This window comes from Candidatus Hecatella orcuttiae, assembly GCF_002009985.1.
GTDB classification, from domain to species: Archaea; Thermoproteota; Bathyarchaeia; order Hecatellales; family Hecatellaceae; genus Hecatella; species Hecatella orcuttiae.
The window spans coordinates 280355-334923 of sequence record NZ_MTLX02000002.1; the positions used below are offsets into that span (position 1 = coordinate 280355).

General features: G+C 53.1%; 64 protein-coding genes and 2 tRNA genes (2 of these 66 running past the window's edge). 36 read left to right on the top strand and 30 right to left on the bottom strand.

Annotation, left to right across the window (positions count from 1 at the left end):
* Together BWM17_RS01630 and BWM17_RS01635 are read left to right on the top strand one after the other, a co-directional pair.
* Positions 1-268, top strand: the final stretch of a protein-coding gene (locus BWM17_RS01630) for a glycosyltransferase family 2 protein (RefSeq protein WP_309492142.1). Its footprint begins 575 nt before the window's first position; 268 of the gene's 843 nt are visible here — the last part of the coding sequence; its start codon lies off the left edge, out of view; the stop codon is at positions 266-268.
* 15 nt (positions 269-283) lie between these two features.
* Positions 284-1417 (top strand): hypothetical protein, encoded by a 1134-nt coding sequence (locus BWM17_RS01635; RefSeq protein WP_309492143.1) that lies wholly within the window; start codon positions 284-286, stop codon positions 1415-1417.
* Between the two features lie 129 nt (positions 1418-1546).
* Here BWM17_RS01635 and BWM17_RS01640 read toward each other — a convergent pair.
* From BWM17_RS01640 to BWM17_RS01645, 3 genes are all read right to left on the bottom strand, one after another.
* A tRNA-Ala gene (locus BWM17_RS01640) sits at positions 1547-1663 on the bottom strand.
* Between the two features lie 91 nt (positions 1664-1754).
* A complete protein-coding gene (locus tag BWM17_RS09650) occupies positions 1755-1892 on the bottom strand; it encodes a hypothetical protein (RefSeq protein WP_342766481.1) in 138 nt (45 codons plus the stop codon).
* A 36-nt stretch (positions 1893-1928) separates the two neighbouring features.
* Complete coding sequence (locus tag BWM17_RS01645) at positions 1929-2159, bottom strand: LSm family protein (RefSeq protein ID WP_309492144.1); 231 nt, start codon at positions 2157-2159, stop codon at positions 1929-1931.
* 102 nt (positions 2160-2261) lie between these two features.
* Between BWM17_RS01645 and BWM17_RS01650 the strand changes: the two genes are divergently transcribed.
* Positions 2262-2774 carry a DUF1947 domain-containing protein gene (locus BWM17_RS01650; protein WP_309492145.1) on the top strand — a complete coding sequence of 171 codons (513 nt, stop codon included), beginning with the start codon at positions 2262-2264 and terminating at the stop codon, positions 2772-2774.
* Positions 2775-2826: 52 nt separating this feature from the next.
* Positions 2827-3132: a cell division protein SepF gene (gene sepF, locus BWM17_RS01655; RefSeq protein WP_309492146.1), complete on the top strand. Its 306-nt coding sequence runs from the start codon at positions 2827-2829 to the stop codon at positions 3130-3132.
* Here sepF and BWM17_RS01660 read toward each other — a convergent pair.
* Together BWM17_RS01660 and psmB are read right to left on the bottom strand one after the other, a co-directional pair.
* Positions 3129-5042, bottom strand: a complete 1914-nt coding sequence (locus tag BWM17_RS01660; RefSeq protein ID WP_309492147.1) for a beta-CASP ribonuclease aCPSF1 — start codon at positions 5040-5042, stop codon at positions 3129-3131. The genes sepF and BWM17_RS01660 overlap by 4 nt on opposite strands.
* 33 nt (positions 5043-5075) lie before the next feature.
* A complete protein-coding gene (psmB, locus tag BWM17_RS01665; protein ID WP_309492148.1) occupies positions 5076-5711 on the bottom strand; it encodes an archaeal proteasome endopeptidase complex subunit beta in 636 nt (211 codons plus the stop codon).
* 172 nt (positions 5712-5883) lie between these two features.
* Here psmB and BWM17_RS01670 point away from each other — a divergent pair, with 172 nt between their 5' ends.
* Entirely contained in the window at positions 5884-6360 is a 477-nt protein-coding gene (locus tag BWM17_RS01670; protein WP_309492149.1) for a UPF0179 family protein, read from the top strand.
* Here the strand turns inward: BWM17_RS01670 and BWM17_RS01675 are convergent.
* Positions 6299-7048, bottom strand: a complete 750-nt coding sequence (locus BWM17_RS01675) for a peptidylprolyl isomerase (RefSeq protein ID WP_309492150.1) — start codon at positions 7046-7048, stop codon at positions 6299-6301. The genes BWM17_RS01670 and BWM17_RS01675 overlap by 62 nt on opposite strands.
* Before the next feature lie 135 nt (positions 7049-7183).
* Here BWM17_RS01675 and BWM17_RS01680 point away from each other — a divergent pair, with 135 nt between their 5' ends.
* From BWM17_RS01680 to BWM17_RS01705, 6 genes are read left to right on the top strand one after another with little or no spacing between them, the layout of a single operon-like run.
* Positions 7184-8089, top strand: a complete 906-nt coding sequence (locus BWM17_RS01680) for a hypothetical protein (protein ID WP_309492151.1) — start codon at positions 7184-7186, stop codon at positions 8087-8089.
* A complete protein-coding gene (locus BWM17_RS01685) occupies positions 8082-8888 on the top strand; it encodes a phosphopantothenate/pantothenate synthetase (RefSeq protein WP_309492153.1) in 807 nt (268 codons plus the stop codon). The genes BWM17_RS01680 and BWM17_RS01685 overlap by 8 nt, the downstream gene beginning before the upstream one ends.
* Complete coding sequence (gene hxlA, locus BWM17_RS01690; protein WP_309492154.1) at positions 8885-10192, top strand: 3-hexulose-6-phosphate synthase; 1308 nt, start codon at positions 8885-8887, stop codon at positions 10190-10192. Before BWM17_RS01685 ends, hxlA begins: the two co-directional genes overlap by 4 nt.
* On the top strand, positions 10193-11149 hold the full coding sequence (locus BWM17_RS01695) for a 2-dehydropantoate 2-reductase (RefSeq protein ID WP_309492156.1): 957 nt from the start codon (positions 10193-10195) through the stop codon (positions 11147-11149).
* A complete protein-coding gene (gene coaBC, locus BWM17_RS01700; protein ID WP_309492157.1) occupies positions 11143-12408 on the top strand; it encodes a bifunctional phosphopantothenoylcysteine decarboxylase/phosphopantothenate--cysteine ligase CoaBC in 1266 nt (421 codons plus the stop codon). Before BWM17_RS01695 ends, coaBC begins: the two co-directional genes overlap by 7 nt.
* A 13-nt stretch (positions 12409-12421) precedes the next feature.
* On the top strand, positions 12422-13288 hold the full coding sequence (locus BWM17_RS01705) for an SAM-dependent chlorinase/fluorinase (protein ID WP_309492378.1): 867 nt from the start codon (positions 12422-12424) through the stop codon (positions 13286-13288).
* Here the strand turns inward: BWM17_RS01705 and BWM17_RS01710 are convergent.
* Positions 13265-13792 carry a nicotinamide-nucleotide adenylyltransferase gene (locus BWM17_RS01710; RefSeq protein WP_309492159.1) on the bottom strand — a complete coding sequence of 176 codons (528 nt, stop codon included), beginning with the start codon at positions 13790-13792 and terminating at the stop codon, positions 13265-13267. The two genes, BWM17_RS01705 and BWM17_RS01710, sit on opposite strands and share 24 nt — an antisense overlap.
* 177 nt (positions 13793-13969) lie before the next feature.
* Positions 13970-15187, bottom strand: coding sequence for a glycosyltransferase (locus BWM17_RS01715; protein WP_309492160.1), 1218 nt, complete (start codon positions 15185-15187; stop codon positions 13970-13972).
* A gap of 105 nt (positions 15188-15292) precedes the next feature.
* Here BWM17_RS01715 and BWM17_RS01720 point away from each other — a divergent pair, with 105 nt between their 5' ends.
* From BWM17_RS01720 to BWM17_RS01730, 3 genes are all read left to right on the top strand, one after another.
* The gene (locus tag BWM17_RS01720; protein WP_309492161.1) at positions 15293-16168 is read left to right on the top strand and encodes a CBS domain-containing protein; all 876 of its coding nucleotides are present in this window, start codon (positions 15293-15295) and stop codon (positions 16166-16168) included.
* A 95-nt stretch (positions 16169-16263) separates the two neighbouring features.
* Positions 16264-16542 (top strand): hypothetical protein, encoded by a 279-nt coding sequence (locus tag BWM17_RS01725; protein ID WP_309492162.1) that lies wholly within the window; start codon positions 16264-16266, stop codon positions 16540-16542.
* 60 nt (positions 16543-16602) lie between these two features.
* Positions 16603-17226 (top strand): HD domain-containing protein, encoded by a 624-nt coding sequence (locus BWM17_RS01730; protein ID WP_309492163.1) that lies wholly within the window; start codon positions 16603-16605, stop codon positions 17224-17226.
* 24 nt (positions 17227-17250) lie between these two features.
* On the opposite strand, the gene BWM17_RS01735 is transcribed toward BWM17_RS01730, so the two are convergent.
* The 3 genes from BWM17_RS01735 to BWM17_RS01745 all read right to left on the bottom strand — a co-directional run bounded on the left by BWM17_RS01735 (position 17251) and on the right by BWM17_RS01745 (position 18499).
* A complete protein-coding gene (locus BWM17_RS01735; RefSeq protein ID WP_309492379.1) occupies positions 17251-17733 on the bottom strand; it encodes an adenosine-specific kinase in 483 nt (160 codons plus the stop codon).
* A gap of 124 nt (positions 17734-17857) precedes the next feature.
* The gene (locus tag BWM17_RS01740) at positions 17858-18226 is read right to left on the bottom strand and encodes a DsrE family protein (RefSeq protein ID WP_309492164.1); all 369 of its coding nucleotides are present in this window, start codon (positions 18224-18226) and stop codon (positions 17858-17860) included.
* 18 nt (positions 18227-18244) lie between these two features.
* Positions 18245-18499 carry a sulfurtransferase TusA family protein gene (locus BWM17_RS01745; protein WP_309492165.1) on the bottom strand — a complete coding sequence of 85 codons (255 nt, stop codon included), beginning with the start codon at positions 18497-18499 and terminating at the stop codon, positions 18245-18247.
* A gap of 229 nt (positions 18500-18728) precedes the next feature.
* Here BWM17_RS01745 and feoB point away from each other — a divergent pair, with 229 nt between their 5' ends.
* From feoB to BWM17_RS01765, 4 genes are read left to right on the top strand one after another with little or no spacing between them, the layout of a single operon-like run.
* Positions 18729-20735: a ferrous iron transport protein B gene (gene feoB / locus BWM17_RS01750; protein ID WP_309492166.1), complete on the top strand. Its 2007-nt coding sequence runs from the start codon at positions 18729-18731 to the stop codon at positions 20733-20735.
* The gene (locus BWM17_RS01755; protein WP_309492167.1) at positions 20732-20914 is read left to right on the top strand and encodes a hypothetical protein; all 183 of its coding nucleotides are present in this window, start codon (positions 20732-20734) and stop codon (positions 20912-20914) included. Before feoB ends, BWM17_RS01755 begins: the two co-directional genes overlap by 4 nt.
* A complete protein-coding gene (locus tag BWM17_RS01760; RefSeq protein ID WP_309492168.1) occupies positions 20905-21627 on the top strand; it encodes a metal-dependent transcriptional regulator in 723 nt (240 codons plus the stop codon). The genes BWM17_RS01755 and BWM17_RS01760 overlap by 10 nt, the downstream gene beginning before the upstream one ends.
* Before the next feature lie 44 nt (positions 21628-21671).
* A complete protein-coding gene (locus tag BWM17_RS01765; RefSeq protein WP_309492169.1) occupies positions 21672-23876 on the top strand; it encodes a hypothetical protein in 2205 nt (734 codons plus the stop codon).
* Between the two features lie 27 nt (positions 23877-23903).
* Here the strand turns inward: BWM17_RS01765 and BWM17_RS01770 are convergent, their stop codons facing one another.
* Positions 23904-24971 (bottom strand): CPBP family intramembrane glutamic endopeptidase, encoded by a 1068-nt coding sequence (locus BWM17_RS01770; protein WP_309492170.1) that lies wholly within the window; start codon positions 24969-24971, stop codon positions 23904-23906.
* A gap of 135 nt (positions 24972-25106) precedes the next feature.
* On the opposite strand from BWM17_RS01770, the gene BWM17_RS01775 reads away from it, so the two are divergent.
* Positions 25107-25325 (top strand): 4Fe-4S dicluster domain-containing protein, encoded by a 219-nt coding sequence (locus tag BWM17_RS01775; RefSeq protein WP_309492171.1) that lies wholly within the window; start codon positions 25107-25109, stop codon positions 25323-25325.
* Positions 25326-25470: 145 nt separating this feature from the next.
* Here the strand turns inward: BWM17_RS01775 and BWM17_RS01780 are convergent, their stop codons facing one another.
* Both BWM17_RS01780 and BWM17_RS01785 read right to left on the bottom strand, forming a co-directional pair.
* Entirely contained in the window at positions 25471-26931 is a 1461-nt protein-coding gene (locus BWM17_RS01780; RefSeq protein ID WP_309492172.1) for a sodium:solute symporter family protein, read from the bottom strand.
* 1 nt (position 26932) lies between these two features.
* The gene (locus BWM17_RS01785; RefSeq protein ID WP_309492173.1) at positions 26933-27124 is read right to left on the bottom strand and encodes a hypothetical protein; all 192 of its coding nucleotides are present in this window, start codon (positions 27122-27124) and stop codon (positions 26933-26935) included.
* A gap of 85 nt (positions 27125-27209) precedes the next feature.
* Here BWM17_RS01785 and BWM17_RS01790 point away from each other — a divergent pair, with 85 nt between their 5' ends.
* Both BWM17_RS01790 and trxB read left to right on the top strand, forming a co-directional pair.
* Entirely contained in the window at positions 27210-28049 is an 840-nt protein-coding gene (locus tag BWM17_RS01790) for a TIM barrel protein (protein WP_309492174.1), read from the top strand.
* A gap of 80 nt (positions 28050-28129) precedes the next feature.
* Positions 28130-29047, top strand: a complete 918-nt coding sequence (trxB, locus tag BWM17_RS01795; RefSeq protein WP_342766487.1) for a thioredoxin-disulfide reductase — start codon at positions 28130-28132, stop codon at positions 29045-29047.
* A 19-nt stretch (positions 29048-29066) separates the two neighbouring features.
* Here trxB and BWM17_RS01800 read toward each other — a convergent pair whose 3' ends face one another.
* Together BWM17_RS01800 and BWM17_RS01805 are read right to left on the bottom strand one after the other, a co-directional pair.
* A complete protein-coding gene (locus BWM17_RS01800; RefSeq protein ID WP_309492176.1) occupies positions 29067-30089 on the bottom strand; it encodes an AIR synthase family protein in 1023 nt (340 codons plus the stop codon).
* A gap of 8 nt (positions 30090-30097) precedes the next feature.
* Positions 30098-31363 carry an OB-fold nucleic acid binding domain-containing protein gene (locus BWM17_RS01805; protein ID WP_309492177.1) on the bottom strand — a complete coding sequence of 422 codons (1266 nt, stop codon included), beginning with the start codon at positions 31361-31363 and terminating at the stop codon, positions 30098-30100.
* Between the two features lie 170 nt (positions 31364-31533).
* Here BWM17_RS01805 and BWM17_RS01810 point away from each other — a divergent pair, with 170 nt between their 5' ends.
* The 5 genes from BWM17_RS01810 (at position 31534) to BWM17_RS01830 (ending at position 35632) form a co-directional block, all read left to right on the top strand.
* Positions 31534-32802, top strand: coding sequence for a TIGR00300 family protein (locus tag BWM17_RS01810; RefSeq protein WP_309492178.1), 1269 nt, complete (start codon positions 31534-31536; stop codon positions 32800-32802).
* Between the two features lie 49 nt (positions 32803-32851).
* Positions 32852-33289, top strand: a complete 438-nt coding sequence (locus tag BWM17_RS01815) for a ribonuclease III family protein (protein WP_309492179.1) — start codon at positions 32852-32854, stop codon at positions 33287-33289.
* Between the two features lie 74 nt (positions 33290-33363).
* A complete protein-coding gene (locus tag BWM17_RS01820; RefSeq protein WP_309492380.1) occupies positions 33364-33915 on the top strand; it encodes a DUF99 family protein in 552 nt (183 codons plus the stop codon).
* A 297-nt stretch (positions 33916-34212) separates the two neighbouring features.
* Positions 34213-35079: a hypothetical protein gene (locus BWM17_RS01825; protein ID WP_309492180.1), complete on the top strand. Its 867-nt coding sequence runs from the start codon at positions 34213-34215 to the stop codon at positions 35077-35079.
* A 205-nt stretch (positions 35080-35284) separates the two neighbouring features.
* A complete protein-coding gene (locus BWM17_RS01830; protein WP_309492181.1) occupies positions 35285-35632 on the top strand; it encodes a transcription factor S in 348 nt (115 codons plus the stop codon).
* A 22-nt stretch (positions 35633-35654) separates the two neighbouring features.
* On the opposite strand, the gene BWM17_RS01835 is transcribed toward BWM17_RS01830, so the two are convergent.
* From BWM17_RS01835 to BWM17_RS01865, 7 genes are all read right to left on the bottom strand, one after another.
* Positions 35655-36854, bottom strand: a complete 1200-nt coding sequence (locus BWM17_RS01835) for a nicotinate phosphoribosyltransferase (RefSeq protein WP_309492182.1) — start codon at positions 36852-36854, stop codon at positions 35655-35657.
* 64 nt (positions 36855-36918) lie between these two features.
* Positions 36919-37377, bottom strand: coding sequence for a hypothetical protein (locus BWM17_RS01840; protein WP_309492183.1), 459 nt, complete (start codon positions 37375-37377; stop codon positions 36919-36921).
* A 189-nt stretch (positions 37378-37566) separates the two neighbouring features.
* Entirely contained in the window at positions 37567-37869 is a 303-nt protein-coding gene (locus tag BWM17_RS01845; RefSeq protein ID WP_309492184.1) for a chorismate mutase, read from the bottom strand.
* Positions 37870-37924: 55 nt separating this feature from the next.
* Entirely contained in the window at positions 37925-38677 is a 753-nt protein-coding gene (locus BWM17_RS01850) for a TatD family hydrolase (protein WP_309492381.1), read from the bottom strand.
* Between the two features lie 69 nt (positions 38678-38746).
* Complete coding sequence (locus BWM17_RS01855) at positions 38747-40015, bottom strand: molybdopterin molybdotransferase MoeA (protein WP_309492185.1); 1269 nt, start codon at positions 40013-40015, stop codon at positions 38747-38749.
* Between the two features lie 87 nt (positions 40016-40102).
* Positions 40103-40294: a hypothetical protein gene (locus BWM17_RS01860; protein ID WP_309492186.1), complete on the bottom strand. Its 192-nt coding sequence runs from the start codon at positions 40292-40294 to the stop codon at positions 40103-40105.
* Positions 40291-41040, bottom strand: a complete 750-nt coding sequence (locus BWM17_RS01865; protein WP_309492187.1) for a ParA family protein — start codon at positions 41038-41040, stop codon at positions 40291-40293. The genes BWM17_RS01860 and BWM17_RS01865 overlap by 4 nt, the downstream gene beginning before the upstream one ends.
* Before the next feature lie 455 nt (positions 41041-41495).
* Here BWM17_RS01865 and BWM17_RS01870 point away from each other — a divergent pair, with 455 nt between their 5' ends.
* Positions 41496-41624 carry a hypothetical protein gene (locus BWM17_RS01870; RefSeq protein ID WP_309492188.1) on the top strand — a complete coding sequence of 43 codons (129 nt, stop codon included), beginning with the start codon at positions 41496-41498 and terminating at the stop codon, positions 41622-41624.
* 68 nt (positions 41625-41692) lie between these two features.
* On the opposite strand, the gene BWM17_RS01875 is transcribed toward BWM17_RS01870, so the two are convergent.
* Positions 41693-41846: transfer RNA gene (locus tag BWM17_RS01875), tRNA-Phe, on the bottom strand.
* 192 nt (positions 41847-42038) lie between these two features.
* On the opposite strand from BWM17_RS01875, the gene BWM17_RS01880 reads away from it, so the two are divergent.
* Positions 42039-43928 (top strand): phosphoenolpyruvate carboxykinase (GTP), encoded by a 1890-nt coding sequence (locus tag BWM17_RS01880; protein WP_309492189.1) that lies wholly within the window; start codon positions 42039-42041, stop codon positions 43926-43928.
* 21 nt (positions 43929-43949) lie between these two features.
* Here BWM17_RS01880 and ppcA read toward each other — a convergent pair whose 3' ends face one another.
* Complete coding sequence (ppcA, locus tag BWM17_RS01885) at positions 43950-45440, bottom strand: phosphoenolpyruvate carboxylase (RefSeq protein WP_309492190.1); 1491 nt, start codon at positions 45438-45440, stop codon at positions 43950-43952.
* A gap of 246 nt (positions 45441-45686) precedes the next feature.
* Here ppcA and BWM17_RS01890 point away from each other — a divergent pair, with 246 nt between their 5' ends.
* The 7 genes from BWM17_RS01890 (at position 45687) to BWM17_RS01920 (ending at position 49417) form a co-directional block, all read left to right on the top strand.
* The gene (locus BWM17_RS01890; RefSeq protein ID WP_309492191.1) at positions 45687-46343 is read left to right on the top strand and encodes a cobalamin B12-binding domain-containing protein; all 657 of its coding nucleotides are present in this window, start codon (positions 45687-45689) and stop codon (positions 46341-46343) included.
* 357 nt (positions 46344-46700) lie between these two features.
* On the top strand, positions 46701-46994 hold the full coding sequence (locus BWM17_RS01895; protein WP_309492192.1) for an OB-fold nucleic acid binding domain-containing protein: 294 nt from the start codon (positions 46701-46703) through the stop codon (positions 46992-46994).
* A 46-nt stretch (positions 46995-47040) separates the two neighbouring features.
* The gene (locus BWM17_RS01900) at positions 47041-47271 is read left to right on the top strand and encodes a TRAM domain-containing protein (protein WP_309492194.1); all 231 of its coding nucleotides are present in this window, start codon (positions 47041-47043) and stop codon (positions 47269-47271) included.
* Between the two features lie 97 nt (positions 47272-47368).
* The gene (locus tag BWM17_RS01905) at positions 47369-48037 is read left to right on the top strand and encodes an endonuclease V (RefSeq protein WP_309492195.1); all 669 of its coding nucleotides are present in this window, start codon (positions 47369-47371) and stop codon (positions 48035-48037) included.
* A 62-nt stretch (positions 48038-48099) separates the two neighbouring features.
* Positions 48100-48801 (top strand): DUF120 domain-containing protein, encoded by a 702-nt coding sequence (locus BWM17_RS01910; RefSeq protein ID WP_309492196.1) that lies wholly within the window; start codon positions 48100-48102, stop codon positions 48799-48801.
* Between the two features lie 90 nt (positions 48802-48891).
* Positions 48892-49074 carry a hypothetical protein gene (locus tag BWM17_RS01915; protein WP_309492382.1) on the top strand — a complete coding sequence of 61 codons (183 nt, stop codon included), beginning with the start codon at positions 48892-48894 and terminating at the stop codon, positions 49072-49074.
* A 49-nt stretch (positions 49075-49123) separates the two neighbouring features.
* On the top strand, positions 49124-49417 hold the full coding sequence (locus tag BWM17_RS01920) for a MoaD/ThiS family protein (RefSeq protein ID WP_309492197.1): 294 nt from the start codon (positions 49124-49126) through the stop codon (positions 49415-49417).
* Positions 49418-49772: 355 nt separating this feature from the next.
* Here BWM17_RS01920 and BWM17_RS01925 read toward each other — a convergent pair whose 3' ends face one another.
* A complete protein-coding gene (locus BWM17_RS01925; RefSeq protein WP_309492198.1) occupies positions 49773-50591 on the bottom strand; it encodes a hypothetical protein in 819 nt (272 codons plus the stop codon).
* Between the two features lie 166 nt (positions 50592-50757).
* On the opposite strand from BWM17_RS01925, the gene BWM17_RS01930 reads away from it, so the two are divergent.
* A complete protein-coding gene (locus BWM17_RS01930) occupies positions 50758-51183 on the top strand; it encodes a pyridoxamine 5'-phosphate oxidase family protein (RefSeq protein ID WP_309492199.1) in 426 nt (141 codons plus the stop codon).
* Between the two features lie 27 nt (positions 51184-51210).
* Here BWM17_RS01930 and BWM17_RS01935 read toward each other — a convergent pair whose 3' ends face one another.
* The 4 genes in view from BWM17_RS01935 to BWM17_RS01950 are tightly spaced (at most 43 nt apart) and all read right to left on the bottom strand, a layout consistent with a single transcriptional unit that may run on beyond the window.
* Positions 51211-51489, bottom strand: a complete 279-nt coding sequence (locus BWM17_RS01935) for a hypothetical protein (protein WP_309492200.1) — start codon at positions 51487-51489, stop codon at positions 51211-51213.
* A 2-nt stretch (positions 51490-51491) separates the two neighbouring features.
* Positions 51492-52490, bottom strand: a complete 999-nt coding sequence (locus BWM17_RS01940) for a hypothetical protein (RefSeq protein WP_309492202.1) — start codon at positions 52488-52490, stop codon at positions 51492-51494.
* A gap of 43 nt (positions 52491-52533) precedes the next feature.
* Positions 52534-53643, bottom strand: coding sequence for an NDP-sugar synthase (locus BWM17_RS01945; RefSeq protein ID WP_309492203.1), 1110 nt, complete (start codon positions 53641-53643; stop codon positions 52534-52536).
* A gap of 33 nt (positions 53644-53676) precedes the next feature.
* A protein-coding gene (locus BWM17_RS01950) for a phosphotransferase (RefSeq protein ID WP_309492204.1) crosses the window boundary here: on the bottom strand, positions 53677-54569 show its 3' portion. 214 nt of this gene lie beyond the right edge of the window; only the last 893 of its 1107 coding nucleotides appear in the window; its start codon lies off the right edge, out of view; the stop codon is at positions 53677-53679.

Below are 54569 nucleotides of genomic sequence, written 5' to 3' on the forward strand. Positions count from 1 at the left end.
TGCTTGCATTCACTACACGCGCAGAAAAAGCCTCGACGCCTACTACCTCGGCTTTATCGATACATCTTTAAATAATGATGGAATGAAGGGGAGCCTACCTCACCTCCTGAAAAACGCAGCTGTGTGTTTGCCGGGTATGTTGGTTAACCCTAGGGTTACGGCAAAATGCCTTAAACTCCTCCTCTGGAATTTGGTGGGCTCACTTAAAGCCATATCCACCAAGCCTGTTTTGGATAAGGGGTTGTCCTCGGATATCGCAGGGTATTGAAGGGGTGAAAAGTCCATGAAAATAGGTATGATGACGTTGTGGAACTGTTCAGGAGGCCCATCTATCCACGCTGAGCTTATCGGCAGAGAATGGGTGAGAATGGGGCATGAGCTAATTGTGTTCTCTAATTTCAAATCCGACTTTCCCCGCTACTGGCAGGTGGACGGGCAGCTCTTCCCTCACGAAATGCTTGTGCGAGAAGATGAACCCTACGTTGTGAGAAATTTTACTATCCCCAGCTGGACGTCCTACTCGCTTTTGGACACGGGTCCTATTTTAAACGCTGACTTCGACGTGTTTGTGGCCCAGAACTTGGAACTTCTTCCAATGCGGGAGTTGCTTAAAGTTTTCCCCAAGATTAAGGCGAAAGCTAAAACTGTTCTCATTCTCCATGAAGGCCGACTGCCTCAGGATCCGGATTTTTACAGGTTTTCGTGGGACAGTGTGGTATGCTTCGATGAACGTTATTTAAGCCTGTTTAGGAACGTATTCCCCCACCTTAAGATAATCCGTTTTCCATGCCACCCGTGGAAGAGGGGAGACAAAGAGGCTGCCCGAAAGAAGCTAGGCCTCCCCTTGGACAGAAAGATAGTCTTGATCTTCGGTTTCAGGGTTGAAGACTACAGCCCCATCATCCCGCCTCTGGCAGAGGTGAACAGCAAGTTTCCCCTGACGGTTTTGGTTCTGAGCAGCAACCACGTTGGAATAAACAAACTTCTAAGCCTGCCCAAAGGAAAACTGGACATGAGAGTTCGAAAAGGTTTACTGAAGGTGGAAGATCTCTACGAGTACCTCCACGCAGCCGACGCTCTCTGCATCTACAGGAAATCCGAACCCGACGCCGTGGTGCTGTCCAGCACCGCTTACTTGGCTCTAGGTTCAGGATGCCCTCTGGTGGTAAGTGACTGCAACTATTTTGAGGACCTAGACCAAGAGGTTATGAAGTACTCGAAGCCGGAAGAACTCAAGGACCGGCTTCTCGAAGTTTTTGAGGGCCAACCTAGTTTTAAGCGAAGCCAGCATGCGGCGAAAGAATTCGTCCGCTTGCACTCTTCTGAAAAAATTGCCCAAGAGTACATTCAACTCTTCGAATCCCTAAGCCTCGAAGCCCGCTTGGTGGCGAAGACCCCGATGCCTACGACGGCATGAACCAAAAAGAACAGACACCCCCCTTTTACCTGACTTTTTAATTTTTTAACACCCTACTGTAGTGTCAGGGCAGAGCTTTCGCCCCTGCTAGGTGTCTTCAGAATTCATCTAACATGGGAAGAAATGGGATGGTGGACCGGCCGGGACTTGAACCCGGGACCTTACGGGGCATCCAGCCGCCTTTCCGCATATTGGGGAAACCGTCCATGCCAAGCGGACGATCATTCCACGCTGATCTACCGGCCCATGAGGGGCGGATTAGCCAAGTTTCTGATAGGATGCGGAGCTTATTATTGTTTCTGCACGTTTATTGCTTCGGAACCCTCGAAAGCCGCCGTTAACAAGGCGTGAAAGTTTTCTTGAATTTTTTTGTTTCACCGTATCCGCAAGCAGCGCAGCGTTTTTTGATTATATGGTAGGCTCGGCGGCCGCAGCGTCTGCACCGCGTATGGACTGGTTTGTTGAATTTGCCCATGGAGATTGCCAGAGTGCTTGCCCCCTTCTGAAGATCTTAGGTTTTAGGCGGAGAGATCATGATGACGTTGTCGCCTCGGAGGATGATGGTTCCCAGCCCGCTGGCTTTGTCAGCCTCCGAAACATCTTCCGCTTCTCCCAACAGTAAATTCATATGCTGGTCGAAGCCTTGAAGCCTACCTCGAATGCTTTTCCCGCCTCTCAATTTTACCAAGACAACTTTTCCGACGCTTTCCTCGAGAAGTTTTACCGCCATATCATCAGGCATCAGGGTTCAACGCTCCTCAGTTTCTAGAATGGAGAGACATGGAATTATAAAAGTATCGCTGAAAAAATATTATGAGCATGGAAAGCCGCTGAGGTAAAAGCTGTGAAAAGACATTTCATAAAAGATAAAGAGTTCAAGGAACTGCTCCACCGGTTGCAGTCAAACTTGAAGTTGGAGATAAATTTGGAGGTTTTTCAAAAAGTTAAAGCTGAGAAGGTTGAATCCGACGGCTTAACTGTTTACCTTCTGGATAAGCAGCCTTTCATGGCTGAAACTAAACAGGGCTTACTTCTTCCCACTCTTCTCTTTCATGAGGTTTTAAAAGCTCTGCCCATGCTGGTCATCGACCAAGGTGCTGTCCCTCACATATGCGCCGGAGCCGACGTGATGAGGCCGGGGATGGTAAGCGTGGAGGGAGACTTCTCCGAGGGCGCCTTGCTTTCGGTGGTGGAGGAGAAACATCGGAAAACTGTCGCTTTGGCGCTGAGTTTGGCTTCCTCAACCGAAATAAGGGAGACTGCCCGTGGGAAGGTGGCTGAGAACCTTCACTATATAGGGGACAAGATTTGGAGGCTTTGCCAAAGTCTTAGGGCTGGGAAAGAAAGTCTTAAGTAACAAAGAGCACCTATTTTATTAAATATACCCGCCGGTTAAGGTAAATTTAAAAATGTCAACTTCAAGCCAAACCGCGGAAGTTGAAGCTAAAACCCCTCCTACCTACGTGAAAGCCTTACCGTTGAGAGAATATTCAGACATAGAAAAAATCAAAAGCGACCTAGACTCGGGGAACATCCTCATCGTCAAGTTGACGCCTCTCGCCTCCAAAAACATCGAAGAAGTTAAGAGGGTGATAGACGAGCTTAAAGTCTACGCTGAAACCATCGGAGGAGACATCGCTAGGCTGGGTGAAGAGCGGATAGTCATCACCCCTCCACCCGTCAAAATCTGGCGCAAGGGGAAAAAGACGGATTAGCAAAGCCTGAGGGTTTCCAGGTTTTCCGGGGCTAAGCTTTCTATTTTAAACATTCGCTCGATGGAGTTGGAGAGGCTTAGGCATTTGGATTTCTCGCCGTGGCAGATTATAATTCTCTGAGGCTTAGGACTGACTCTTTTGATAAAATTCAGAAGCTGGTTTCTGTCGCTGTGCCCTGAAAAGCCTTCGATGGATTCCACCCTCAACCTCACATTGACCATTTCCACCTTGCCCTCAGCGTTCATCATGGCTACGTCCTTTAAGCCGTTCTGGATACGTCGGCCTAAGGTGCCGTCGATCTGGTAGCAGACGAATATGAGGGTGTTCTTTTCGTCGGAGGCGAGCTGTTTGAAATACTCTAGGATAGGGCCGCCTTCCAGCATGCCTGAGGTGGCCAGAATCACGCAGGGCGGGCCTTCCATGGCTTCGCTTCTGGAGCTGGCGTGTTTTATGGTTACAAAGTAATCTGACTGGAAGGGGTTAACGTCCTCGTAGAGGATTTTACTCTGCAGTTCTTTGGAAAGATATTCAGGATAGGCGGTGTGGATGGCTGTAACCTCGTTTATCATGCCGTCGACAAAGATGGGAACCTCAGGGATCATTCCCGCACGCAAGTACTCGTTTAAAACCAGCATGATTTCCTGAGCCCTTCCCACGGCCAACACAGGTATCAGCACTTTCCCTCCTCTTCGCAGGGTTTCATCCACCACGTTGGCAAGCTTGCTTTCCACCTCGCCCCGATAGGGCATCACGTCTCCGGGGGCCCCGTAGGTGGACTCCATGATGAGGGTTTCAATCCTGGGGAAAGTCGTCGCGCTGGCTTCGAGGAGCATGGTGCGTAGAAACTTGAAGTCGCCTGTGTACACGATGTTATGGAGGCCTTCTCCTACGTGAATGTGGATGACCGAGGACCCCAGTATGTGGCCGGCGTTGTGGAGGGTTAATTTCACATCAGGAGCCACATCGGTGACTACGCCGTATTTGAGGGGAATAGCGTGGAGAACTGTCTCCCGCACATCTTTTTGACTGTAGGGCAAGAGGGCGCCTTCCCTCGACAGGACATCCAGATAATCCAGCTGAAGCAGGGACATTAAGCTGAGGGTGGGTTCGGAGCAGTAAACCGGGCCGTCGTATCCGTACTTGTAGAGGAGGGGAAGCAACCCGCAGTGGTCGAGGTGAGCGTGAGAGATGACCACAGCGTCTAAATTTTCTAGGTCGAATTCGTTGATGTCAAGCCGGGGGAAGGCATCTTCAGGGTTGGTGGAGGCGGGATTTATTCCGCAGTCTATGAGGATGCTGCTCTCCCGGGTTCTCAGTATGTAAGCGGATCTGCCCACCTGCCTGCAGCCGCCCAAGGGAGTTAGGAGGACTTCTTGGGTTTTGGAGAAAGTCGGCCTGAAGATTCTTTCCCCCACAGACCTCAGGATTCTTTCCCTATCTTTCACCTCTTTGTGCATGTAGTGGCGGATGTGGGCTATGATCTTCGAGGGAATAGGCGGAGTCCTCAGAACCCTCGGCCTCCATTTGGTAGCTTTGATTATTTCGTGGAGCATGTAGCCGTTTTTGGATATCACAAGGCCTGGTTTCTTGGCTTCGATGATAACTTCGCCCAGCGAATGGTCGAAGGTTATGCTGGTGATTTCCGCCTCCGGAGGCACGGCGGAGAGGATGAAGCGTTCAGCCTCCTTCTCAGGCATTCGGATGGAGGGGTCTGAGCGGAGGGTAATCCTCTTTCTGATGAGGTTTACGATGTCCGTTACAATGTAGCTCTGATCTAGAAGGATTTCAGGTTTTTTGGTGTAGATAGCCAGCCGAGGCCCTTCAAACTCTATTCTGGAAACTTCCGCCTCTTTGGGCACATGCTGTAAGATGACTTGGCGTATCTTAGATTGGATTTCTTCTCTGTTCAAAACGCTTCACGGCTTGAGAAAGCTTTGCTCAAACTAAGTGGCAACATATTTGGCCTTTTCTTCTTCGGTGAGCTCCCTATAGCCTGCCTTGTCGATGATGGCCACGTCGAAACTGTCTCCGCTGGCGGCATCCCTCTTCATGGCCGCCTTCACAGCCCTCACCACCAGAGGGACGGCTTCCTCCGTGGTTAGGTTCTCCTTGAAGCCGTCTTCTAATATTCCTAAAGCCACAGGGGAACCTGAACCTGTGGAAAAAAACTTCTCCTCCTCCGTCACACTTCCAAAGGGGTCGAGGGAGAAAATGTGAGCTCCCTCTGTATCCACACCTGCGACGATGGCTTGGAGGAGTAAGGGGATGTACCTGTTGTAGAACAGGAGGTTGGCAGCCAGCCTTGTGGCTGAGGCAACAGGCATAGGCCGTTTATGGGTTAGTTTGAAGAGGGCTGCGTTGGCTTTGAGGATGTCGACCACGTTTTGAGCGTCGGCGACAGCTCCTGCAATGGTCATGGCTAGGTGGTCGTCTATTTTATGGATTTTCTTCCCTTTCTTGTGGGCGATGAAGTATCCTGTGGTAACCCTAGTGTCGGTGGCTAAGGCAACTCCGTCCTTGCACACTACTCCGACGGTGGTAGTACCCTTGTGAATGCCGGCCCCATACAATCCCTGCATAGATGAAGCAGCCCCTAAAAGGTGGCAAAAAGGCTTCTGAAAATCGGTTAACGATACTCTCGCCTAACTTAAAAATGTTTCTGAATAACGGTTAAAGAACACGCAAGATAGTTTGTAAAAAACAACACCGAAAAATATGATGTCCTCTTTGATCACCTTATCACCTTCCAGGATGAAGGAGACGAATTCAACGGTGAAGAAAATTTTCACGTTTCTTTCCCTCAACAACGCCAAAGAGGGGTACACCTTCCTCTACGAAGGAAAACCTAAAGTCTGTGAAGACTGCGAGTACGTCAAAGTCTGCCATGAAAACTTAACCCCCCATACCGCCTACACCGTCGCAAGTGTGAAGGAAAAACAGGTAAGCTGCCAGGTTTTCGAAGGAGACGCTCGCCTGGTGGAGGTTCAGCCGGCAGAGGTGGAGGGCGCTGTGGAAGTTCATCTTGCCATTCCCGGCGCGCTCATAAGGTTTAATCCTCAACCTTGCAGCCGGCTTCACTGCGAAAAATTCAACCTCTGCGTCCCCAACGCCTTGGTGGAGGGAGCCGCCTGCAGGGTGATGGAGCTCCGTGAGAGATTCGTCTGCCCTAGGACGGGGGTGCAGCTTCAGGTTTCTCTTCTTTCCCAGCGGGTTGAGGAGGAGCCTTAGCCTCTTTCCGCCGGTGTCTTTCGATGAACGTCACCGTCTCCACCGAGGGCAGAAACTTCATGAAGTCGGCGGCGAGTCCTCTCTTTGCCAGCTGGAGGCCTTCCAGGGCGAAGCTTTCCTCGGGAAGAGTGACGGTGACAGCTTTCTCGGAAATCTCCAGTTCAAACAGGTCTACGTTCACGGGGGGAATTCTCCGGTGGAGAAGGGCCTTCGCCTTTTCCAGAGGAGACTGGAGAACCTGTTTGACCTCCACTTCGTAGATGAGGGTTCGGCCGGCCAGGGGGGGATTGAAATCCACCTGCACTCTCCCCGCGCCTACGCTTCGAATGGTCGCTAGTTTTCCGTCTACTTCGACTTCCATCCCGGGGGAGGGGGAAATATTTTGGTCTTTAAACTTCTTGAGGGGTATCAGCTTGATTTTCCCCGGGTCCCTGAGCCCGAAGGCTCTTTCCGGGGGGATTTCCACTACGGTCTTTTGCCCCACTTCCAAGCCGGGAAGTTTTTCGTCCAGCCCCCTCAGAACCCAGCCTTCCCCGACGACCACCAGCATGGGCTCGTAGAGGGTGTTTTCCCTGTAGATTTTCGCCTCTTTGGCCACTTCTTGGAGGCTGGTGTCGAAGACCGTGTCGGTTTCTTTCACTTTAGCCGTGTAGTCGAGAAGGATGAAATCTCCTTTTTCGATAGGCATGGCAGCTCCCTTTTGAAACTTACCAATATGGGGGGTGGAGGTCTTTAACTTTTTTCCTTCATAGTCAATAAAGGTCTTTATAGTCTTCATAGATAACTTTAATTTCACACATCCTCATCCTAAATCCGAACAGCCATGAAAACCGCTACAGCCTTCGCCCCAGCCCACATCACAGGACTCTTCACAGTGGAAGGACATCGCTGCCCGGAGATGAGAGGGTCCAGAGGCGTAGGCGTCAGCCTAGGAAAAGGCGTTCACACCACGGTGTACGCGGAGAAAAGCCCCCGGTGGAAGACACAGTTTAGGCTCAACGGCAGACCGGCTGAAGCTGAGGTTTCTAAGGCAACGGTGGAAGAGTTCAAACCGTTTGCCCCGCCCCACGAGGTCACCGTAGACCACCGGGTGGAGGTTCCCATAGGAGCGGGCTATGGGTCCAGCGGTGCAGGCGCCCTGAGCTTAGCCTTAGCTTTGAACGAAGCCTTGAATGCAGGGCTTTCCTCCGCCGAGGCCGCGCAGCTCGCCCACGTGGCGGAAGTGAAGTGCGGAACCGGGTTGGGAACGGTGCTCGCGGAAACTTGCGGCGGCTTGGGGTTGAGGGTGAGGGCGGGAGCCCCGGGAATAGGGCTATGCAGGAGGCTGCCTGCCTCCCGCGGAAAAGTTGTTTCCATCTACTGGAAGCCTCTTTCCACCCGGAGTTTTCTGAAAGACCCTCTGGTTCTAAAAAAGATTAGTAGGGAAGGAAACAGGCTTCTTCACCGCTTTATGGAAAAACCTACCGTGGAGGGTTTTCTAAGCTGCTCCAGAGAATTTGCGGACAGGATTTCCCTTTTCACCGGAACCCCCATGCAGGAGTTCATGAAAAAACTGGAGGGGGAAGGTTTTCCCCTTTTCACCGTGAACATGTTCGGCTGGGCTCTTTTCACACTGGTGACTCCTGAGCAGCTTCCTGAGCTTCTGAGCTGCCTTCACAGCCCGAAATTCTTAGGTGGGCGTGTGCTCGTAGCCGACATCGACGGAGAGGGGGCTCGGCTGCTTGGTTGAAGGTTTCATTCCCCCCAGCCACCCCCGAGCTGAATCTTTGAGAGTTAGAGAAAAACTCGTCTCCGCTTACAGGCAGGGAATCGTCGTGGAGGAAGGCCTCATCGCCCACGGCCGGGGGGAATGCTTCGACTACATTTTGGGCGAAAAAACTCAGCCTTTCGCCTTGGAGGCTGAGAAGACAGCGGCGGCAGCGTTGCTTCTGGCTCAGCATCCGGTCATCTCTGTCAACGGAAACGCCGCCGCCCTCTGCGCCGGGGGGCTGGTGGAGTTGGCGAAGCTGGTGGGAGCGAAGATCGAGGTGAACCTTTTCCACTGGTCTGAGAAGAGGGAGAGACTCATCGTGCAGCTCCTCAAGGCTGAGGGAGCGGAGGAAGTTTTGGGCTTAGGCTCAGAGGGGGAAGCAGTCATCCCAGAGCTTCAAAGCTGGAGGGGGAAAGTTAACCCCCGAGGCATCTTCAAGGCGGACACCGTGTTTTTGGCTGTCGAAGACGGAGACAGGACCGCGGCTTTGAGGAACATGGGTAAGAGGGTTATTGCCGTGGATTTGAATCCCTTCTCGAGAACAGCCCTTGCAGCTTCCATCACCATCGTCGACAACCTCCTCCGCGCCGTGCCTAACTTGAGGGCGGCGGCTGAAGCCTTGAAGCACGAGGGGCGAGAGAAGCTTGAAAAAATCGTGGAGAACTACAGCAACCCTGAAAACCTGCGGGAGGCTGTTGATTTCATCAACACCAGGCTTCGCTCCCTCGAATTTGGAAAGTTTGAACATCAACCCCAAACCGGAGAAGGGACGCCTTGAAGACTGGAGAAGCCCCTAAGCTTCAACTGGCCTTGGACTTCACCGACCTCCACCGCGCTCTCCCAGTGGCTGAGGAGGCGGTTGAGGCAGGGGTGGACTGGATAGAGGTGGGCACCCCTCTTATCAAGGGTGAAGGCCTCGATGCTGTGAGAGAGATCAGGCGGAGGTTTCCCGGCCGCGTTGTTTTGGCTGACATGAAGACGGTGGACACAGGGGCCGTGGAGGTGGAGATGGCGGCGAAGGCGGGGGCCGACGTGGTGATTCTTCTCGGCCTCGCCGACGACAGCACGGTGAGGGAGGCAGTAGAGGCTGGGAGAAGGTATGGAGCTCGAATCATGGTCGACCTTCTGGGGGTTGACGCCATGGCGTCCCGGGCGGTGGAGTTGGAGAAACTGGGAGTCGCCTACGTCTGCGTCCACGTGGGCATCGACCAGCAGATGCGGGGGTTAAAGCCCCTAGAAGCCCTCAGGGAAGTGGTGAAAGCGGTGAGGGTTCCTGTGGCCGTGGCCGGCGGGATCAACAGCGAAACCGCGGGTTTAGCCGTAAAAGCCGGGGCCAGCATCGTCGTGATAGGCGGAGCCATCACTAAGGCTGAAGATGTCAAGGCTGCGGTAAAGACCATCAAGAAAGCCATGGGTTTGAGGAAATCCATAGCCACGAGGCTTTACAAGAAATACGAGAGGGAGGAAGAACTTCAGAAAGTTTTCGCTGAGATTTCAACCCCAAACCTCTCCGACGCCCTGCAGAGGATGGAGGAAATGAGGGGAATCAAGCCTGTCACCTCCGGAGTTAAGGCGGTGGGGAAGGCTTTGACGGTGAGAACTTACCCGGGAGACTGGGCGAAGCCGGTGGAGGCTGTAGACCTCGCCTCCCCAGGGGAAGTGTTGGTCATCGACGCGGGGGGCGGAGAGAAAGCCGTGTGGGGAGAGCTGGCCACTTGGAGCAGCATTCAGAGAAAGCTCGGCGGGGTGGTCATCGACGGCGGGATAAGAGACGTGGAAGTCGTTCGGAAGCTCAGGTTTCCCGCCTTCGCCAGGCATGTGACCCCCACCGCCGGGGAGCCCAAAGGATTCGGGGAAATCAACGTGGAAATCCGCTGCGGTGGAGTGAAGGTGCGGCCTGGGGATTGGATTGTGGCCGATGACAATGGGGTTCTGGTCGTCCCGAGGGAGATGGCTGTGGAGGCCGCCAACAGGGGGAAAGATATTTTCGAAAAAGAGCAGAGGGTGAGGGCTGAAATCAGAAGAGGAAGCACTCTCTCCAAGGTTTTGAAGCTGAGAAAGTGGGAGAAAATTCTAGGCTAGGTGGGAGAGGGGATTAAAACGAGGGTCGCCATCATGGGAGCTGGAGCCATAGGCAGCCTCTTCGGCAGCTTGCTGGCGGAGGCGGGAAACGAGGTTTACCTCATCGGCAGAGCCAGCCTCATGGAAGCTGTCAGACAGAGGGGGCTGTGGCTGAGGGGAATAACGGCGAAACATGTTCTAAGCCTTCACGCAGAAGATTCCCCCCAAAACCTGAGAAGCCAAGCTTTCGACGTGGTTTTTCTGACGGTGAAAGCCTACGACACCCAGGAGGCATGCTCCCAGCTTAAACCCATCCTAGATGGAGGAACGCCTGTGCTATGCCTCCAAAATGGAATAGGAGTGGAGGAGAAGGCTGCGAAGGCTTTGGGGAGAAGAAGCCTGTTGAGGGGTGTGACCTTCTGCGGAGCCTTCTTGGAGGCCCCCGGCTCCGTCCGGTTTACAGGCCGGGGGGAAACAGTCTTAGGGCTGCCTTTCAAGGAAACCGACGGTCGTCTCCTAGAGAAAGCTTGGCTGGCGGCAGAAGCCCTCAACGCAGCTGGGCTGCCTGCGAGGGTGGAGAAAAAAATCGAGGGCGCTGTGTGGATGAAGACCCTGATAAACGCTGGAATAAACCCCTACGGAGCTCTGACGGGTTTAAGAAACGGGGAGCTTCTGGAGGTGGGAGAAATGGGAGAGCTCATGGCTGAAACCGTGGAGGAAGGAACTCGCGTCGCCTGCCGGCTGGGGGTGGCCCTCCCCGGCGACCCGGTGGAGGAGATGTTTAGGACTGTGAAGGCCACGGCTGGGAACTTCAACTCCATGCTTCAGGACGTTAGGAGGGGGAAGCCCACGGAGATCGACTACCTCAACGGGGCGGTGGCCAAGCTGGGTTTCAAGGCTTCGGTTCCCGCTCCCTTAAACAGGCTGCTGACTGTGCTGGTGAAAAGCTTGGAAAGAAGGGGGAAGCCTACTTGTTAACCGGCCATCCGTCCAAAGCCATCATAGGAACCGCCGGCAGGCAGCTGGAGGGAAAGCGGATAGTCTTAGGCGTCACCGGGAGCATCGCCGCCCTCCGTGCCCCCGAGGTTGCCCGAGAGCTCATGAGGAGGGGGGCGGAGGTCTACGCAGTCATGACTTCTGACGCTCAGAAGATCATTCATCCCTATGCCTTGGAATGGGCCACGGGAAACCCTGTGGTAACCGAGATCACCGGGAAAATCGAATACGTGGCCGCGGCTGGGGGGGAGGGCATGGCTCCCGTGGACCTGGTGCTCGTCGCCCCTGTCACAGCTAACACCCTAGCCAAGATAGCCTGGGGCATCAGCGACACCCCGGTCACCGCCTATGTTTCCGCAGCCCTAGGGGCCCATATCCCCGTCGTCCTCGCCCCCGCCATGCACCGCTGCCTATGGGACAGTCCCGCTGCCTCTGAAAACCTCAGTCGACTTAGGGCCTTAGGCCTCACCATCGTGGAACCTGAGCTGACGGAGGGGAAAGCCAAACTGGTGGAGGTGGAAGAACTGGTGGAGGCGGTGATTCGAAGGCTAACTCTGCCTACCATGGCTGAGATGAACGTCCTAGTAACAGCCGGGCCGACGGTGGAGTATCTTGACCCCATCCGGGTTCTGACCAACCGAAGCTCGGGAAGAATGGGCGTGGCCCTAGCCCGGGAAGCCCTCCGGCGGGGTGCTCAGGTTACCTTGGTCTACGGTCCCGGCACCGCCAAGCCTCCCTCAGGAGCGAAGGTGATCCGGGTTGAGACTTCCGACCAAATGCGGGAGACGGTGGTTTCCCAGCTTCGGAGAGGAAACTGCCATGTCTTCTTTGCAGCGGCAGCGGTCTCCGACTTCACCCCCCTCCAGCCTTCAAGCCGGAAGCTTTCCACCGCCCAAACCCCTGAGCTCACGGTGAGGCTGAGGGCGACGGAGAAGCTTGTGGAGGAAGTCAAAAGGCTCAGCCCCCAAACTTTTTTGGTGATCTTCAAAGCCGAATACCAAGTGCCTGAAGAGGAGCTGGCGGCTAAGGCTGAGGAGCGGATGAAGCAAACGGAAGCCGACCTGGTGGTGGCCAACGACGTGGGGAGGAAGGGCGCTGAGTTCGGCTCCAAAACCACCGAAGCCCTCATCCTGGATAAAGCCGGAGAAAGGGTAAAGGTTCCCCTCTCTCGGAAAGAAGATGTGGCAGCGAAAATCTTAGACTTGGTACAGGAAAAACTGAAAACCCGGAAGCCCGAATAGCGCAGCCGTGGGGATGGAAAGCTTGGTGGCGAAGGCCAGAAGGCCTGTGGTGACATTGACCACCGACTTCGGCACCGCGGATTCCTATGTGGCGGAGATGAAGGCGGTTATTCTCTCCCTCTGCCCTGAGGCGGTCCTCGTCGACATCACCCACGAGGTTGAAAGATTCAACATCAGAATGGGCGCCTACCTCTTGGCCCGCTCAGCTTGGCTGTTCCCCAGAGGAACCGTGCACCTGGCCGTGGTGGACCCGGGAGTCGGAGGCGGGCGGAAGCCCCTCATCTTGGAGACGCCCTCAGCCTTCTTCGTCGGCCCTGACAACGGCCTCCTGACCGCGGCGGCCAAAAGACAGGGCATAAGCCACGCCTACCAGATAAGGAAAGAATACTGCTGGCCGTCGAAGGTTTCCGAAACCTTCCACGGGAGGGACCTCTTCGCCCCTGCAGCCGGCCACTTGGCAGCGGGGAAGCCTCCGTCCTCCTTGGGCGTAGAGGTCTCCACCTACGTGGAGTCCGCCTTCCCATCTCCTAAAATCTCCGGCAGGATAGTGGAGGGGGAGGTCATCCACGTAGACCGTTTCGGTAACCTAGTAACCAACATAGACCGAAAGCTTCCCGAAACTCGAGGGCTGCGGTTTGGCTCCGCCATCCGAATTCAAGCGGGGAAAATCCAGCACCCCCGAAAGGTTAGGTTTGCTGAAACCTACTCCCAAGCGGCGAGGGGAGAACTCCTACTCACCGTGGGAAGCGGAGGCTTCTTGGAAGTCTCCGTCAACCAGGGGGACGCCTCCAAGCGGCTGGGCTTGAAAGCTGGAGGGAAAATCAAACTGCTCCTCCCAGCCTCCGGGGGGAGAAAACTAGAGCCTATCCGTTCGAGCTAAGTTTCGTATGCGGTCTATGCCGCCGATTTGGACGATGTACTTTGCAACGGAGGCGGGGACGAGGGCTTCCCAGCTTTCGCCGTTGAGAATCTTGTTGCGGACGTTGGTGGCGTAAAGTTTTCTCCTATCCAAGTAGGGAATGCCCTCCACCTTGAAGCCGGCTTCCTGGAAGAGTTGACGGCAGAGGGCGTCGTTGGTGAAAACTACTTCGAACTTGGGCGTGTAGGCCACTACCTGAGCGACCCAGATGCTGTGAACTTGGGTGTCGGGCACGGGGATGATGGAGTAGGAGGCTCTGTCCACTCCCACCTCATCCAAGGCCAGCCTCAGCATGGTGAATCTTTCCCCCGCGGTGAAGGGGTTTTGAGGGTCATGGCTGAACTGGGCGCTTCCAATCCCTATTATCAGCTCCTTAACCTGCCGGAGGGCTTGGGTGACAGCGTGAACGTGTCCCCGGTGAACAGGCTGAAACCTCCCCACGTAGAAGCCTGAATTCCACTTCACCAGCTTCACCCATGGCGTTGCTTAACTCGCTTGACCCAATTCGCTTATCAGGTTTAAGCTTATCTCCAAGTTCGGCTGGAAAATAGGTGTGAAAAAGTGGCATATATGAGCATAGGTTTTTTGGGCGAGGCTTCCCGCTGGGTTGGTGGGGTATTTCCCACTCTTTTTTGTTTAGGCTTACTCGATGAGTTCTAGATGGATTTTCAAATAGTCTTTAAGATGGCGGGTGATGAGGAAATTTCTTCTCACATGGTCTCTCCCGTTGGTCCCCAGCATCCTCCCCAGATAAGGGCGCTTGATGATGAGGGTGACCTTTTCCGCTGCAGCCTCCACGGTGTCCACTAGGAAACCTGTCACGCCGTCTAGGACCTGCAGAGGGATGCCGCCTGTGCGAGTGGCCACCACAGGGGTTCCCTTCCACAAGGCTTCAGTTACCGAGAGACCGAAGCCTTCTCTGAGGGATTTTTGTATCACCACCGTGGAGGCTCTTTGGAAGGCGTTAACCTCCAAGTCTCCCACCCCCTCTCTGTCGGTTAGTATGTGGATGTCTTTGTCGCCTCCCGCCTTTTCCACGGTTTTCTTCAGCCATTCATCTCCCTCGGGGTCGTCTGCAGCCATGGAGCCTACCAGCAACAGCTGGGTTTGGGGAATTTCCCTTTTCACCAGGCGGTAGACGTCGATAACGCCTAAAGGGTCCTTCCAAGGGTCAAACCTAGCTACCTGGGTCAGGATAGGCTTTTCAGGGCTGACTTCGTATTTCTCCAGCATCTTCAAAATTTGGCTTTCTGAAATAGGCTTGTTTTTTTCTGAGAGGGGGTTGATGGAGGGAGGCATAAGGAAGATGTGCTTGTTTCGAAGGTCTTCTTTGATGTAGCTTTGGAGGGAGAACACGAGACCGTCATATTCCAGCACGAAGGGTTTCAGAAAATCCCAGTAAACCGGGTTGGCTTTTGTTAGGTCTATGTGGCATCGCCACACCCATTTCTCAGGTCCCCGGTTTCTAAACCTTAGAAGGGCCGCCGGCTGGGGATCGTGGACCATGATGAGGTCGCCCTTGAAATCAAGCTTTTCCGCGTTCAGCCGATTATATTCCAAGTAGACTTTCTTCATGGCCTCTGTGAGCTTAAGAGGCATTCCTTGGAGGGCGTTGTGGAATTTTTTAGTGACATTGAAAAACTCACTGGAAGCCTCCATAACCTGCCATGAGACGTTTAACCCCACGGTCCTAGCCAGCGGAACCATGTTTTTAAGAAGCTCCGCCACTCCCCCGCCAAAACGGGTTGAATTGATGTGGACGATGGAGGCGCCTTTCACCCAAGAAGCCAGTTTCTCAATTTCAGCTATTTCCTGTTCTCCCACGATAGCCTTGTAGTCGTCTAAGCTGAAAGTAGCCATAAGTCAACCCCTCGGGAGGCGTCGGAGCGTCTTGGAAATATTCATTAAGGTTGATTTTGAATTAGATCATGAAGAGAGACATATAAGCTAAACGGAGGATGAGGGTTGGCCAAGGCTATGGACGTAGCCTATAAGGAGAACCTTTACATCATCGAAAGCTTCGCCCCCCTCATCAAAGCCTTGAAGCTGATGGGTGAAAGAGGCGGCATCTACCGCCTTTCCGTAGTAGACGACCAAAAAAGGGCTAAAGGAGTTATCTCCTCTCTCAGAATCCTCGAATACATCGCCGGCCACAAAGGGAAAATTTTGAAGAAGAAAGCCGGAGGTTTAGAGGCTCTCCTCCAAGAACCCGTCCTCCTCTTTATGGAGGAATATCTTCACAAGCTTCCCTACAGTTTCGCCTTCGAGTGCATCGTCCAGTATATGGTGGAGAACAAGGTCGGCCATGTGATTTTGGTGGATGAAAAGGACTGCATAAAAGGCGTGATCACCGAGCGCCCAGCCATTGAGAGAATTCCCCCCCGCCATTATGGAATAAACCTTTCCGCCATAATGACGCGGAAGGTCCATACCATCAAGCCTGAAAGCAGCATTTTCGAAGCCCTCAACCTTATGGCCGCCCACCATGTGAGAAGACTCCCCCTCCTGTCCGAAGGCGAAGTAGTGGGGGTCCTATCAGCTTCAGACCTTTTTCGCTATCTTGTCAAAACAGAAGGGCCTGAAGAGGCTTTGAAGGAGAAAGAGAATCTGGAGAACCGCCTTTCCGAGGAAGTCGTCACCCTCAGCCTCCCCAAACCGGTGCTCATAGGGGAGCACGAGGATGTGGGAGAACTCTTAAAAAGAGTCCAAGAACGTTGGATACCCTATCACCCCGTTGTTTCTGAGGAGGGAAAACTCGCCGGAGTGGTCAGTGAAAGAGACCTCATCACCCGGTTCTCCCGGGTGCTGGGCATGGAGCGGTTTTTGAAGCTTATCGCTTAGAAAACAAGGGGCAAGGAAGATTTCTTCTTCCCACCTATTTTACTTTCTTTCGAGCGGAATGGTAAAAAGGAGGTTAAATATCATTTAAAAGGTAAGTGGGGCCTGTGTGCAGCTACATCCTCAAGCTTATGTTCGTGAACATGAGAACTGGGCACACGGAAGTGTTTGAGGTAGCCTTGCTCGCCCCCCAAGGTGAAGAGAAATGCTACAAGGCGGTTCTACCCCACCGTCTCTACCACAGGGTTAAAGCCCACTTTGGGGAAGGTCCCTTCACCACGGCTTTCACCCTATCCCATGGGCCCTACCTTCTCCACGGCTCTGTCAAGGCGGATATGGAAGTCCGCATACCGGTAAGTTTCGAGGAGGCAAAATAATTCACCCTAGCTGAGAGGGCGGCTTGAACCTTATATGCTTTAGACTCCAAACATACCCCTATGAACTCGCCCTCAGCCCCTGAATCTTCCGAAACCCTGTGGAAGCTGGTTTTAAAGGTGGGGCGGCTTAAACTGTTTCCCCGCACCGGATGGCTGACTCGCGGCGTGGAAAAGGCCCGCGTAGAATCTGTAGCGGAGCACAGTTTCCGAACAGCCGTCCTAGCCATGATGCTCGCGGACATGCTCTCCCCCCAGCGGAGGGTAAACTTCGCCCTCGTCCTGCGAATGGCTTTACTCCACGATTTCCCTGAAATCCTGCTCAAGGACCTGGATAAAGAGGCTTGGAACTGCCTAACCCCCAGCCTCAAAGCAAAACCCAAGGTTGAAAAAGAAGCCCTGAGAAGACTTCTGGCAGAAGTTTCTCCGCCTCTGAGGAAAAAATACGAGGCTGTTTGGAGAAACTACCGGAGGGGCAGCTCCTTGGAAGCCCAGATAGTGGAGGCGGCTGACAGGCTGGAGACCGCCTTCCAAGCTTACGAGTACGTGGAGGGAGGCTGTCCTCTGAGGTTGGTGGAGGAAATCTGGGAGGACGCTCAAAAGAAAGTCTACCAAACCGGTCTAGCTCCCGCCTGTGCTCTCATGGACAGGCTTAAGGAAAACCTCAGACTTCAGGCGAAAACCTGAAGGCGGAGACCCGCCCCCGCAAGCCTACAGCTTGTAGCCCAAGGTCCTCAGAAATTTTTTCCTAGCCTCCGCGTCCTCCTTCTGCTCTATTCCCTTGGACTTGTAGCCGTCGACGACGCCTAGAATGCCCCTTCCCTGCTCGGTTTCGGCGACGATGACCTCCACGGGGTTGGCGGTGGCGCAGAAGATGGAGCAGACTTCAGACACTCCCTTGATGGCGTTGAGCACGTTGATGGGGTAGGCCTCCTTCAGGAAGATGAGAAAACTGTGGCCGGCTGCCAGCTTGAAGGCGTTTTCCGCCGCCGCCTTCTTCAGGGAAGCGTCGTTGCCTTCGCTTCTCACCAAGCAGGGGCCGGAGCTTTCGCAGAAGCCCACTCCGAACTTGGCTTTGGGAGCGGAGTTCACCACAGCCTCGTAGAGGTCTTCCACGGTTTTGATGAAGTGGGCCATTCCCAAGATGAGGTTGCAGCCTTCTGGGGTTTCGATTTTGACGATTTCAGTTTTCACACCCAACCCTCCAAGGGGATGTTTCCTCTACCTGAGCTAAAAAATTATCCCGCCCTTTTTTTGCTTGATAAAAAACCGTGGACGCGGGGTAAGGGCGGATTTTCCCCTGGTTTCTTCAAGGGTGTTAGAAGTATAGTACCGCGTCGGCGTCTAGGACTAGGTCGTTTAGGGTTGCTGCTCCCACTATTTTGGCGTAGTCCACCACGTTTCCGGGGGTAAGCCCCAGAAGCTGGCAGCTTTGGTCGCAGACCATCAGCTTCACTCCCGCCTTCACAGCCTGGTCCATGACCTCCTTCAACGAAGGGAAGCTTCCCAGCTTCACCTTTTCAGCTTCTCCTCTCTGAACCACGGTCACGCCTTTTATGAGGAAGTATACAGTGGCATCCAAGCCCATGGCCACAGCGGTGGTGGCTAGGATGAAGGGGGCGTAGGTTCTTTCAGGAGTATCCAAACCGCTGGTTTGAACGTAGAGCACCTTTTTCTTTTCCGCCAAACTTTTTCACCTCCCTTTTTATGTCTGCTTCGTCTTTTTTATCAAAAAATGGATCTCCCGCCCTGTCTTCCACAGTCGAAGAAGCTGATGGCCTAGTCTTCGCAGGAGACTTTGGATGTCTTCCTCGCTGGCCGGGTCGTCGGCTATCACCTCCAAGGTTTCTCCCACCGCCATCGAGTCCAGTTCTTTTCGGGTTCGGAAGACGGGTTCAGGGCAGTAGAGGCCTACGAGGTCTAGAATTCTCCGCGGGGAGTTTTGGGTTGACTCAGTCAAGCCGATGACCTATGATAAAAATTATAACACCGTTATTTATGACTTCTTTCCAAACCTCCGAAACCCCCTTCTTTCCAAATTCGCCTAGGGGGAGTCCTTTCCCTGAAAGAGAGGAGGAAAAAAATATATTGAAGGTTTTCGTTATATAAACACGTCTATGTTAGGTGAGCCTAAGTCCTTTGAACGCCCACCTCAAAACCAGTAACCCCCAGAGGAAAGGTTCCCCCTGATGCACCGCCATACCTGTCACGGCAGCGCCCCTCCCCCCTCTTCGAGAAAAGGCTTGAAGAAAATAGCCTTGGTGGGCAATCCCAACGTGGGGAAGAGTGTGGTCTTCCACAGCCTCACCGGCGCCTACGTCACCGTCTCCAACTACCCGGGGACAACCGTTGAGATAGCTCGGGGGAAAATTCGCATCGGCAGAACGGAATACGAGGTCATAGACACCCCGGGCATGTATTCGTTCATTCCCCTCACCGAGGAGGAGCGGGTTGCCAGGACGGTTCTCCTCCGGGAAAAACCCGACCTAGTTCTGCAGATAGCGGACGCCAAAAACCTGGTGAGGATGCTTCCTCTGACCTTCCAGTTGATGGAGGTAGGTCTCCCCGTCATCCTCGTCCTCAACATGATGGACGAGGCTGAAAAGATAGGGGTCAAAGTCGACCCCCAGCGCTTAGAGGAGCTGCTGGGCATTCCCGTGGTGGCCACCGTGGCCACAACCGGACGGGGCATCGAGGAGCTGAAGGAAAGAATAAGAGTCTTCCGCGGAGGCGGGAAAGAGGGAGCTTCCTCCATTCTCGACTACAGTGAGCCTGTAGAATCTGCTTTAGGCGACATATGCGCCTTGCTGAAGGCGGAGTACGGCTTTCCCAAGCGAGCTGTAGGTCTTTTGCTTTTGCAGGGAGATAAAGAAATAAGGGAGCAAGTCAGGAAGGAAGAGCCCCGAGACGGTTACAGCCGAATTGAAGAGCTGGTGGGGAAGACTCAGGCTCACTTCGTTCACCCTTTGGGCTACCATATAGCCTTGAGAAGATTCGACGAAGCCACTTGGATGGTGGCCCAAGCGTCTATGCCACCTTCCCGGGAGATGAGGCTGACCTTGTCGGAGCACCTGAGCCGGTTGACGATGAATCCTTGGACCGGCAGCCTCATTCTCTTGGCTGTTCTGTATTTCGGCATCTACCAGTTTGTAGGCGTCTTCGGAGCGGGGGTGCTTGTGGACTTTCTCGAAGGCCGCATCTTCGAAGGCGTCGTCAACCCCCGCATTACCGCTTGGGTTGTGAGGAGCATCCCCTATGCTACGGTTCAGGATCTGCTGGTGGGCGAGTACGGGGTCATAACCCTAGGTGTGAGGTATGCGGTGGCCTTGATTTTACCCATCGTAGGCACCTTTTTCATCGTTTTTTCGGTCATCGAGGATGTGGGCTATCTCCCCCGCTTGGCCATGCTCATCGACAGGGTTCTCAAAAGGATAGGCCTCACCGGGAGGGCGGTGATCCCCTTGGTTTTGGGCTTGGGCTGCGACACCATGGCCACCATCGTGACGAGAACCCAGGAGACTCGGAGGGAGAGGGTGATAGCCACCTTGCTGATGGCTTTGGCCATCCCCTGCTCCGCTCAGCTGGGGGTTATCTTGGCGATTTTATCCGGGAAGCCTACGGCTTTAGTCCTCTGGGCCGGGACAATTCTCCTAATATTTGTTTTAGTCGGGTATTTGGCTTCAAAGCTTATACCGGGGGAGAAGCCCAGTTTCTTCTTGGAGATCCCCCCGCTGAGAATGCCGAGGCTGGGTAACATTTTGACCAAAACCCTCGCCCGGATGGAATGGTATTTCATGGAGGTCTTCCCCTACTTCCTCCTAGCCAGCGTCCTCCTCTGGGCAGGTCAACTCACAGGGGTTTTCCAAGCGGTGATCGCCGCCCTGCAGCCGCTGGTGCAAGCCATAGGACTGCCTCCAGAGGCGGCGGTGGTGTTTCTCTTCGGCTTTTTCCGGAGGGACTACGGAGCAGCCGGCCTTTTCGACCTGCAGCAGGCAGGTCTGCTGTCCGGGGTTCAGCTGGCGGTCTCCGCCATCACCCTCACTCTCTTCGTACCCTGCATCGCCCAGTTTCTGGTGATGACTAGGGAACGAGGGTTGAAGACGGCGTTTCTCATAGCTCTCTTTATTTTCCCCTTCGCCTTCACCGTGGGTTTCACCGTGAACTTCGCCTTAACGGCCTTGGGGGTTCAAATATGAAGTGTCCTCTCTGCGGCTGCGAATGCGGAGAAAGGGAAGAAGCCGCGGCGTGTAAGGGTTGCCCCTTAGCCCTCGGGGATGCTTGCAGCTTGGCCAGGTGTCCGCGGTGCGGCTACAGCTTCCCTAGGGAGTCAAGGCTTTTGAAAAAACTCAGGGGTTGGAAAAGCGGATGGAAATAAGTGAGCCAGCGGAAGAGGTTTTGGAAGCCCTTTGGACGGTGCTGGAAAAGAAGAACGCCTCCTCCACAGCCCTCCAAGACATCGGATTTAAGAGGGGGGACAGAGAAGTGGAGGAGCTCTTTAAGCTAAATCTGATACGCTCGGTTGACGGGGAAGTGGAGTTCACCGAGGAAGGCCGGAAGCTGGCGGAGGACATCGTTAGACGGCATCGGCTGGCGGAGCGGCTTCTCGTCGACGTCTTGGACCTTAAGGGAAAGCTTGTTGAGGAAACTGCCTGCAAGTTTGAGCACCTCCTCCGAGACGGTGTGGACGAACATATCTGCATCCTCCTCGGCCATCCGAAGATATGCCCCCACGGCCTGCCTATTCCTCCCGGGAGATGCTGCGAGAAGGAGGAGGAGGCCACGGGGAGAATCATCTGCCCTCTCTCCGACCTCAAACCTGGGGAAGGGGGGAAAATAGCCTACATCTACACCTCAGACCGGAGGAAGCTGGAGAGACTGATGGTCATGGGGCTTCTGCCGGGAAGCCCGGTTACCCTCATCCAGCGTAGTCCCTCCTACGTTTTCCAAGCAGGCCAAACCCAGATAGCAGTGGATGAGGAGATAGCCAACAGCATCTACGTGCGCATCGTGGAAGGGGAAACCAGTCCGGAAAAACCTCCCACGCGGGGCCGGCGGAGGTTCCGATTCGGCCTTCGCAAAGGCTGGTAAAACTTTTTACTTCAAACCCCCTAGTAAAAAGGGGGGGCAGCGGTTTGAGCAAGACTCTAGGCTGGCTGGCTTCCAGTTTCCTAGTCTTCACCTTCGGTTACACCTATCTTTTACCCCAGTCTTTCGAGATGCTGGCCGCTTGGTTGGCGCCTCTCCTAGGGCTGGGTTTGAGAACAACCCTGGTTAGCCTTTACCTTCTCTACGGAGACCCCTTCCGCGACGTTTCCCTACTGGCCGCCTGGCTTTCCGCTGCCTTTGTAGGGGGGCTCATAGCCCGAAGAGGCCTGCGGGGAATAGGCGTCGCTGTTTCCACCTACTCCGCCATCCACGCCATCCTAGGCCTCAGCGTTTTAGCTGTTCTCCAAACCCTCCAACCCGCCTTGGAAGCGGGACCCGAAGGTCTGAGGCTGCCACCTGTGCCCCCCGGTTTCTCTTTCCCAGCTTTGTTCAACGCCCCCGTGGTCGGCCCGGGGCTTCGCTTAGCTTTGGACATGCTCGCGGCAACCCAGCCTTTCGACCCCAAGCTAATCTTGGAGGCTGTGGGTGAAATGGTGGTGGTAAACGCTGTGAAGGTCCTCGCATTGGCCTGCGTTGCTGGGTTGGCAGGCGGACTGCTGGGCGGCTTCCTAGCCAAAAAAGCCTCTGGCCGTGGCGGGTCGGAGGCCGCTGGCTTCCCTGCCTCCAAGGCGTTGGCGTTGATTCTACTTTTGACCTTGACGGCTTCAACCTCCCTCATTCCTTTGGGTTCAGCGCAGGCTTCTCCCTTCAAACTGGAGGCCTTGGGCGGGCTAATTTCTTCCGACGGCTCCGTGGCCGTGGCCTCCGCCCTGGTGGCTTCGGAGCTTAACCTAGGCGTTCAAACCCCGAACCCGCAGTTGGACGGTCTCATCCTAGCCATACTGCTCACCCAGTCGTTTCCCCCAGATAAGCTGCCTTCCCTGCCTTTAGAAGGACCTCTACCTCTCTCCGGCGGGTGGCAAAGCCTTTACGCCGCGGCGCCTCCGACTGTGCTCGTCGTTGTGGAGGAAGCTTTGGGGGAGGGCGGAGAAGCCGGGGCTGCCCCCGCGCTCAGCTCTCAGCTTTCCGCCTACTTCAACCTCCCTCTAACCTATTTGACCGCGGTTCCCTTGGATTGGGCAGACCGAGCCTATCGGGTCGCTGTCTACTGGAGCGAAGCCTCTTACACGGTTTCCGAGGAGAAACTAATGGGGGTTCTCGCCCAAAACCCAGAAGGCTTCGCCTCCTATGTTTACGATGTCTACCGAAACGGAACCTTCACCCCCGGCTCTCAGCCTTGGAGCGCCGACGGCAGCCTGGTTGCCGTGGGATTGGTCAACGCCCCCAAGGCCTTGCAGCTTCTAGAGGAAGGAGGCTTCCTCGGTCAGGCGGTGGTAGGTTTAACGTCGGAACAGGAGCCTTTAGGCAGTTTAATCCGCTCCTTCACCCAAGCTTCTCAGCCTGTTCCTTTCTTCTTTCACGTTTCCTTCTGGGAGCGCAGCCTTCATTCATCCCCCCAGCAGCACACTTTCAACCTCTTCAGCTTCCTGAGAAACTCCAAGCCTCCCACCGCCGCATCCGACTCCCATGCCTCTTTCTTCTTCATAGCCGCGCCCTCCGCCGTTGAGCCTGCCCCGGGTTGGCTGGTTTTGGAGGAGGGGGCGGTTTTGAAACTTCTCAGGCCGGGGGAGCCTCTCTCCGAAGCGACGGTGAGTTTCGAGCGAGTCTTCCCCGCCGACTTGAAGGTTTCAAAACAGGTGGAGCCGGTTTCCTTGGAAGAGGGAGACTTCGTCCAAGTTCGGATTGAAATCCGCAACGAGGGCTTAACTCCCGTCTTCAACCTTCAACTCGACGACTCTGAAGCCTTGGAAAACTACGGCTCCGCGGTCAGGCTGGTGGACGGCTCCCTGAAAGCGGAGTGGGCTCAGCTGGAGGGAGGCACCGCGGTGGTTCACACTTACACCCTGACCCTGCGAAACCTAGGCGTCTACACCTTCCAACCCGCGGAGGTAAGCTATGTTTACCGGGGAGAAAACTTTGAAGCCGCCTCCAACGCAGCCTCCGTCGAGGTTGAACCGCCGGGGGTCTTCCAAGTCTGGGGAACAGGCATTCTCTTCTCTTGGAAATTAGCCGGGAAGACGATAGACGCTTTCCTACCCGGCTACGGAAGCATCCTCGCCACCCTAGCATCCGCCGCCGTCGCCGCGGCCATCGTCTACTCTGTCTTCCGCAGCTTTAGAAGGAAAAAATGACGGCTCAAGGCTGATTTCCCCCCGACTTTAATGGGGAAGCTGGCCTGTTGCCTCAGTTTTCTCCTTGGTCCACTGGAAAAAGGCATAGACAGTGAGAGTTGCCCAGCCGCCTAGGCCGAAAAGAAAGATGGCTAGGTTCGCTGATGTCGCCCAGCTGTGGAAGGCTTGGCCGAAATGCTGGTAGCCAAGCCAGAGGAGGACGAGATGGTAGTTGTGAAACCAGTGGACCAGAATGGCGGCCGCCAGCCCATAGATAAGGTAGACGGCGGCGAAGACGAGGCCGAGGATGAAGGTTAAGCTGACTTTTCCAACCTCCCACTCCGAGCCTGAGAGAATGTGGGCTAGGGCAAAGACGGAGGCGGAGGCCAAAACCATGAGCCACTCAGCTCTGCCTATGCCCTTCTGCCAGCCGTAGGCTTCCACATTCCTCAGCCCCACCCTCTTCTTGACGCCTTCAGGATAGAGAAAGGCGAGGAGCAGCAACCACAATCGGTGGGGAAAAGATGTTTGCCAAAATTTCCGCCATCCCTCCCACAAAACCAAAGCCGCCACCACAGCGCCCAGAGGAACCAGCCTGAATCCTATTTCCTCGAAGACAGCGGCATAGGATGCGGAGAAGAACAGCAGGTAGGGGTTGGCTACCTCCAAGCCTCCCGTGGGGACTCCGTGGGCTTCCTGAATGCTTTCTATGAAATTTTCCGCCACCAGCAGCATGCTGGTCAAGATGGGAAACAGGTAGAGGTAGTTTTTGAAAGACCGGGTTAAGGGGTGGGAAAAACTGAGCTTCACCGCCTGGGGAAAGCTTAAGCCGGGGCCCTTCCACGCGACGATGAAGCAGAGGATGAAAACAATCCAGAGGGCTAAGAAAACGAAGCCCACGGGAAGAGGGCTGGGAACCAGCACTTTGAAAAAGAGCAAGTCCACCTTAGGGACAACCCGCCGGGCAACGTCTAAACCGGCTGGGGTGAAGAAAAAGAGGAAGAACCCCAACCCCAAGGACCACAGGTAGGTGGAAAGATGGAAAAGAATCCCCGCTGCCACCGTTCCAGCGCAGAGTTTTTTCAGAAATCTTTCAGGATTGAAGCCTAAACCCAAGATGTTCCACCTAATCTTAGCGGAAAACCATTATAGGCATTTCGCTGTGAAATGAAAGATTTGAAAGAAGCCTCTTTAGGGCATCTTTCAGCCTTAGAAAAGTTTATTACCTAAAATCTCCATGAAACTCCAAAATTGGCAGGTGAACTAAAAGTGGTTGAAGTCAAAGTTGACTGGAGCAAATGCAACGGCGACTCCATCTGCGTGGATGTTTGTCCGGTTTCGGTTTTTGAGATGCAAGATGTGGAAGGCTACGAAGGGAAAAAATCCGTTGTAGTCAACAACGACGCCTGCATCGTGTGCAGAGCCTGCGAGGTTCAATGCCCCACCCAAGCCATTGTGGTCACAGAATAAGCTGGGCTATCTTTTCCAAGACAGCCCTCAAACCAGAGGTTGGGAGGAGGCTGAGGGAAACAGCTGGTTTTCCAGCTTTAAGGCAGGTTTCTCCGCCCTCTATCCCGCCTATTTTACATAAACAATTTTAACCGGTTTTCTTGGGTTAAACCTGTTTGCGGCTTAGAATCTCCACGAATTTCTCCGCACCCTTCGGAGGCTTCGTCAGGAAGCTCACCGCGAGGAAGACTATTGAGCTGCAGAGGATCCCCCAAACTCCAGGCCAATGCCCAAGAGGAAAGGTGCGGGTAAAGTAGAGGAAGCCTACCACGGCGATTCCGGCTAGGATGCTGGACACAGCTCCCGCGGCTGTGGCCCTCTTCCAGAAGAACCCTCCTAAAACCGCGGGGACAAACTGTAGCAGGCCTGCGGAAGACATGACTGAAAGCTCTACAAGTAATCCCGCGGGGCGAATGGAGAAAGCTACGATGACCGCTGCCATGATCAGAATGGTAGCTCGACCTACTCTCAAGCCTCCCAGCTCACTAGCTTTCGGCCTCAGACCCTTGTATAGGTCAACAGCTGTCATGGAGCTCAAGGACAGGAGAATGGAGTCCACTGTTGAAACCGCTGCGGCCAAGATTCCCACCATGACCAGCAGGGCTAAGGGAGCGGGCACGAGGGTGAGAAGCGACGGCATGGCCAAATCCGGGTTAGCCAAATCGGGCAGCAGGATTTTAGCCGCCAACCCCAGCATGGTTACGATGATGGTGTAGGTGAAGCCGAAGACGAGGAAGCCTCTGAACATGTTCTTCAGGGACCAAACCGAGTTGGGGACGAAAAACCTCTGAACAACTTGGGGGTTGGTGATAGAGAAGAAAAACCAGGGGAGAGTCAAGCCTAGAAACTTGGGGAAGTTAAAAAACTTCCCGGGCCCCGGCACCACCAGCAACTCAGGATGCTCTGTTTCGAGGGCGGAGAAGAAGCTTCCGAAGCCTCCTAGGCCTATCTGGATGACAAAGAAGAGGAGAATAAGGGCTAGGGTGATCATCATGGAAGCCTGCAAGGCATCCGTCCAAGCTACAGCCCTCATGCCACCCCACCAGGTGTAAGCGGCGATGACGAAGCCCATGAAGAGCACCCCGGCGATGAAAGGTATCTGACCGCCAGAGAGGGTGCTTATCAGGTAGGCGGGGCCGACCAACTGCACCGACATGTAGGGAACGAGGAAAACCAAGCAGGCGGCAGCCATCACCACCGCGGCGAATCTGTTCTCATACCGGTCCCCCAAAAACTGGGCGGGGGTTACGTAGCTTCTCAGCCTGCCGGCGGCGTAAAATCGAAGGCCCACCATCACCGCTACCATCAAACCCATGAGGTAGATGAGCTCAAAACCCAGAGCTCCTACGCCTCCCACGTAGGTGAACCCCACGAGGCCCACCATCATGAAAGCGCTGTAGGTTGTGGCGCTGTAGGTGAGGGCGGAAACCGTGCCCCCCAGCCTCCTACCCGCTATGAAATACTCCTCTAGGCCTTTGCCCGTTCTCATGCGGCCGTAATGGGCGATGAGGAAACTGGCGGTGAAGAAAACGCCTATGGTGAGGTAAATCCACCCTGCGGAGACCAAGCTAATCTTCCCACCTTGAAATCAGAGAAAACATGGAGACTATGGCGACCAGCGCCAAAACCGCCCAGAACAAGTAGGCTCCGTAGATGCGGGGGAAATCCGCCAAAACCGTATAGGGTACAACGTAGGCCAAGGCTAAAAGGGCGACGAACCAGCCGAGCCACAGAAGCCGGGCTCCCGGCAAAGGGGTCACAACCTTTCAAAAGTATTTTCATTACTAAAAGTGGAGCCAGATATTAAATATTTCGACATCCAAAATATAGGATGAGCTGAAGCCTATGGCTGAAAAAATACTGCTAGGCCCCGCAGGAATCCCCACGGTAACCAAGCCTCGGTCTTCGGTGGAAGGTGTTAAAACCGTGGCCGGCCTAGGCCTCCAGGCCATAGAAATCCAGTTTGTGCGGGGAGTGAACATGAGCCTTGAAGCGGCTGAAGAAGTGGGAAGAGTGGCGAAAAAATTAAACGTGGAACTCTCCATTCACGCTCCCTACTACATCAACCTCTGCTCTGAGAAGAAGAAGACCGTCGAAGAGTCCAAGCAGAGGATCCTCGACTCTGCTACTCGAGGAGAGAAGATGGGCGCACACATCGTGGTCATTCACCCCGGGTACTACGGTCAACTGACTTCGGAGAAAGCCTTCAAGATGGTGGAGGAAAGCTTTCAAGACCTCCTAGGCAGGCTGAGGGACGAAGGCGTCGGAAAGGTTAAACTCGGGCTTGAAACCATGGGGAAGCAAAGCCAGTTTGGAACCCTCGACGAAATCATCCAGCTATGCCGGGAAGTGGACTGCGTGCCCAACGTGGACTTTGCCCACATCTTCGCTAGGCAGGGGGGCAAGATAGACTACGGAGAAATCCTCGACCGGGTGGCTGAGCTGAAGCTGCCGCATCTCCACGTGCACTTTTCAGGAATAAACTGGACTCCTGTTAAGGGAACGGATAAAGGCAACGAAAAAAACCACTTGGAGATAAAAGCCAACCAGCCTCCCTTCGAGCCTTTGGCAAGAGAAATTTTGAGGAGAAAAGTCAGCGCCACCATCATTTCCGAATCCCCCATTCTAGAACAGGACAGTTTAGCCATGAAGAGGATCTTTGAAAAACTCGGCTACAAGTTTTAACCCAACGATTAAGACTGCTTTTTAAAGGAAACAAATTTATGCGATTCCGAAGATCAGTCTTGGGGAACAGTGAACAAAAAGTGTACGACCTCGTTATTGTGGGAAGCGGCTGCGCCGGGTTGACGGCGGCTCTCTACGCGGCCAGAGCTGGACTGAAGACCGTGGTTTTGGAGAAAGAGGTCATAGGAGGGCAGATTTCCCTCACGGCCACGGTGGAAAATTACCCCGGCTTCAAGGAAATCAGCGGCCCGGAGTTGATGAGGCTTTTCCAAGAGCAGGCTGAAGCGGCGGGAGCTGAAATTCAAACAGCGGAAGTTTCAGCCATAGAAGACCTAGGAGACAGGAAGCTGGTTAAGACAAGCTCAGGGGACCTTGAAGCCAGAGCCGTCATCATAGCCACCGGCTCCTCTCCTAGACAACTGGGCGTCAAAGGGGAAAAGGAGCTCATCGGGAAAGGGGTTGCCTTCTGCGCACTCTGCGACGGGCCTATTTTCACCGGCAAAGACGTGGCGGTGGTGGGAGGGGGAAACTCAGCCACGAAAGAAGCCATCTACTTGACCAAGATGGTGAACAAAGTGTATCTCATTCACCGAAGAGATAAGTTGAGGGCTGAGAAGTCATGGCAGGAAAAAGCCTTCCGAAACGAGAAAATAGAATTCATCTTCGACACCGTGGTGGAAGAAGTAGTGGGAAGAGACCGGCTGGAAAAACTCGTGCTCAAAAACCTTAAAACAGGGAAGCTTTCCGAGCTTCGCGTAGACGGTGTTTTCATCTACATCGGCCTGAAGCCCAACACGGATTTCGTCAACGTTAAGAAAAATCCGAATGGAACTATCCTAACCGACGAATGCATGCGAACCTCGGTTCCCGGAATCTTCGCAGCGGGAGACTGCAGAGACAAGTGCATGCGGCAGATTGTAACTTGCGTAGGCGAAGGAGCCACCGCCGCTATCCAAGCTTACGAGTACGTAGAAGAACTGAGGGGAAAGAAAACCTGAACACCAACTTGAGCGAAGACTACAGCTCCTGAGGTGAACTTTGAAGCGCCTTCCAAAGCTCATCTTGGAGAGGTGCGGGCAGTCTTCTTGCCAAGCCGTTTTTTCCCACCATTACTCTGACTTTGGGGTCTTTCAGAATCTTCCCTATGACAGCGGCTTCGGAGCCCTCGCGAGTAAGGCTTTCTACGATGTCATCCGTCCTCTGCGGCTCCGCTACTATGAGGAGCGCCCCAGAGCTCACCAGCCTCAGGGGATTGACGGCGAAGACCCGGCAGATTTCCCGGGTTTCAGGCCTGATGGGAATTTTGTCCTCGTAGACCCTGAACCCCGTCCCCGAGGCGTCAGCCAGCTCGTGGAGGCCTGCAGCTAGGCCTCCTTCTGTGGGGTCGTGCATGGCTTGAACTCCGCCCGTTTCGAAGGCGGTTAAGGCTTCTTGAACCACGCTGATTTCCCGGTAAAACTTCTCCGCCCTTTCCACGGTTTTCTTCCCCAGCCTTTCAACCAACAAACTTTTCCTGTCAGATGCTAGGATGGCGGTGCCTTCGATGCCCACTCCCTTGGTCAGAATTATCTTAGCTCCCGCCTTAGCATTCCTGCAAGCCGCATACCGGCCCCTCTCAGCCAAGCCTGCTGAAAAACCCACGACCAAGGGGTGGCTTAGGCCCGGAGTAACCTCGCTGTGGCCGCCTACCACAGCAACCCCCAACCGGAGGGCGGCTGAGCCTATTTGGGCGGAGATTTCCTTCAAGGTTTTTTCTCCAGACCCCGGGGGAAGCATGATGCAGGAGAGAAGCCACTGAGGCCTGATCCCTCGCGTGGCTACATCGTTGCAGGCGATGTGAGCTGCCGCCCAGCCGATTTTTCTCACCGCGCCGCTGATGGGGTCACAGGATAGGGCTAGGAGGCTTCTCCCCGCCTTGACGATGGCGGCGTCCTCCCCTTTGGCAGGTCCGAGGACCACGTCGCCACGTTTTAAGCCTAAATATCGGAAGACCTGGGCCTTCAAAACCTTCGGGGGTGTTTTTCCCAACGGCAGCTTCATGCGCTATTTTAACCTCTAGCCTTCTCATCTGAAAACAGTCTGGTGGAGGGTTTGGACTCCGACTCAGAAGGCTGAGAAATTAGCTCCACGACGGTGAAGCTTCCTGTGGAAAGCTCCGTTTCCCCCTGAAGACCCGGCTTAGCCGTCACGTTTTTCAGCCTGATCTGAACGCCCGGTGGAAACTTGGCCAAGATCTCCGCCTGCTTTCTCCAAGCGGAAACCCTGAGGACGCCGGTTTCATCCCTCAGCCTAAAGCTGGCCACCTGGGTTTGGGTTCCGTCCTTCAGGGTCACTTCCCTCACAGCCGGAGCGTCGACCATCACGCCTTCCACGGTGAGGTTCCTCATGCCGGGGTTGATCCTGCCTAGGGGTGTAGGCTTGTCTTCCACTGGAGCGGCGGGTGTGGGTGTAGGCGTCAGCTTCAGGTAGGTGTTTCTGTTGACGTGGGCTTCCAGTTCACCCAGCCTGTTCTCCCGGGTTTTCCCCCTGATTACCTCTATTCTGTCTCCCACCCGGGCTTTTTCCACGGCCTCCACCCAGTCGTTCCATACTACGAGGTTTATCTCCCCGGAGTCATCCCTCAGCCTCAGCCGCATCACCGTCCCCTCCCCTCCGTCGCTTCTGAGAAATTTTCTGGCAGGGTAGGCCTGGATGATTTCCCCTGAGAGGTTGACTTCTTCCCCCGGTTTCTTCAGGCTTCGGATTTCTTGGAAAAACTCCCCGAGGGCGGGAACTTGGACTTCCCCGCCGACTTGGCTTGGGGGGATAAGCGCTATCCTTCCGCTGTCAGCCACATGGAGCTCGGTTTTTCCCGCGAGGGAGGTTCGGGTGTAGCCGTGTTCTATCTTCACAACGGCATCGGGCTGGATTTTCAGCCGCTCCGCTTCTTCAGCCTTCTGATTCCACAGGTAAACCTCCAGCACTCCTGTCTTGTCCCCTAAAAGCAGCCTCTTGAGTTTTCCTTCCTGACCGTCCGGTCTCTTGAAGAGTTTTACCGGGTAGACTCCCAGAACCCTCCCTGTGAGGGATACGTCCCTCAAACCTGAGATGACATCTTCGATTTCAGTGTCAACAGCCAGACTGCTGTCCCAAAGAGAAACTCCAAGGTCTAGAGCCACGAGGAAAGCGGCACCTTCAGGGTTGAGGAGGCTTTTAGCTTCAGCCCTCTTACTTTCCACCATCTCCAGCAGTTTTTCTCTGGTCAAATCCGGCTTCTCAGCCATAATTTTGACGAGGATAGCTTCAAGCCTGCTGGAAGGCTGCGGCTCCGTCATTTTTTTCCAAGCCCTAAAGAGAAGAGCGGTGGGAGGCGGCTCTTCATCGATCCCTTCATGGTAAGCCGTTACCTAAAATAGATTTTGCTCCAAGCGAACTCCCTCAATCTTTAAATAAAGGAGGCCTTCACAATTCTAACGGTTTTTGAGAGAGGTTCTGACCGTGGACGGTGGTCGAGTTCCATCGGAAAAAGCAGGAGGACTCCTTTCTCCACACTAGAGACGTGGAGGTGGAAGGCCACCTAATCGACTCCATGATCCTCTCCAGGATCTGGGACAGGATTATGGAGTTGGGCGGAGATTTTGAAGTTTCCGAATTCCGAGTTGGCAAGCGGAAAACCGACTACAGCTACGCCCGAATGCTAGTCAAGGGAAAAAGCGAAAGCCACCTGGAAAGGATCCTCCAAGAAATCTACCGGTTGGGGGCTATTCCCCACGAGGTTCAAGAGGCTGTCTGCGAACCCGCCCCCGCGGACATGGTTCTCCCTGAGAACTTCTACTCCACCACCAACAACCCTACTTTCATCTACTTTAAAGGAAGGTGGGTGGAGGTGGAAAATCCCATGATGGATAAGGTGGTGGTAGTGGAACCCGACGGCAGCAAGGCCTACTGCAAACCTCTCCGAGAGGTGAGAAAAGGGGAACTGGTGGTCGTCGGCGAGACAGGGGTTAAAGTCAAACCCCCTGAAAGGCCCCGGGAAAGCATCGGGGTTTTCAAGTTTATGGGAAGTGACGCCTCATCGGAAAAACCCTCCGGCTCCCTGATGAAGCAGATCGCCAAAGACCTCTATGACACCAAGAAGGCGGGGGGCAAAATCGTGGCTGTGGCAGGCCCGGCTGTGGTTCACACAGGAGCTGCTGAGGCTCTGGCCAGCATCATCCGGGAGGGTTTCATCGACGTGTTTCTCTCCGGTAACGCCTTGGCGGTGCACGACGTGGAGGCCGCCCTGCTGGGGACGTCCCTCGGGGTTTCCTTGGAGGAAGGCGTCCCCTCCGTCCGGGGGCATAGGAACCACATGGCCGCCATCAACGAAATTTACAAGGCCGGCTCCTTGAAGGAGGCAGTGAGGAAGGGTGTCCTCCGAAAGGGCATCATGTACGAGTGCATCGTTAAAGGTGTGCCTTTTGTCCTCGCAGGGTCCATCAGGGACGACGGGCCTCTTCCCGAGGTTGTCACCGACATGGTGGAGGCTCAGAGACTGTACAGGGAGGCTCTCGCCGGAACCAGCATGGTTTTGATGTTCGCCTCCACCCTTCACTCCATAGCCGTGGGAAACATGCTGCCTTCCACGGTGAAGATCGTCTGTGTCGACATCAATCCCGCCACCGTTACCAAGCTTCTCGACCGCGGCTCCATGCAAGCCATCGGGGTGGTCTCTGACATCGGAACCTTTCTCCCCCTCCTCGACCAAGAGCTGAAGCGGCTAAAAGGGGCTTAAACCCTAAGCCTCCACGAATCTTCCTCCCTAATTTGGAAGGCGAGAAAAATTGTCAGCGGGAAAAGGAAGTCTGGAAAACATGCTGGCTGAAGCCTTGAAGGGGGAAGAGAAATCTGTCGAAGAAATATTCTCCGAGAGGAATCTAGCCGGCTTAGGAGACACTTACATCAACTTCCTCTACTCCCTAGCCTTCAGCCTTAAAAAGAAAAAGCCATGCGGAATGAAAGTCAGCAACAAGGTTCTAGCCGAAGCCGTCAGGCAGGCGGGAGTCCGAAGGAGGCTTCCCTCCCGGCTTTCAAGGAGAGATATAGGCAGCTCCGCGGAAGCCCTGATAGTCTACGCCGCCGCCAAAAACCTGATCTCAAGCCGGGAGCTCGTCGACCTGCTCCGAGAGGCAGAAGACCCCGTCTCAGCTTTCAGCCAAGCCCTCACAAACATATGGACTAGAGCTGGGCTTCACCTTCCCAGAAGGAAGGCCGAGGGTTAAGAAAACAGCCATTCAGCCGGATAAAGCAAAATATAGGGTGAATACCCCTGAAACTGCGGAGCGTAAAACGGGAGATCAGAGTCCTAGGCATCGTAAACGGCAACATGCCCCTCCCTCAAAAACGTTGCCCCTTTTTCGGCGTTGTTTTCAGGGGGAAGGAATGGCTGGAAGGGCTGCTGAAAGGCTCCGCAGAGTGGAACGGGCTGGATGCAACCCGGAAGATAACTCAAGCAGTGAAAGGATCCAGCCATTATGGGCAGATCCGCGTCGTCATGCTGATGGGTTTATGCTTCGCCGGCTTCAACGTAGTGGATGTAGCTCAGCTGGCGGAAAACCTCCAAAGGCCTGTGATGGTTTTCTGGGAAAAAGCGCCTGACCTAGGAAAGCTTAAACGCCAACTCGAATCCCTGCCTTTTGGAGAGAAAAGGGTGAGCATGGTTGAGAAAGCTGGGAACCCTACTCCATTAAAGCTGGAGGGGGGAAAAACTTTTTGGATTCAGTCCTTTGGGCTGAGTGTGGAAGAAGCTGGGAGAGTGGTGAAGGCAACCTGCAAGCCGGGGTTCATTCCTGAACCTCTCAGAATAGCCCGCATGGTAGGTTCCGCTTTCACTTCCCTGAAGTCTTAGGGCTATTTGAAAAGAAGCTTTATTAAAGAAAATAAAATTAAGCATTAACCGATGAAATTGAAACAGAAGTATGTGTTTACCGGATTTTTAGCATTTACGGTAACGGTGATCGTGGGGTTTGCCCTTGTAGGAGGCTATATCTTTCAAGAACCGCCAGCAGAGGCGCCAACAGAAACACCGGCGGGCGTTCAACCGACAGCTTCTCCGTCAAAGGAAGCGCCGCTGCAGGTTCAGCCCCAGCAAACTGAGCCATCAATAGAGGAGCAGCCAGAAGATGGTAAGCCATCGGAGCAAGAAGTGTCGGCGGAACAAGCGGAGCAACTGCAAGACGTAGCTGTCCAAGAATACCGAAGGCAAAATGTTACTTTTTTGAAGATGGTTTCAAGTGAAAACGGTTTGTATGTTTTAAACGATGAGGAAATAGAAGAACTTAGAACACTGCGCATAAACACCCTCAGAATATGCCCTCTTTACAGCATAGATTCAAACGGCGACATCAGACAGGATGTGCCAAACTTTCTCATCATCGATTTGATCAGAAGGGCTCACAGTGCCGGGTTTGCGGTTTTTCTGGAGCCAAATCTCGCCAGCCGCGGCGGCTTCCCCCATTTGACCGACCCGCAATATGTTGAAGCCGTGATGGAGATATCCTCAAAATGGGCTGAAATAGCTGAAGAAGAAAACGTGGAGTTTTATTCTCCGTTAAACGAGCCGAATCTCGTTTTTTCGGAAGAACATCTGGTGGAAGAATGGATGGTTGAGTCTCAAAATCTACGGTCCATGTTTTCAGGCGGGTTGGTGTTAAAGCTGGCCGGCATGGGCCCGGAGGAAATTGAAAGTTTAGGAGGATATGACTACTTGGCTTTCGACATCATGTGGGGAGACTCGAATTACGATGAGCTTAGAAACTATTTAAACGCAGCCGTAGCGAAAGGGAACTCTCTGAAGCAAAAATACGGCCTCAAAGGCTTCTTCTTCGGAGAACTGGGGGCTGAGAAAGCAAGGGTTGATGAAGATACCCAAGCAGAAATTTTCAGGACGATTTTGGATGAAACATGGGAAGAAGTTGACGGCTACTGTTTTCTAGGCTGGTCGGAGCTGGAGTTCAGCTTTAAAGACAATGAAAAGGCGAAAGACGTGATAAGAGAGTGGTTTTCCCGCTAAGCCGTAAATAAACAGTTTTCCGTCGCGCCATAACAAGACGCTTAAACCTGAAAATACAGGAGAGCCCTTCAACAGGTCAGAAGTGGCTGTTTTAAAGTCTTTCAGCTTTAGAGGCCTCATTATGGCGGTGTTAAACCTTCGGGGGAAACCTTTAAATCGGAGTGTCCCTTGCTTTTGAAGCGCTGAAGCGGTCCAGTGATGCCAGATGGAATTCTGTCCTAAATGCGGAATGAGGCTGGTGCTTTCGGTTAAGGAGAAAAAGTCTTCCCGGGTTTCCCTGAAATGCCCCAACTGCAACTACGTCTTACGAGGCAAAAAGACCAGTCAGCCGGCTTTGGTTAAACCCACCGAGAAACCTTCCAAGGAATCCATCATCATCATCGGGGAGAAAGAAGCTAAGCTTAAGACCCTTCCCACCCAGAAGGCTCAATGCCCCAAATGCGGTAACATGGAAGCCTACGTATGGATGGTTCAGACCCGGGGAGCTGACGAGTCTTCAACTCAGTTCTTCCGATGTACCAAATGCGGAATGACTTGGCGGGAATATTCTTAGCACCCTTCACCCGTCGGAACACTTATTCCCGCAGTTTTTCCAGCTGCTGGAGCAGATATTTTCTAATTTCTTCGGAAGCAGGTAACGGCTGCGTTAGCTTTCCGTTTTTAAGCACGGGCTTCAGCATAGACTCTGTTTTTCCTCCGCAAGCCGGGCATGGAGGCTGGGAAGCTTGAGCTGGGAGCACGGTGTCGGTGAGGCATCGGGGGCATCTCCAAAGCTTCTTGCTTCCCCCCAGTTTTCCTTTTTTAGCCACAGGTTTTCCTTCTTTTTCCACGATGTCTAAGGCGAAGTCTACGATGGGAGCGGCGCTAATGGAGGAGCCTATGCCGAAACCCTCCACCCCCGCGTCGATAAGTGGGGGGAGGTCCTTCTCGTCGATGCCTCCTGAAACTAGAATTTTAACGTGGCTGAAGCCTCTGAGAGACAGCTCCCACCGAACCTCCCGAACTATCTGAGGCAAGTTTCCTCTCCTCGACTTGGGAGTATCCAGCCTCACACCGTAGAGCTTCTCCCCCAAGGCCTCCGCCGCCTTGATGGCCTCGGTTTTCTCATCGCTGTAGGTGTCCACCAAGGCTATCCGAGGCACCCCTGCCTCCACCACCTCGTCGAAAGCTTTCCAGGCTTTAGCCTGATCCCCGAAGAGAATGATGAGCGCATGCGGCATGGTTCCCGTGGGCTTTCGTCCGATGAGCTTCGCCCCCGAAAGACTGGACACGCTGTCAAAGCCCCCTATGTAGGCCGCCCTGTCCACCATGGGGGAAATGACGGGGTGAATCCGGCGGATTCCGAAAGAAATCAGAAGACTCTTAGGAGCGAGTTTCCGCATTCTCGCCGCCTTGGTGGCGATGCCCGTAGCTTGGCATAGCAGCCCCAAAAGAGGTGTTTCCAGAAGGCCGAAGGCGCCGTAGGGCCCCTCCACGACCATTACGGGCGCTCGAACCCCGAAGCTGTCGGTTGGATGGAAGATACTCCCCTCAGGGAGGCTGTAGACGTCGACGGGGTAACCTTCCAGCAGCCGCAAGGCCTCCTCCAAACCGCAGTACACAGCCCAAGGCCAGCCTTGAGGTAGGCCGGTGGGGGTGATTTCAGCCACCACCTTTACCTTGTTCAGCCCCTTGGCTTCCAACACTTTTTTCGTGTGGACAAAGTAGATGTCGGTGGTTTCCCCTTTCTTAACTTCTTCTTCAGAAGCTATGTGAAGCCACTTCACCGTTTCCACCTTTTCTGAGCTTGGGTTAATTATTAAAACTGTTTAATTTAAGCCACTCAGCCCTTTTATATTTTCAAACAGGCTTGGAAACGTTTCGCTCCCTTGGGGTAAAGGGGTCGTCCCCCAACATGAGGCTTGGCTGGGGGTTCACTCGCCCAGATGGGCTTGGGGAAACTGGGAGAAACCCCACAAGCCTTTCCAAGTGTCCATGGTCGCTCTTCGCAGAGAATGACTCCACAAGCTTGTCCAGTAGCTGATGGTGTTTTTCCTCATCCTTCAATATGCCTTCAAGGCTGGCGCGGAGGACTGAATCCTTGATCTTCTTCTTAAGCTGCTTAAGTTCCTCCATCATGTCTTTTTCAGCCTTCAGATGTCCTCGGAGGGCGTTGGCTATTTTCTCCTTGTCCGCATCTTCCATAACCTCGCCGACTGCTAGGTCGGACATGGCTTGAAACATCAGAGCGTGTTTCCTAGAATCAAACATCAACATGCCCAGCACAGCCTTTGCCACGGAGTTTCTAGTCTTCTCCACGGTAGGCTAAGTTGTCAGCTAGTCTCAGCTCGTTGGCCCTATGCTTTTTGAAGATTTCCACTAACTCTCTTTCTTCTGTCTTCAAAATTTTCACCGAGCAATTTTCCGTTTTAAAGGCAGCCGCCTGAGTTAAGTTTTCCCAGCCTTATCCTCTGACGCGGGGATGGAAAGGTCTCGATGGGAAGGCGGCTACCTCTGGATTTTCCGATTATCTTTCGTTAAATCCTTTTCAAATTTTTTGCAACTGCTTATGATGGCCTTGAACACGTTGACGGCGTACTTGCTTTCAAGCTTTTTCTTTTCCGCCATTACCGCCACTCTCGACAAAACTTGAGCTTCCCTAGGGCGGTCGATGGTTGGGATTCCCAGCTTCTGCTTCGCTTTCGAAATTTTTTTGACGAGTTTAAACCTTTCCGCCAGCAGAGCCACAATTCTCGAGTCAACTCTGTCGATCTTTTTCCTAAGCTCTGCCAGTTCCTTGGCTTTGGGCATAAAAAAAGGTCGACGTTTTCCAATTAAAGTTTTAACAGGCTTCCATGGTCTTCCCTCAGTCTAGGGGAAGCTTGAAGAAGCGCAGCGTGTTTTCAAAAGTCTCCTCAGCTATTTTCTCCCTAGACATGTTCTTCACACTCGCTACTCCCTCCAAGGTTTTAAGAATGTCCGCTGGCTCTGAAGGTTTACCTCCATAGCTGACGGGGGAATCTGTTTCTAGGAGAAGACGACTCAGAGGCGTGCTCAGGACGGCTTTCCTGTGTTCTCTGCTGTAGGCTACAGCGGGGGTTGCTGAAACATAGTAGCCGTGGCTTAGCAGGTTTTCTAGAACCTCTTGGGGGCCGCTGAACCAGTGGAAGACAGCTTCTTCAACCCCGAGTTCTATGGCCATCTTCAAGCTGTCGCCCCACGCTCCTCGGCTGTGAATGATCACCGGCTTCCCGTTGCTCTCCGCCATTTTCAAAAACTCTTCGAAGACTTTTCTCTGCAAAGCCTGCTTTTCCCGGTCTCTTCTCGTTTCCTTGTACCAGTAGTCTAGACCTACCTCTCCGACGGCTACAGCTTTCCCGAGATTTCGGCGGATAAATTCCATGGTGGAATCTAAGGTTGAAGGATTCAGACTCCAAGGGTGGATGCCTAGGGCAGCGTAGACTTTCGGGCGCAGCGGCTTCTCCGCCAGTTCTAGGGCGAACTTGCTGGAGTGGTAGTCGGAGCCCACGGCGATGATCGCTTTCACGCCCGCCTCCCACGCTCTTCTCAAGGCTTGTTCCAGTTCTTCCACTTCTTCCAGGTGGGCGTGAGCGTCCACCAGCCTCAACGTTTGAAACCTTCTCCATGCCTAGATTTCTGCCGAAAAAATTCTACTCTGCTTTTAGGCTTAGGCTTCGAAATCCTGTGAAAGTAACGCAGCAGCTTCGGTTCTGCTGAAGAGGATAACTTCCACTTCCTCCCCCTGTTTGAGGATGGTTCCAGCTTGGATGATGATGAATCCGTGAGCCTTGGTCAGCGAACTTATGGGGTGCGGCCCTCTGAAGGTAGACTTGACTGTAAACGTTGCGCCCTCCCTCTCCAAGCGGACGGGCATGAAGAAGCTTCTTCCCGGCCCTGCCTTGGCATCATGTCCCATCTTGGCTTTGACAACCGGCAGCAGGGATGCGGAAACCCCGCTGAGCATCTGAAGCACGGGAACAGCGAAATAGTAGAAGGTTCCGATCAAAGGCACATATCTCCCCGGCAGGCACACCACGGGTTTACCTCCTGCCACCGCCAACGTGGTGAGCCAAGGCGGAATCAAGGCAACTCCCCGGACGATGACCCCGGGAGGGTCTAGAGCGTTCAAGGCTTGGGGGACAAAGTCTTCCTTCCCCACTGAAAGTCCTCCGATGGTGAGGATGAGGTCGGCTTTCTCAGCCGCTGAGAGCAACGCCTCCCTGATGCTGGCGACTTCGTCTCCCACCACCTCCGGCATGGGAAGGGCTCCGAGGTCGAAGAGCAGCTTCGAGATAAGCATGGAAAATCCGCCTACGGCTTCCGCAGAGGTCTTCTCAGCCAGCTTCACCAGTTCATTTCCCACGGAGATGACAGCCACCTTAGGCTTTTTGACCACCGGGACTTCCCACTTGTCCAAGGCTAAAAGCAAAGCCAAATCCTGCGGCCTCAGAAGGCAGCCTTTCCTAAGGACGGGCGTCCCTTCCCTTATATCGTCTCCTTTGGGGAGAATGCCCAACCCGGCTCTGAAAGGGCGGTTGACGATGATTTCCCCGTCTCCCACCTCCAAGCTTTCCAAGGACACCACTACGTCAGCGCCTTCAGGCACCTCCATGTAATGGGAAACATACACAGCTTGCCCCGGAGAAACCTTCACGGCTGAGGGTTGCCCTGGGATAATTTTCCCTGCGATTTTAAGCCTGACAGGTTTCTCAGCTGAAGCGCCTTGAACATCCTCCGCCCTGAGGGCGTAGCCGTCGAGGAAGACCAGATTGGCGGAGGGCACGTTCACCTCCGAAACGATGTCCCTAGCCAACACTCTGCCCAAAGCTTCCTGAAGAGGTACGAGTTCCTCCCCCAAAACCTTAGGTTGAGTCTTTTCTAAGAACCCGTCCAACGCCTCTTTTGGTGGAACAAGCTTCCAGCCTAAACCTTCCATCGTCAATTCCTCAGGTCAAATAAATGTTTCAGTATTAAAAAGACCTGCCCCTAGAAAAGATTATCTGCAGAGCTGAAAAAAGACCCTCTATTTCTTTCTTTTAACCTTCTGTTTTCGCTGGGGTTTTCGGCTTTTAGACCGCGACTTAGGCGTAGGCTTCTTTTTCAGGGAGCGCTTGGAAGAAGTTTTAATTCCCCTTTTTCTCCGATACATAGCTCGAACGGTGTTTACCGCCATTTTTCTCCGGGATAGGGGGTTGTCTCCCAGTCTCTTGCTCATCCTACAAACTCCTTGGCCAAGTTCAGATAAGCTTTCGCCCCCGTGCTTCTGGGAGCATAGGTTATGATAGGCTGGTGGTGGCTGGGCGACTCCGCCAACTTCACGTTGATGGGAATCACGGTCTTGAAAACTTTACCCCTGAAGGCGTTTCTAACCTTTTCCTCCACTTCCTTGGACAGGGAAGTTCGCCTGTCGTACATGGTCAGGACGATGCCCTTGACTGAAAGGTTAGGGTTAAGGTCTTCCTTGATGGTGTTAACGGTGTCCAGCAGTTTGGTAACACCGTCCATGGCAAAATAATGAGTCTGAATGGGAATAATAACCTGGTCGCAGGCGGTTAAGGCGTTAACCGTCAAAAGCCCCAGGGAAGGAGGAGTGTCGATGAAAACATAGTCAAACCCGTCTAAAGCCTTCAACTTCCGCTTAAGCCTGAACTGCATGTTAACCTCGTTGGCCAGCTGAACCTGGGCAGCGCTTAATCCTATGCTGGAGGGAGCCAAACTTAGGTTGGGGAAGTCGGTCTTCAGGGTGATGTCTTCCAGTTTAATCTCATCCTTCATCAGCAGGTCGCAGGTGGAACTTTGGGGGTTATTTCTCGTCAGATAGTCGGTGGCGTTGGCCTGAGGGTCCAAGTCGACCAGCAACGTGTTGAAAGAGAAAGAAGACAGAGAAGCAGCTAGGTTGACGCAGAGGTCCGTTTTCCCTACGCCGCCCTTCTGGTTGGCTATGGCGATTTTAACGGTCATATAGGAGCTCTCTCCTCTAATTTTCGCAGTAAATTATAATAACCTTTAACCACGCTAAGAAGTCCTTTCAGCTGAAAACGACCCGCTTGCCATGAAAATCCGTTGAAATTTTTTTCTCCAAAAAAGATGTACTTCCGTCTATTTTTTTACTGAAATATGTAAAAAGCAACCCCAAATTAGGCTGCGTATTCTCCTCCGGGCAAGTCTTCGAAGCTTCCACATCCGCTGCCAACCAAGAGCCCTTATTCCCTCTAATTGGGGGATGTTGCCGTTTAAGTTTGTCAGATAACTGTATAATTTCCTCCCAACCAGCCGTTGATTTCCACGTCTAACCTCCCATCCCACAGGAGAAATCGCCTGAAAACCCTGCTTCAAACCCCCTTTCTCAAGGATGAAACGTAATAAAATATCACCTAGAAAGATTGCTTGACGAGAAGGAAAGGGGAGGTGATCCTTTGTCTGAAGGACCCAGAGAAGGAGAAATAAAAATCATCGAAAGGAAGGGAAGAAAAATCACCATGGTGGCCACCGGTAAAAAGGGATTCGGAGCTTGGAAGATCATCAAAAACGAACCCCTAACCTAACCACCCTATCTCCGCCTAGGTTTTTTGGCGGCAAACAATTTTTCTCCCTAGTTTTTCAAAAAATCGAATGGTGCCCAGGGCAGGGTTTGAACCTGCGATTGGGCCGGCCTTTGGTCAAGGGCGGAAGGCCGTCAACCCGGTCTTCAGCTTCACCTACCACCTGCCTTGAGGCGGTATCGGGCGCTCTCCTTAGCCTTTGAGATCAGGCTGAGCTACCTGGGCTCAAACATGTGGACGCAGTTTGGGCACATAAATCTTTCTATGAATCTTTCAGGACAACTCTCCTTTTGTTCATGCGGAGTAAGGGTTACAGTGCCCTTGGGTAGTGTTGACTTGGAGGGGCTTTCCACTATGCAAATGCTTTAAAGGAGGTGGTGGGTTAAGTTCTGCGAAGTCTCTTTGGAGGAAATTGCTGTGAAGGATGCCGCCCCCGGCTTCGGAGAAATACTCAAAACCCGGCTGGATGAGGAAGCTTATCGAAGGCTTCTAAGAATAGATAACCCTGCGCTCCACCACTTTGTGGCAAAATATGTGGAACTCTGCAATCCGGACAGGGTTTACGTCTCCCAGGGCTCGGCGGAGGATATAGAATACATAAAGAATACGGCGGTGAAAAACGGGGAAGAAATCAAGCTTGCCACAGAAGGCCATACCGTTCACTTCGACAACTACAAGGACCAAGCGAGAGACCGGGAGCACACGTTGCTGCTCGTCTCCAAGGGGAGGGAGCTAGGCCCTAAGCTGAGGACAGGGGACAGAGAAGAGAAGCTGAAGGAAATTCACGAAATCCTGAAAAACATCATGCAAGGCCATGAGCTCTATGTTTGCTTTTACACCCTAGGCCCAGCGGGCTCGGAGTTCACTATACCCTGTGTTCAGCTCACAGACTCCAGTTATGTGGCTCACAGTGAAAACATTCTCTACAGGCAGGGATACGAAGAATTCGTCAGGCAGGGCCGCCAAGCCCGACCGTTTAAGTTTGTCCATTCCCAAGGCAAACTGGATGAGAGGAAAACCTCCACGAACCTAGACAAGCGCAGAATATACATCGACATCGAAGGTGACACTGTGTACAGTGCTAACACCCAGTACGGCGGCAACTCCATCGGCCTCAAGAAGTTGGCCATGCGTTTGGCGATAAACCGCGCGTCCAAGGAAGGTTGGTTGACGGAGCACATGCTCATCATGGGCATCCATGGGCCGAAAGGCAGAGTGACCTACTTCACCGGAGCTTTTCCCTCCATGTGCGGGAAAACCTCCACGGCCATGCTGGACGGTGAGACCATTGTAGGCGACGACATAGCCTACCTTCGAAAGAAAAATGGCCGGGTTCGCGCCGTCAACGTGGAGAAAGGCGTTTTCGGAATAATTCAGGGAATTAACTCCAAAGATGACCCCATCCAATGGGAGGTGCTCCACAGCCCGGTGGAGGTGATTTTCTCCAACGTCCTCGTCACCGAAGACGGCCATGTGCACTGGACAGGGAAGGACGGCGAGGTTCCCCTGCGAGGCTACAACCATTCCGGTGAATGGTGGAAAGGTAAAAAAGACGAGAAGGGTAAAGAAATCCCCTGCTCCCATCCTAACGCTAGGTTCACCGTGGAATTAAAATATTTCAAGAATCTAGATCCCCGCCTCGACGACCCTGAAGGAGTTGTGTTAGACGCCATTGTGTACGGCGGGAGAGATTCAAACACTTGGGTGCCAGTGGAGGAATCCTTCAACTGGGAGCACGGAATCATCACCAAGGGAGCCTCCCTAGAATCCGAAAGCACAGCCGCCACCTTAGGCGCGGAGGGCGTTCGGGAGTTTAATCCTATGTCGAACCTGGACTTTCTGTCGATACCCATCGGCCGATATATCGAGGACAACATCAACTTCGGCAAAGACTTGGCGAAGCCGCCTCGCATCTTCGCCGTTAACTATTTTCTGAAAGGTGAAGATGGAAACTTCTTGACTGAGAAGACGGATAAGAAAGTTTGGTTTAAATGGATGGAGCTTCGTGTCCACGAAGATGTGGGCGCCATAGACACGCCTACTGGGAGGATACCTGTCTACGAAGACTTGAGGAAGCTGTTCCAGCTGGTGCTCGACAGACACTACGCTAAGGAAGCCTACATTAAACAGTTCACTGTCAGAGTTCAGGAAAACTTGGCTAAGATCGACCGAATAACCAAAATTTACAGGGAGTTAACCAGTGTACCTTCAAGGGTGTTCGAGGTGCTTGAAGAACAGAGGCAGAGGCTCATCCGAGCTAGAGAGAAGTATGGAGATTACATATCGCCCTTCGAACTCGCTTCTTAGGCGTTTGGAGTGTTTAAAACTCTATCCTAGGCTTTTTCTCAGCAGCCCTAAGTGGATTATCAGCTTCCTAGAACCTTCAGCCACGCTTGAATTAGGCCCTTTTAGTAAGGCGGCCAGATAGGGTTCCAAGAGAAGGAGGAAAGTCGTATAGTTTTCATCAGGCTCTATCTCAAGTTTGAGTATCCGCTTGGTTTTTTCCACATCTTTTTCCAGAAGCCGGGAAACATGACTTCCTATGAACTTTGATGCCACTTTAAAATTCAAAAACTTGCCAGCTTTCTTCAAGTCGGAGGTTAAGCCGAGATAGTGTTCTCTTAAAAACTGAAGCTGCTTGGAGGTCAGTTTCTCCAAGAAGGCTCCGACGCCTAAGAATTCGGGGGGAAGACCTATGGTGTAGAATGCTGCTGTGGTTTTTATGACTCGGGGAAGAAGGTAAGGCTTGTGCTCGTTTAAAGTTCTTCCATATTTGACGTCGGAATCTATCGACAGCCTATCTCTCTGGTTAGGGATAAATTTAGAAATTCTCACGATTATATCCATGAGCTTCGCGAGATGTTTCCGGTAGGACCTAGTTGCCAGTTGGATCATCTTCACCATACTTTCCACATCCTTTTCATCGAATATTGTAGGTTGAGTTTTGGGAATTTCAGCTCGGAGATGCCTGATCAACCGCTTGACTTTTTCCTTAGGATAGTCGTATCTCAAAGCTGACTGCACGGTTACAGTTTTGATGCCGCTGTATTCTTTCAAAAAGTTCTCGATGTTCTCAGGTGTAAGGTGTCCTCTGAAAGGTAGGCTTCCGACGCCCAGAATCGGGTAAATGGGGACGTTTAAATCTTCTGATGATAGACCCAGCTTGCTTAAGGCTATTTTAGCTGCGAGAACAGCAGCTACTAAGCCGCACATCATGGCTGGGTCTGACCTGCCTATGAAAACCCTTAACCTTTCAGGTTTTCCAGCTTTATTGACGTAAGCCTTTACAGTTCTATCGATGTTGAGCAGTGCAGAAACGGATTCGAACAGAGGTATGATGCTCATGTCTTCAGGTTTGAGTTTGGCTCCCAGCTCGTTCTTAGCCAAGCTTATTGCCTGATTCATTCTACTTTTAGCGCCCAGCAGTTCACCGACATCCTTTGTCATAGGGTGAATTATCTCGATTACCGCCGGGCTGTCAAGTGTATTCTGGGTCAGATAGTTAGCTTCGATCGCCGCCATTACGGACATGATCTGACGGAAAGCTGTTTCCTCCCTTGCACTGGGCATTCTCGGGGTTACGAAAATGTCTCTACCCGGCTTCAGTTTGCTTTCCACAGCCTTGAGAACTATCTGCGACACCTGATGGTACGGTGTGAGTTTACCTTCATAGTCAACCTTGTATTCGTCGCAGTGGAGTCTCTCCCTATAGCCGTTGAGAAAAGCCTCCAACGCCTCATCGACTTCCTCCTGTACGGGAACGTATTTTTTGGCAGAATCGGGATGCTGGGTTGCCATTACCGTTGGTACGCCGCCCATCTGCGAAAACCTTACCGAGAATGGAAAAAGGCCTTCTACATAAGTCTTCTCTTCAAAGCTGAAAACATCCAAACCTTGACGGTCAAGGCGCCTCGAATTTTCATCTGCAAGTATTCTCATAAACACAATATGCTTTCCTCATGGTTCATGTTGACTGTTTCGAGTTGAATTGGAGACAGAGGCCTATTCCATTTGTGTATCTGTGGAGGAATAGAATTTATAGGCTCATGTCCAAAGATGATAGGTATGGTCCGGGTTCTCAAGGCCGTCTACGATTCTATACTGAATCTCGAGGTAGAGGACATAGCTTCCTTAGTCCAGAAGGCATTAGATGAGGGAATAAGCGTCCCTCAAATTCTAGACAAGATGACGGAGGCCATGAGAACAGTTGGCAGAAAATTTGAGAACATGGAATATTTTCTCGCAGACCTTCTCATGGCGGCGGAAGCCTTCAAGCAAGGTTTCCAGATACTGAAACCTCATCTTCAAACTTTCCGACGCTCAGAGCCTTTGGCGACCGTGGTCATCGGCACGGTGAAGGGGGACATCCACGACATCGGCAAGAACATGGTGTCCACCATGCTCACCGTGGAAGGCTTCCAGGTGATGGACTTGGGTGTGGACATCCCGGCTGAAAAATTTGTGGAAGAAACTGAAAAAACTGGTGCTGAAATCCTAGCTCTGTCCGCCTTGCTTTCCACATCCCTGAAAAGCATCGAAGAAGTTATAGGGCTTCTGGAGGAAAAAAATCTGAAGGGCAAGGTTAAAGTCATCCTAGGCGGCACAGCTGTGACAAGGGATTTTGCTAGACAGGTTCACGCCGCCTATGCAGAGGATGCTGTTCAAGCCGTGGAGATGTGCAAAAAGCTGGCAGGAAAAGTTTTCCTTCAACCTAAAACTTAATATGAGATGCTGATGAAATAATTAACGATCGAGTTAACCGGACGGGTAAGTTAAAGTAGCCTCAGGCTGCTTAGCTTTTCTCCAACGGTTTAAGCTCGAAAAAGGAAAAGGCTTTTTCGCCTTGAAAGCAGCGAAAGAAAAGAGATAAGTCAAACCGTAAGGAAACGAAATCCGAGTCGAAGTCTATGTTTTATCAACAGATAAGTTTTGGTGACACGCTTTCTTTGAAAGAGCACAGTTTAACCAGGTTTCCGAGGTTTTCTGCTGCCACTCTTCGCTTCCATTTGAAGCAAGCCAAGTTGGAAGAATTGAAACCTGTCTGGTTGCGGATGCGAAAGAAAGGGGGTGAAACGTTCATTGAAAATATCTGAGCTGCATGTGGGCATGAGGTCCGTGAACATTCAAGGTAAAGTCTTGGAGATATCGGAGCCTAGGACGGTGATTTCGAGGATAACCAACAGGCCCAACCGCGTCGCCACAGCGGTTTTGGCAGACGAGTCAGGGAAGATCAACTTGGCTCTCTGGAATGAACAGATAGACTCTGTTAAACTTGAAGACGACGTTCAGATTGAAAACGGCTACGTCTCCGAATTTCGGGGAATAAAGCAGCTTAACATAGGGCGCTATGGAAGCCTTAAGGTTTTGCCTTAATATTTCCTGAAAACTGTTCACACTCATCAGCAGGAGGGAAAAATGTATGGGTTATGAAAGAAGGTCGACCTACTCGGGTCGAGGCTTTAGGCCCTACCCTGTCGAAGTTGGCAAGGAATACGATGTGGACATCATGGAAACCAGCCGACGGGGAGAGGGAATAGCCCGAATCCAAGGCTTCGTGGTGTTCGTTCCTGAAACGAAGCCCGGTGACCACGTCAAGATCAAGGTGACCCGAATAGGTCGAAGATGCGCAAACGCCGAAGTAGTAGGATGAAAATCAGCGTCCACGAAACTCGGCTTGAGATTTTCCGCAGCCGTAAAGGCTTGCAGTAGATGAGAGGCTTCATCCTAAGGTTCCAGGTTAGTTAGGCTTGGACACCTCCAAGATCGAAAAGAGGCCTCTTCCGGAACACCATCGAGGCTTCAACCTCTCTAAAGCTCGGAAAATTCAAGAAACCTTAGCAAAACGGGTGGAAATCAGACCTCTCCCTCTCACGGAGGTGAAACTGGTGGGGGGAGTGGACGTGTCCTACATGGAAGACCGCGCCAAAGCCGCTGCGGTGGTTTTAGATTTTCAGACCATGGAACAGAGGGAGGCTAAAATTTCATGGACTCGGGTGGCGTTTCCTTACATTCCAACCTTCCTAGCTTTCAGGGAGGCTCCACCTATTGTTCAGGCCGTGCAAAAGCTTGAAAACCGCCCCCATCTTCTGCTGGTGGACGGTCATGGTGTTGCTCATCCTTTGGGCTGCGGGCTGGCTTCTCACGTGGGTGTTCTTCTGAAAATTCCCACGGTCGGAGTGGCCAAAAGGCTGCTATGCGGGGAAGTTGGAGAATTTGAGGGGAGGCGGGCGCCGATTTTTTTAGGCGGGAAAATTGTGGGTATGGCTTTGGCTCCTAAGCCGGGAAAAAAGCTCCTCTACGTTAGTGTGGGAAACCTGATAACGTTGGACGAAGCGGTGGATGCTGTTTTCCGATGTATCAGGGAGCACGTTCAACCGGAACCCTTGAAGATAGCTCACCAGCTATCTCGGGTCTGAAAAATCGTTCTTATTAATATTTATAGGTAGGTACCTCTTAAGGAGTTGAAAAGGGTTGAACTTTGATCGAGCCCCGGCAGTGGTTTCTCCTGTTAAAGCTGGCGGAACTGGGAGGTCTTAAAAGGCAGATTTTCACCACAACCAGCAGCCTTGCCAAAGAGCTCCTTTGCTCCCAGCAGACGGCTTCTAGGTGGTTGAGGGAACTCTCTCAAAAAGGTCTGATTGAAAGGAAAATCAACCTTCGAGGAGAGTATTTGAGTCTTACAAAAAAGGGAAGAGACGAGTTGATGGCTGTTCATGCAGCCCTAGCCGCCTTGCTAAGGCCTTCCAAGGTGGAGGCCCTCCGTTTGGCTGGTAGAATTTTCACCGGCATCGGCGAGGGAGCCTACTACATTACCAGAAATGGTTATGAAAAGCAGTTCATCGCCAAACTGGGCTATAAGCCGTATCCCGGAACCGTCAACCTGCGGCTTTCAGGAAGCCACGACTTGGCTGTCAGAAGGGAGATAGAAGTTCTCCCTAGCATTCTTATTGAAGGTTTCAGCAACGGTGTCCGAACTTATGGGACCTTAAGGTGCATACCCGTCTTGGTCGACGGCAAAATTAAAGGCCACGTAATCCTCATCCAGAGGACCCATTATGATAATTCCGTGGTGGAGGTCATCGCCCCCATATGCATCCGAGAAGCCTTAAAGCTTAAAGACGGCGACCTAGTCCGGCTGGAAATTCCGCTTCCCCAGCTTCAGCCTGCGCTCCGAAGCTGAAACAATCCTCTTTAAGGCTTATATAAGCTTCCCTGCTCAAAACCAGTAGGTTGGTTCAGCTTTGGGAGGACGTCAACCCTGCCTAAAGAGATAAAGGACGTGGAGGAGTTCCTGAAGCTTTCAGCCAAAGCTGAAGTCTGCTTCCTCAAGAGGTCTGAAGATGGAGTGAAGCTCAAACTTCGAACCTCCAAGTATCTCTACACTCTCAAAACGGATGAAAAGCACGTGGAAGAAGTGAAAAAGAAAATAAAATGCCGTGTAGAGGAAATTTAAACAAAAAGTCAGCCCGCCGAATGTTTCCTCCGAGAGGGTGGAAAGGGGAATGAAGGTTAAAGTCGAATTCGTAGGATTCCTGAAGAACTTAGCAGGCCTTCAGCAGACAGAGCTCAGCCTCGACCGGGAGTCGTGTCAAAAACTTTCCTTGCTCATAGACCTTCTGGAGAAAAAGTTTGGAAAAAACTTGGGCGTAAACTTGGTGGAAAGAAGACCCGACGGAGTAAGGCTTCTCCCCTTAGTTCTGAAGAACGGTGTAGAGGTAAGCGCCCTCCAAGGATTAAACACGCCGGTGGAGGAGGGGGACTCCTTGGTTTTCGTGCCCGTTTCCCATGGAGGATAAAAATTCAGAGATACCCTCCTCCACCGGAATGTTTCCCACCAACCATCCCTAAGTGGTGTTTCTTTTCCGATGCGGAATGCGGCTGGGGGAGGATTTAAAATTCAAGCTTTCTCATATATTCGGTAAACCCCATGCTTCCCCATCAGAGGCAAGTTCTGCCTAAGGAGTTGGAGGAGCCTCCGCTGCTATGATGAACCAATAAGCCGGACAGAAGGCTTGAATAGACGGCGGAGGAGACCTACCCTAACCTCCAACTCGGGTAGAAGGACTGCAGGCGGGCTGTTGGGCGGAGAAACGTCAAGGCCTCTTTTGGCGAGGCGTCTGACTGCCTCCAGTTCGTCTGGAAAAGGCAGCCTTATCCCAGCTTGTAAGAAAGGATGAGGATCGCTGAGAACACGGCCAAAAACATGGACTCCCTCAGCCCAACCCTGAGGACGGCGGAGGTGTAAGTTTTTCTTCTCCCAACTCTCACCAACCTCGCCGAGAAAACCGAAAAAGCCAAAATCGTAAAGGGGGGAATGAGACGTGCTGCTGTCAGAAAGCCTGCTACTCCCAAGGAAAGGACATGTTGCAAGATCGAAAGCCAGTAGGCGGTCATCCTTTTTGGCTTGGACTTCGCTGAATCTGTTTTGAGCTCAGCAAATTCTACCTTCATTTCCGACAATAAAGTTCGGATGTAACTGTTGGTTGGAAAGTGGTAGAGGAGAAGAGTCAGCCACAGCATCCAAGCGGTTAAGTCGAAGCTGCCGGTCATGATGTAGTAGCCGGCGGGCGCTGCCAGTGTTAAACCTGCGATTCCAAGGTACTCTCCCCCCACACGAGACCCAAACCTGTACTGAGCTAGGGGAGGAAGGATGACTAGGAGGAAGGCAACTCCGCCCAAGGGTATGAGAAACACCAAGCTGTACAAATGCACCAGCATGGCTAGGGTTAAAACTGAGACTCCTGAAACCACGGTAAACCAGCGGAAGGAGCCTCGCGTCCCCTCGGGCCTCACCCAGTCTTCGAACAGACGCTCAGCCACCAGGGCCAGAAAAGTTCCTGCGAAAAACAGTAGTAGCTTTCCCAAGTCAAAAAATTGACTGATCCCAACCCCGGTGAGGGAGGTGATAAGCCAGATTACCACAATCCCTCTTTGGGTGGGTCTGATCCTCCGCCAAAAGGCCGGACTCATGGTTATGGCTTGTTAAGATTTTAAAGTAAGCTTTATCCTTTTGAGGATAAGAGGACGTATTTTTCGATGAAAAAGCATCCCTTATAGGAGTTAATCTTGGGGCTGATTACTATAATTTTTTATATATTTACTATTTATTATAGAAAACTCTTGAGGGTAGGTTCAAATGTCGGAGGAGGAAATACGCAGGGTAATGGAGGAGATTCTCCAAGGCTGTAAGGTTTGCACCCTAGCCACCGAAAGCGGTGGAAAACCTTGGGCTACAACCATGTTCTTCGCGGTGAAGGGGACGAATTTTTACTGCATAGTTGAAAATCGCGGCCACGGTATGGCGAATCTTAAAAAGAACCCTCACGTGGCGTTGGCTATAGACAACAGAGTTCCGGATAGGTTTGTTCAAGCGGCAGGTACAGCTGAGGTGGTGGAAGGCGAGGAGGAAGCAGAAGGGAGAAAGCTTGTGCTGGACAGGGTGCCCGAGTATCGGCCTTTCTTCGAAATGGTCACCACCTCGCTGGTTAGAATAGTTCCGAAGGAAATCCATGTCACCGACGTTCCCCGAGGATGGTTTCCCGCGAAAGTCCTGAGGCTTTAGATCAGAAGGCCGGAAGACTCGCCGAATTTACTGGGAGAACCGCTGTTTTCCACGCTTTTCCTCTCCCAGAGAAAGCTCATACCAGAAGAGGGCGTGGAAGAATCTTCGGAAAAAAATCAGGATCACCGCCAAGGTGAAGAGAACCCCTAACCATACGAGGATGTCGGAGGTTAAGGCTCCCAGCTCTCCGGAGGTCCATGTCTTCACCAGAGGCATGTAGAGCTCAGCCAGCAGCCAAGCTGCCTCCAAGCATAGAACCCAGAATAGGACCACGGCCGCATACAGTTTCCAGAATTTCCCCAGCAAGTCTAACCCCCCAACATGAAAAGGGCGGTTGCCAAGGCGAGAGCTCCTGTGAGCAGGTTTAAAGCCATGAACCCCCTTACAACTTCTTCCTCCCTCAGAGGCTGAGAAGCCACCATCAGCCTAGTCAAGGTTACCGGAGCCTGCCTGCTGGGGCTGGCTGCGATCCGAGGGCCCGCCACTAGAAGGGTGGGGCGCTCTTTTATCCCCCGACGCTCCACCAGCCTCCCCAAGCTGGAGAGAATGAGGGAGCCGTTGATGAGAGCTGGGAGGAGGACGATGAGGGTTAAAACCTCCAAGCGGCCGATGATGGCTGCCGCGGCGAAGGCAGCCCCCACTGCTAGGCTTCCTCCATCTCCGGGGAAAACCTCAGCTGGGTAGCGGTTATGCCGGTAGAAGCCGTAGGTGCAGGCTGCGAGAAGACCGAGGAGGAAGGCTGTTTCCCACTGGCTGAAAAGCACGGCGATGAGGGTGAGGAAGAGGGCGGAGATGGTGGAGGTTCCTGCCATCGACCCGTTTAGGACGTCCAGCATGTTCACCGAGTTCGCCAGCACCGTGACCAGCAGAGGCATGAAAATGAAAGGATAGATGAGGGTAAGCCTTAACCCGCCCACAAAGGGAAGCACCGGGTAGGGCGTGTACATTCCCAGAATCAGGAGGGGAAGCGCGGCCAAGGTCACAGCAGCCACCTTCTCCAAGGGGCTCAAAGGCCTCAGCCAGTCGTCCACAACGCCCACCACCGCAGCCACGACCACCGTAGAAAGAAAGGCCGCCGCGGTCAGGCTGAACTCAGGGTTGAGGGCTGTGAAAAAACCCATGCCCACCGCCAAGCCGACGACGATGGTCACCCCGCCCATCTCAGGGATAAGCGGCCTGTCCGGCTTGTGGACATCCCTGCCGCAGATGCCCTTCCTCAACATGAGGCGGGCCCAAGGCTCGGTCAGCCTTTCCACAGCCAGAAAACCTAGGAGGAGGCTGAGGGCTGCCGTGAACGCGGGAAGCACCGGGAAGCTTATGGTTTTTTTCCTCCGACGTTTTCGAAGCCGGTTAGGCTAAAATTCTAGGGCCTATGAGGCTTATGCCTACTTCCTTGTGGGGGCAGATGGAAACCTTTCTAACCAATTTCAGGGCGTCGGCTACAAAAGCGTGGTCTCCGATGACGGTTTGGTCTCGGATTTTAACTCCTCTCCCTATCACGGCTCCTTCCCCCACAACCGAATCTTGTATAAGGCTGCGGGCTCCTACTTCAGCCCTGTCGAAGACGACGGCTTTCTTTATTTTGCATCTTTCCCCCACGTGTACACCGTTGCCTAGGACCGCATAGGGGCCTACCACCGCTCCGGCTGCTATTTTCGCTTTCTCCCCAACCCAGACAGGGGGGCGAAGCTGTGCTTCCCGAGCCACTTTGGCGCCTCTGCCGATCTCCAGTCTACCTTCAGCTCTAAGCTCCAAGACCTTGAAGTTAACCGCCATAAAGTCCTCGATCTTACCTATGTCGCTCCAGAGGCCTTCATGCTTGAATCCGTAGAGTTTTCCCTCCTCAGCCAGCCGGGGGAACAGTTCTCTTTCTAGAGAGAATCTCCTCTCCTCCAGCCTCCGGAAGATCTTGCGGTCTGTAAGGTAGATTCCAGCGTTTATCAGCCCCTTTCTCTTTCCCCCGCGAGGTTTTTCCCTAAACTTCAAGATTCTCCCCTTTCCATCTACTTCCACAACTCCATAGCGGCTGACGTCTTTCACCTCTCGAAGCGTCAGAGTCATTACAGCGTCATACTCTTCCATGTGGCGGCGGTGTGCCTCCCTCAGAGCTGCAAAATCCACATCAGACCAGATGTCGCCGTTGAGGATGAGCAAGGGCTCCCCCGGCTTGAGTTTTAAGATTTTTTCCGCCAGCTTTATGGGGCCGCCTGTGCCGAGGGCTCTCGGCTCCTTGGAGTACAAAATCCTCAAACCGTACTTGCGCCTACCGAGGAAAGCCTGTAAGGCTGCGGCCATGTAGTTCACGGCCAAGACGACTTCGGAAACCCCTGCCTTAGAAAGGTTTTCCAGCGTCCAGTCGAGGGCGGGGCGGTTGAGGATGGGAAACAAAAGTTTAGGCCTAGTGCAGCTTAAAGGCCTCAGCCTGGTTCCCGGGCCTCCTGCGAGGATTATCGCCTTCATGGCTTGACACCTGAGGTTGAGTTGGGCTGGCTGTTAGGTTTCCAGATACTGGTTTACATCCTTCCAGTCCAACCTGTCAGTGGACAATATGTTATGGAGGAAGTTTATGAGTTTTCGCCGCACTTCAAAGCTGAGGGTCGGATACCATTTAGGGCTTGCCAAAACCAACGCCCTCCAAGCGTAGAAAGGCTGAACGACCTCCAACAGCTCCTCGTCTCCTGTCTTGTCGAGGTAGTTTTTCATGAAGGCTTCGAACAGTTTCTGGAAGGGCCCTGCTAGTTTTCCGTGGGATTGAAGGGAGTAGAAGATGTAGTTCACCGTCATGCAGGACACGTCGTCGCCGGCTTCCCCCCACTCCCCCCGGCTTCGATCTAGCACCGTGAAGTCTACACCTTCCCTGAAGAGGACGTTCCAGGGGTGGAAGTCTCCGTGCACTTGGCAGAGGCGGTGAACTCGGTCTTTGAGTTTCCACCTCCAGTCCACGCATGTTTTCTCTATTCGGTGAAGCTCCTCGCGGCTGATGAACCTCTCCTCCGGAGGGTAGTTGTCGATGAGGCCCATGATGCATTCCCCATGCCCTAGGAGGTCGCGGATCCTCCGCGTGTAAAGGCTGGGCATATCGTTTTTCCTGAAGGAGTGAATTTTCACCAGATAGTCGGAGAGAGCCAGACAGCGGTCCAAGTCCAGCGGGCGGAGGTTCCCCCTGCTGGAAACCTCGTCCAAGTCCCAGTGATACTCCTTTCCCTCCACTTTTTCCAAGAGGATGAAGAATTCGCCGCAGGAGCCTAGGGAAGCCATGGTGCCGTCTTCCCGCACAGCGCCTAGGTCAAGGGATTTAACATGCCCCTCCAGCCTGTTGTAGGTTTTATGAGCTAGGATGAGGTTCTGAGCCCTGTCGCTGAGGTACTCGTGGCCGAAGCTGTCCT

Bases quoted from the DNA above. Each gene is read 5' to 3' on its own strand.
- BWM17_RS01890 (WP_309492191.1), top strand. From the start codon at position 45,687: ATGGTCCGGGTTCTCAAGGCCGTCTACGATTCTATACTGAATCTCGAG.
- BWM17_RS01945 (WP_309492203.1), bottom strand. From the start codon at position 53,643: ATGAAGGCGATAATCCTCGCAGGAGGCCCGGGAACCAGGCTGAGGCCT.
- BWM17_RS01865 (WP_309492187.1), bottom strand. From the start codon at position 41,040: ATGACCGTTAAAATCGCCATAGCCAACCAGAAGGGCGGCGTAGGGAAA.
- ppcA (WP_309492190.1), bottom strand. From the start codon at position 45,440: ATGGGCGGCGTACCAACGGTAATGGCAACCCAGCATCCCGATTCTGCC.
- BWM17_RS01845 (WP_309492184.1), bottom strand. From the start codon at position 37,869: ATGCCCAAAGCCAAGGAACTGGCAGAGCTTAGGAAAAAGATCGACAGA.
- BWM17_RS01760 (WP_309492168.1), top strand. From the start codon at position 20,905: ATGGAAATAAGTGAGCCAGCGGAAGAGGTTTTGGAAGCCCTTTGGACG.
- BWM17_RS01755 (WP_309492167.1), top strand. From the start codon at position 20,732: ATGAAGTGTCCTCTCTGCGGCTGCGAATGCGGAGAAAGGGAAGAAGCC.
- BWM17_RS01635 (WP_309492143.1), top strand. From the start codon at position 284: ATGAAAATAGGTATGATGACGTTGTGGAACTGTTCAGGAGGCCCATCT.
- BWM17_RS09650 (WP_342766481.1), bottom strand. From the start codon at position 1,892: ATGGGCAAATTCAACAAACCAGTCCATACGCGGTGCAGACGCTGCGGC.
- BWM17_RS01670 (WP_309492149.1), top strand. From the start codon at position 5,884: ATGAAGGAGACGAATTCAACGGTGAAGAAAATTTTCACGTTTCTTTCC.
- BWM17_RS01675 (WP_309492150.1), bottom strand. From the start codon at position 7,048: ATGCCTATCGAAAAAGGAGATTTCATCCTTCTCGACTACACGGCTAAA.
- BWM17_RS01790 (WP_309492174.1), top strand. From the start codon at position 27,210: ATGGCTGAAAAAATACTGCTAGGCCCCGCAGGAATCCCCACGGTAACC.
- BWM17_RS01860 (WP_309492186.1), bottom strand. From the start codon at position 40,294: ATGAGCAAGAGACTGGGAGACAACCCCCTATCCCGGAGAAAAATGGCG.
- BWM17_RS01830 (WP_309492181.1), top strand. From the start codon at position 35,285: ATGGAATTCTGTCCTAAATGCGGAATGAGGCTGGTGCTTTCGGTTAAG.
- BWM17_RS01705 (WP_309492378.1), top strand. From the start codon at position 12,422: ATGGAAAGCTTGGTGGCGAAGGCCAGAAGGCCTGTGGTGACATTGACC.
- BWM17_RS01900 (WP_309492194.1), top strand. From the start codon at position 47,041: ATGGGTTATGAAAGAAGGTCGACCTACTCGGGTCGAGGCTTTAGGCCC.
- BWM17_RS01855 (WP_309492185.1), bottom strand. From the start codon at position 40,015: ATGGAAGGTTTAGGCTGGAAGCTTGTTCCACCAAAAGAGGCGTTGGAC.
- BWM17_RS01925 (WP_309492198.1), bottom strand. From the start codon at position 50,591: ATGAGTCCGGCCTTTTGGCGGAGGATCAGACCCACCCAAAGAGGGATT.
- BWM17_RS01805 (WP_309492177.1), bottom strand. From the start codon at position 31,363: ATGACGGAGCCGCAGCCTTCCAGCAGGCTTGAAGCTATCCTCGTCAAA.
- BWM17_RS01730 (WP_309492163.1), top strand. From the start codon at position 16,603: ATGAACTCGCCCTCAGCCCCTGAATCTTCCGAAACCCTGTGGAAGCTG.
- psmB (WP_309492148.1), bottom strand. From the start codon at position 5,711: ATGCAGGGATTGTATGGGGCCGGCATTCACAAGGGTACTACCACCGTC.
- BWM17_RS01920 (WP_309492197.1), top strand. From the start codon at position 49,124: ATGAAGGTTAAAGTCGAATTCGTAGGATTCCTGAAGAACTTAGCAGGC.
- BWM17_RS01680 (WP_309492151.1), top strand. From the start codon at position 7,184: ATGAAAACCGCTACAGCCTTCGCCCCAGCCCACATCACAGGACTCTTC.
- BWM17_RS01800 (WP_309492176.1), bottom strand. From the start codon at position 30,089: ATGAAGCTGCCGTTGGGAAAAACACCCCCGAAGGTTTTGAAGGCCCAG.
- sepF (WP_309492146.1), top strand. From the start codon at position 2,827: ATGTCAACTTCAAGCCAAACCGCGGAAGTTGAAGCTAAAACCCCTCCT.
- feoB (WP_309492166.1), top strand. From the start codon at position 18,729: ATGCACCGCCATACCTGTCACGGCAGCGCCCCTCCCCCCTCTTCGAGA.
- BWM17_RS01645 (WP_309492144.1), bottom strand. From the start codon at position 2,159: ATGCCTGATGATATGGCGGTAAAACTTCTCGAGGAAAGCGTCGGAAAA.
- BWM17_RS01930 (WP_309492199.1), top strand. From the start codon at position 50,758: ATGTCGGAGGAGGAAATACGCAGGGTAATGGAGGAGATTCTCCAAGGC.
- BWM17_RS01715 (WP_309492160.1), bottom strand. From the start codon at position 15,187: ATGGCTACTTTCAGCTTAGACGACTACAAGGCTATCGTGGGAGAACAG.